Annotated in this window: 43 protein-coding genes and 1 pseudogene (2 of these 44 running past the window's edge); 23 read left to right on the plus strand and 21 right to left on the minus strand. The window is 73.5% G+C overall.

Going from position 1 to position 57,671, the window contains the following annotated elements; translation table 11 throughout:
* Positions 1-291, plus strand: the 3' portion of a protein-coding gene (locus ACZ4WQ_RS10920; RefSeq protein WP_311723031.1) for a nuclear transport factor 2 family protein. The gene continues 183 nt to the left of window position 1, outside the view; only the last 291 of its 474 coding nucleotides appear in the window; its start codon lies beyond the left edge, outside the window; it ends in the stop codon at positions 289-291.
* Between the two features lie 128 nt (positions 292-419).
* On the plus strand, positions 420-824 hold the full coding sequence (locus ACZ4WQ_RS10925; RefSeq protein ID WP_311723030.1) for a VOC family protein: 405 nt from the start codon (positions 420-422) through the stop codon (positions 822-824).
* Between the two features lie 59 nt (positions 825-883).
* Here the strand turns inward: ACZ4WQ_RS10925 and ACZ4WQ_RS10930 are convergent, their stop codons facing one another.
* The 5 genes from ACZ4WQ_RS10930 to ACZ4WQ_RS10950 are packed head-to-tail and all read right to left on the minus strand — an operon-like array spanning position 884 to position 6,104.
* Positions 884-1,642, minus strand: a complete 759-nt coding sequence (locus ACZ4WQ_RS10930) for a DUF6182 family protein (RefSeq protein WP_398376872.1) — start codon at positions 1,640-1,642, stop codon at positions 884-886.
* Positions 1,639-2,868, minus strand: a complete 1,230-nt coding sequence (locus ACZ4WQ_RS10935) for a hypothetical protein (RefSeq protein ID WP_398376873.1) — start codon at positions 2,866-2,868, stop codon at positions 1,639-1,641. The genes ACZ4WQ_RS10930 and ACZ4WQ_RS10935 overlap by 4 nt, the downstream gene beginning before the upstream one ends.
* Complete coding sequence (locus tag ACZ4WQ_RS10940) at positions 2,865-3,725, minus strand: SAM-dependent methyltransferase (RefSeq protein WP_398376874.1); 861 nt, start codon at positions 3,723-3,725, stop codon at positions 2,865-2,867. The genes ACZ4WQ_RS10935 and ACZ4WQ_RS10940 overlap by 4 nt, the downstream gene beginning before the upstream one ends.
* The gene (locus ACZ4WQ_RS10945) at positions 3,722-5,473 is read right to left on the minus strand and encodes a GH3 auxin-responsive promoter family protein (RefSeq protein WP_385349959.1); all 1,752 of its coding nucleotides are present in this window, start codon (positions 5,471-5,473) and stop codon (positions 3,722-3,724) included. The genes ACZ4WQ_RS10940 and ACZ4WQ_RS10945 overlap by 4 nt, the downstream gene beginning before the upstream one ends.
* Positions 5,460-6,104 (minus strand): hypothetical protein, encoded by a 645-nt coding sequence (locus ACZ4WQ_RS10950; RefSeq protein WP_398376877.1) that lies wholly within the window; start codon positions 6,102-6,104, stop codon positions 5,460-5,462. Before ACZ4WQ_RS10950 ends, ACZ4WQ_RS10945 begins: the two co-directional genes overlap by 14 nt.
* Positions 6,105-6,729: 625 nt before the next feature.
* On the opposite strand from ACZ4WQ_RS10950, the pseudogene ACZ4WQ_RS10955 reads away from it, so the two are divergent.
* From ACZ4WQ_RS10955 to ACZ4WQ_RS10985, 7 genes and pseudogenes are all read left to right on the plus strand, one after another.
* A pseudogene (locus tag ACZ4WQ_RS10955) lies at positions 6,730-8,598 on the plus strand (AfsR/SARP family transcriptional regulator); the annotation flags it as partial.
* Between the two features lie 84 nt (positions 8,599-8,682).
* Positions 8,683-9,804 (plus strand): CapA family protein, encoded by a 1,122-nt coding sequence (locus tag ACZ4WQ_RS10960; RefSeq protein ID WP_385349965.1) that lies wholly within the window; start codon positions 8,683-8,685, stop codon positions 9,802-9,804.
* Between the two features lie 70 nt (positions 9,805-9,874).
* Entirely contained in the window at positions 9,875-10,669 is a 795-nt protein-coding gene (locus tag ACZ4WQ_RS10965) for a DUF2127 domain-containing protein (RefSeq protein ID WP_385349968.1), read from the plus strand.
* 148 nt (positions 10,670-10,817) lie between these two features.
* Positions 10,818-11,756 (plus strand): glucose-6-phosphate dehydrogenase assembly protein OpcA, encoded by a 939-nt coding sequence (gene opcA / locus ACZ4WQ_RS10970; RefSeq protein WP_311723021.1) that lies wholly within the window; start codon positions 10,818-10,820, stop codon positions 11,754-11,756.
* A 154-nt stretch (positions 11,757-11,910) separates the two neighbouring features.
* On the plus strand, positions 11,911-13,008 hold the full coding sequence (locus tag ACZ4WQ_RS10975) for an LLM class flavin-dependent oxidoreductase (protein ID WP_468022160.1): 1,098 nt from the start codon (positions 11,911-11,913) through the stop codon (positions 13,006-13,008).
* A gap of 8 nt (positions 13,009-13,016) precedes the next feature.
* Positions 13,017-13,679: an FMN reductase gene (locus tag ACZ4WQ_RS10980; protein WP_398376878.1), complete on the plus strand. Its 663-nt coding sequence runs from the start codon at positions 13,017-13,019 to the stop codon at positions 13,677-13,679.
* 26 nt (positions 13,680-13,705) lie between these two features.
* On the plus strand, positions 13,706-14,128 hold the full coding sequence (locus ACZ4WQ_RS10985) for a tetratricopeptide repeat protein (RefSeq protein ID WP_311723018.1): 423 nt from the start codon (positions 13,706-13,708) through the stop codon (positions 14,126-14,128).
* 110 nt (positions 14,129-14,238) lie between these two features.
* On the opposite strand, the gene ACZ4WQ_RS10990 is transcribed toward ACZ4WQ_RS10985, so the two are convergent.
* Positions 14,239-15,402: a CapA family protein gene (locus tag ACZ4WQ_RS10990; RefSeq protein ID WP_468022161.1), complete on the minus strand. Its 1,164-nt coding sequence runs from the start codon at positions 15,400-15,402 to the stop codon at positions 14,239-14,241.
* Between the two features lie 379 nt (positions 15,403-15,781).
* On the opposite strand from ACZ4WQ_RS10990, the gene ACZ4WQ_RS10995 reads away from it, so the two are divergent.
* The 5 genes from ACZ4WQ_RS10995 to ACZ4WQ_RS11015 all read left to right on the plus strand — a co-directional run bounded on the left by ACZ4WQ_RS10995 (position 15,782) and on the right by ACZ4WQ_RS11015 (position 23,440).
* Positions 15,782-18,322 carry an ATP-dependent Clp protease ATP-binding subunit gene (locus ACZ4WQ_RS10995; protein ID WP_468022162.1) on the plus strand — a complete coding sequence of 847 codons (2,541 nt, stop codon included), beginning with the start codon at positions 15,782-15,784 and terminating at the stop codon, positions 18,320-18,322.
* Between the two features lie 123 nt (positions 18,323-18,445).
* The gene (locus tag ACZ4WQ_RS11000; RefSeq protein ID WP_311723015.1) at positions 18,446-20,074 is read left to right on the plus strand and encodes an AMP-binding protein; all 1,629 of its coding nucleotides are present in this window, start codon (positions 18,446-18,448) and stop codon (positions 20,072-20,074) included.
* Between the two features lie 198 nt (positions 20,075-20,272).
* Positions 20,273-21,322, plus strand: coding sequence for a LacI family DNA-binding transcriptional regulator (locus ACZ4WQ_RS11005; RefSeq protein WP_468022181.1), 1,050 nt, complete (start codon positions 20,273-20,275; stop codon positions 21,320-21,322).
* Positions 21,323-21,485: 163 nt separating this feature from the next.
* The gene (locus ACZ4WQ_RS11010) at positions 21,486-22,154 is read left to right on the plus strand and encodes a ThuA domain-containing protein (protein ID WP_468022163.1); all 669 of its coding nucleotides are present in this window, start codon (positions 21,486-21,488) and stop codon (positions 22,152-22,154) included.
* Positions 22,155-22,210: 56 nt separating this feature from the next.
* Positions 22,211-23,440 carry an alginate lyase family protein gene (locus ACZ4WQ_RS11015; RefSeq protein ID WP_311723012.1) on the plus strand — a complete coding sequence of 410 codons (1,230 nt, stop codon included), beginning with the start codon at positions 22,211-22,213 and terminating at the stop codon, positions 23,438-23,440.
* A gap of 215 nt (positions 23,441-23,655) precedes the next feature.
* On the opposite strand, the gene ACZ4WQ_RS11020 is transcribed toward ACZ4WQ_RS11015, so the two are convergent.
* From ACZ4WQ_RS11020 to ACZ4WQ_RS11040, 5 genes are all read right to left on the minus strand, one after another.
* Positions 23,656-26,175 carry a SpoIIE family protein phosphatase gene (locus tag ACZ4WQ_RS11020; RefSeq protein WP_468022164.1) on the minus strand — a complete coding sequence of 840 codons (2,520 nt, stop codon included), beginning with the start codon at positions 26,173-26,175 and terminating at the stop codon, positions 23,656-23,658.
* Between the two features lie 94 nt (positions 26,176-26,269).
* Positions 26,270-27,085, minus strand: a complete 816-nt coding sequence (locus ACZ4WQ_RS11025) for a RimK family alpha-L-glutamate ligase (protein WP_398376883.1) — start codon at positions 27,083-27,085, stop codon at positions 26,270-26,272.
* Positions 27,082-27,984, minus strand: coding sequence for a RimK family alpha-L-glutamate ligase (locus ACZ4WQ_RS11030; RefSeq protein WP_398376885.1), 903 nt, complete (start codon positions 27,982-27,984; stop codon positions 27,082-27,084). The genes ACZ4WQ_RS11025 and ACZ4WQ_RS11030 overlap by 4 nt, the downstream gene beginning before the upstream one ends.
* A gap of 111 nt (positions 27,985-28,095) precedes the next feature.
* Entirely contained in the window at positions 28,096-28,950 is an 855-nt protein-coding gene (locus ACZ4WQ_RS11035; protein ID WP_311723009.1) for an ABC transporter permease, read from the minus strand.
* A 208-nt stretch (positions 28,951-29,158) separates the two neighbouring features.
* Positions 29,159-31,864, minus strand: a complete 2,706-nt coding sequence (locus ACZ4WQ_RS11040; protein WP_468022165.1) for a CocE/NonD family hydrolase — start codon at positions 31,862-31,864, stop codon at positions 29,159-29,161.
* A gap of 241 nt (positions 31,865-32,105) precedes the next feature.
* On the opposite strand from ACZ4WQ_RS11040, the gene ACZ4WQ_RS11045 reads away from it, so the two are divergent.
* A complete protein-coding gene (locus tag ACZ4WQ_RS11045; RefSeq protein WP_385349995.1) occupies positions 32,106-32,390 on the plus strand; it encodes a hypothetical protein in 285 nt (94 codons plus the stop codon).
* Positions 32,391-32,447: 57 nt separating this feature from the next.
* On the opposite strand, the gene ACZ4WQ_RS11050 is transcribed toward ACZ4WQ_RS11045, so the two are convergent.
* The 6 genes from ACZ4WQ_RS11050 to ACZ4WQ_RS11075 are packed head-to-tail and all read right to left on the minus strand — an operon-like array spanning position 32,448 to position 47,946.
* Positions 32,448-33,587 (minus strand): class I SAM-dependent methyltransferase, encoded by a 1,140-nt coding sequence (locus ACZ4WQ_RS11050; protein WP_468022166.1) that lies wholly within the window; start codon positions 33,585-33,587, stop codon positions 32,448-32,450.
* Positions 33,584-34,861 carry a glycosyltransferase gene (locus ACZ4WQ_RS11055; RefSeq protein ID WP_468022182.1) on the minus strand — a complete coding sequence of 426 codons (1,278 nt, stop codon included), beginning with the start codon at positions 34,859-34,861 and terminating at the stop codon, positions 33,584-33,586. Before ACZ4WQ_RS11055 ends, ACZ4WQ_RS11050 begins: the two co-directional genes overlap by 4 nt.
* Before the next feature lie 41 nt (positions 34,862-34,902).
* A complete protein-coding gene (locus ACZ4WQ_RS11060) occupies positions 34,903-35,760 on the minus strand; it encodes an alpha/beta fold hydrolase (protein WP_468022167.1) in 858 nt (285 codons plus the stop codon).
* A 3-nt stretch (positions 35,761-35,763) separates the two neighbouring features.
* The gene (locus tag ACZ4WQ_RS11065; RefSeq protein ID WP_361194346.1) at positions 35,764-36,093 is read right to left on the minus strand and encodes a phosphopantetheine-binding protein; all 330 of its coding nucleotides are present in this window, start codon (positions 36,091-36,093) and stop codon (positions 35,764-35,766) included.
* A 52-nt stretch (positions 36,094-36,145) separates the two neighbouring features.
* Positions 36,146-40,645, minus strand: a complete 4,500-nt coding sequence (locus ACZ4WQ_RS11070) for a beta-ketoacyl synthase N-terminal-like domain-containing protein (protein ID WP_468022183.1) — start codon at positions 40,643-40,645, stop codon at positions 36,146-36,148.
* A 53-nt stretch (positions 40,646-40,698) separates the two neighbouring features.
* Positions 40,699-47,946 (minus strand): SDR family NAD(P)-dependent oxidoreductase, encoded by a 7,248-nt coding sequence (locus tag ACZ4WQ_RS11075; RefSeq protein ID WP_468022168.1) that lies wholly within the window; start codon positions 47,944-47,946, stop codon positions 40,699-40,701.
* Positions 47,947-48,274: 328 nt separating this feature from the next.
* On the opposite strand from ACZ4WQ_RS11075, the gene ACZ4WQ_RS11080 reads away from it, so the two are divergent.
* The 3 genes from ACZ4WQ_RS11080 to ACZ4WQ_RS11090 all read left to right on the plus strand — a co-directional run bounded on the left by ACZ4WQ_RS11080 (position 48,275) and on the right by ACZ4WQ_RS11090 (position 50,039).
* Positions 48,275-48,652, plus strand: coding sequence for a hypothetical protein (locus tag ACZ4WQ_RS11080; RefSeq protein ID WP_358848690.1), 378 nt, complete (start codon positions 48,275-48,277; stop codon positions 48,650-48,652).
* 243 nt (positions 48,653-48,895) lie between these two features.
* Complete coding sequence (locus ACZ4WQ_RS11085) at positions 48,896-49,426, plus strand: TerD family protein (protein ID WP_468022169.1); 531 nt, start codon at positions 48,896-48,898, stop codon at positions 49,424-49,426.
* Between the two features lie 136 nt (positions 49,427-49,562).
* Positions 49,563-50,039 (plus strand): nucleoside deaminase, encoded by a 477-nt coding sequence (locus ACZ4WQ_RS11090; RefSeq protein ID WP_352132449.1) that lies wholly within the window; start codon positions 49,563-49,565, stop codon positions 50,037-50,039.
* Between the two features lie 9 nt (positions 50,040-50,048).
* Here ACZ4WQ_RS11090 and ACZ4WQ_RS11095 read toward each other — a convergent pair whose 3' ends face one another.
* Positions 50,049-50,675, minus strand: coding sequence for a TetR/AcrR family transcriptional regulator (locus ACZ4WQ_RS11095; protein WP_468022170.1), 627 nt, complete (start codon positions 50,673-50,675; stop codon positions 50,049-50,051).
* 47 nt (positions 50,676-50,722) lie between these two features.
* On the opposite strand from ACZ4WQ_RS11095, the gene ACZ4WQ_RS11100 reads away from it, so the two are divergent.
* From ACZ4WQ_RS11100 to ACZ4WQ_RS11110, 3 genes are all read left to right on the plus strand, one after another.
* Positions 50,723-51,430 carry a 2-oxoglutarate/malate transporter gene (locus tag ACZ4WQ_RS11100; RefSeq protein ID WP_468022171.1) on the plus strand — a complete coding sequence of 236 codons (708 nt, stop codon included), beginning with the start codon at positions 50,723-50,725 and terminating at the stop codon, positions 51,428-51,430.
* 56 nt (positions 51,431-51,486) lie between these two features.
* On the plus strand, positions 51,487-51,738 hold the full coding sequence (locus ACZ4WQ_RS11105) for a DUF6296 family protein (protein WP_311722997.1): 252 nt from the start codon (positions 51,487-51,489) through the stop codon (positions 51,736-51,738).
* A gap of 169 nt (positions 51,739-51,907) precedes the next feature.
* Positions 51,908-52,906: a sigma-70 family RNA polymerase sigma factor gene (locus tag ACZ4WQ_RS11110; protein ID WP_468022172.1), complete on the plus strand. Its 999-nt coding sequence runs from the start codon at positions 51,908-51,910 to the stop codon at positions 52,904-52,906.
* On the opposite strand, the gene ACZ4WQ_RS11115 is transcribed toward ACZ4WQ_RS11110, so the two are convergent.
* Positions 52,805-53,272, minus strand: a complete 468-nt coding sequence (locus tag ACZ4WQ_RS11115) for an STAS domain-containing protein (RefSeq protein ID WP_398376894.1) — start codon at positions 53,270-53,272, stop codon at positions 52,805-52,807. The genes ACZ4WQ_RS11110 and ACZ4WQ_RS11115 overlap by 102 nt on opposite strands.
* An 82-nt stretch (positions 53,273-53,354) precedes the next feature.
* Between ACZ4WQ_RS11115 and ACZ4WQ_RS11120 the strand changes: the two genes are divergently transcribed.
* Together ACZ4WQ_RS11120 and ACZ4WQ_RS11125 are read left to right on the plus strand one after the other, a co-directional pair.
* Positions 53,355-53,849: a GNAT family N-acetyltransferase gene (locus ACZ4WQ_RS11120; protein ID WP_311722994.1), complete on the plus strand. Its 495-nt coding sequence runs from the start codon at positions 53,355-53,357 to the stop codon at positions 53,847-53,849.
* Positions 53,850-53,867: 18 nt separating this feature from the next.
* The gene (locus tag ACZ4WQ_RS11125) at positions 53,868-55,247 is read left to right on the plus strand and encodes an ATP-binding protein (protein ID WP_468022173.1); all 1,380 of its coding nucleotides are present in this window, start codon (positions 53,868-53,870) and stop codon (positions 55,245-55,247) included.
* Here ACZ4WQ_RS11125 and ACZ4WQ_RS11130 read toward each other — a convergent pair.
* Together ACZ4WQ_RS11130 and ACZ4WQ_RS11135 are read right to left on the minus strand one after the other, a co-directional pair.
* A complete protein-coding gene (locus ACZ4WQ_RS11130) occupies positions 55,180-57,201 on the minus strand; it encodes an AMP-binding protein (RefSeq protein WP_468022174.1) in 2,022 nt (673 codons plus the stop codon). The genes ACZ4WQ_RS11125 and ACZ4WQ_RS11130 overlap by 68 nt on opposite strands.
* A gap of 118 nt (positions 57,202-57,319) precedes the next feature.
* Positions 57,320-57,671 carry the 3' portion of a glycoside hydrolase family 75 protein gene (locus ACZ4WQ_RS11135; protein ID WP_311722991.1) on the minus strand. The gene runs 350 nt beyond the window's last position, so only the last 352 of its 702 coding nucleotides appear in the window; its start codon lies off the right edge, out of view — the gene reads right to left on this strand; it ends in the stop codon at positions 57,320-57,322.

Raw genomic sequence — 57,671 nt, forward strand, 5'->3', positions numbered from 1 at the left:
TTTCTGACCCGAAAGTGGCGCCGGGAGCTGGACTACCGGCTGATCAAGGAGCTGTGGGCGTACGACGGCAACCGCATCGCCGTGCGTTTCGCCTACGAGTGCCACGACGACTCGGGAAACTGGTTCCGGTCGTACGGCAACGAGAACTGGGAGTTCGACGCGAACGGACTGATGGCGCACCGCTACGCCTGCATCAACGACCTGCCGATCAAGGAGTCGGAGCGCATGTTCCACTGGCCGCCGGGCCGCCGCCCGGACGACCACCCGGACCTGAGCGACCTCGGCCTCTGACGCCCCTGACATGCGTTCGACGTGGTGGGCGGGCGCCGACTAAGGTCGTGAGTACGGCATCGCGTGTCGGTCACCGGCCGGGTGAGACATGGAGGTGCCCGGGACATGCCTTCTGGAGGCATTCCACCATGTCAGTCGAGTTGAATCACACCATCGTGTACTCCCAGGACAAGCGGGAGTCCGCTGAGTTCCTGGCGAACATCCTGGATCTTGAGGTCGGGGCCGAATGGGGCCCGTTCATCCCCGTGGCCACCAGTAACGGGGTCACCCTGGACTTCGCCACGATCCCGGCCGAGTCCATCACCATGCAGCACTACGCCTTCCTCATCTCCGACGAGGAGTTCGACGAGGCCTTCGGGCGGATCAGGCAGGCGGGGATCACCTACTACGCCGATCCGCACGGAAAGCAGCCGGGCGAGATCAACCATCACCACGGCGGGCGCGGCCTGTACTTCAAGGATCCGGCCGGCCATGGAATGGAGATCCTCACCCGCCCCTATGACACCGATGAGCAGGGGACATCGGGGGCATGAGCCATTGACCGGCCGGGGCCCGCGCCCCGGCCGGTCGGCCCCGGACACCGCCGACGGGCTCACCCCGTTCCCACGACCAAGGTCTCCTCGGTCAGACAGGCGTAGGCCCGCAGCCGGTCCGGGTGTTCCCGCTCCGCGCCGACCCGCAGGGCCGCGTACGGCCCGGACAGCCCGACCAGACGCGGCACCTGACGGACGACCAGAGTGTCCCCAGGGGCGATCAGGCCGTCCAGGACCGCCTCGACGAGCAGGTGGTTGAGGTGCACCAGACAGTCCGCGACGCTCGTTCCGGCCGTGGCCACATACAGCTCGCGCCGCACGGGCGGCCGGTGGCGCGGGCCGATGGCCTCCGGGATCCGGACCGCTGTGTCCGGGCGGGCAGGCAGGCCGTGGGAGCCGTCGAAGAGCTTGAGCAGCCTGCGCAGCCCGGCGGAGGCACCCGCCGGGGCCGGTCCCGTCCACGCGGCGGAGCCGTCCTCGGCGATGTGGTCGAACCGGACCCGGTCACCGAGGTTGTCCGGGTTTCCGGCCAGGAAGATCGTGCGGGAGAACGAGCGCCGCCACGCCGCCAGCCGCTCCGGCGCCAGGCCGATGGCGAACTCACAGGTGGCACGGGTCCATTCGGCGAGCTCGAAGCGGCGCACCACGGACACGGCGAGCAGGGCGTCGGTGTCCGTGTCCACCGACTCCTGGATCCGGGCGTGCACCCGCGACAGGGCGGCGGCGGTGGAAAGGTCCAGGTCCGCGGCCAGATCGGGGCGGGCGACCCGGACGCGCCGCGCCGCCTCGGCGCGCAGCAGGTCCTGGGAGAGCTTCACAGGAACACCGCCGGGAGCAACTCGTGGACCGGGGCCGGGCGGTGCTTGGCCAGCAGCCCGGAGGTCAGCCGGTACGGGTCGACGTAGGTGTGGTCGCCGCGTTGCCGCTCCAGGAAACCGGTCAGCCCGGCTTCGGCCGCCGCCTCGGCCGGGTCCCCGTACGACGCGAGCATCCGCCCGGCGCGGATCACGCACTGGCGCAGCAGGTCCGGGCGGAACGACTGCCGGTCACCCGGCCCGAGGGTGGCGATGAAGTACAGCCGCATGCCGAGCCGCAGCGCCGGGTCGTCGTGGTCCGCGCCCAGCGCCTCGATCAGCTCACCCGCCGAGTGGCCGCGCCAGTCCCCGTGGCGCGCGGAGCGGATCCGGCCGTCGATCGGCACCCGGCCCACCGGGACGCGGCGTACGACGGGGCCGAGCTCCGACAGCACCCGCTGCAACAGCTGGTAGTCGGGCTCCAGCTCGCGGTCGTAGAGCAGCACCACCTCGTCGTAGCCGGGGACGAGGGGGACCAGCTCGCGCAGCGCGCAGGCCAGGTAGTTGGGCCGTCCCCGCGCCGTGGCGATCTGGCGCAGCGGCAGCCCGAAGCGGGTGGCGTCCAGGTAGACCGGCCCGCCGTACTCGCGCATGTCCAGGCACAGCCCCAGGGGCACCAGCCGGTCCAGCACCTCGTCGAGGGTCATGCCGGGCGGCTGGTGTGCGGTGAGGCCGGGGTCGTGCATCCCGAGCCTCGCGTACTGCGCCGACCAAAGCTCCAGCACCCGGGCGCTGGACGGATGCACCCAGCCGTGGTGTTCGATCGAGTCGAGGTAGGGCCGCAGCGCGGACACCGGTGCCCGGCGGCCGTCCGCGCGGTAGCCGATGTACAGCTCGCCGATCTCCTCCTCGGACAGCCGGGAGTAGTCGGTGTCACCGAGCGTGTGGTCCAGATACTCCCAGAAGCCGAGGGTCTGGTCGGTGGGGTGGTAGGTGGTGGGGCTGTAACGGTAGGTGACATCGGCCAGCCGCGCGGTGGCGCGGTACATCACATCGACCCAGAAGAGCCCCTTGAGGTGGCTGGGGGTCAGCGGCTTGCCGGGGGTGACGGTGACCGGCGCGATCAGGACCCGGGGCCGGCCGTGGCGGGGCGCGGCCGGGCCGCCGGGGCCGCCGGGCAGCGGGGCGGCGCCGTGCGACCGCCCCGCGCCGCCGCGGAGCAGCGGCACCGGTTCCGCGGTGCCGGTCATGCGGCCCGGCCCCCGTGGACCAGGAACACCCTCTCGGTGCCCTCGGCCGTGCGCGGTGGCACGGGGTCCCGCCACCTGCCGTAGTGGGCCGGCGGCTCCCCGGGCTGCACCGCCTGGACGGTGAAGCCGTGCCGCGCGAACAGCGCCTCGGGCTCGTCCGTGCCGAACACCCACGGGCAGCCCCAGTCGGCGAACACCTTCAGCAGGCCCCGCATCCTGGGGGCGGTCAGCGCCGCGTCGTTGACCAGGTCCGCGCCGATACGGCTGCCTGGCGCGGTCACCGCGCCGACCCGGCGCAGCAGCCCGTCGACCTGGCCCTGCGAGAAGTAGTACAGGAGTCCTTCGAAGAGCCAGGTGGAGGGCAGCCCGGGGTCGTACCCCGCCGCCAGGAGGGTGTCCTCCCAGCCGGGGGCGAGCAGGTCGGCCGGGACCGGGCGGCGTTCGGCGCCGGGCCGCTCGGCGGCCAGCAGCTTCTCCTTGACCTCCAGGACCGTCGGCCGGTCGAGCTCGAAGAAGCGGACGTGGTCCGGCCACTCCAGCCGGAAGGCCCGCGAGTCCATGCCCGCTGGGGCCAGCACGATCTGGGTCATCGACGGGTCGGCGGCCGCCCGCTGGAGCCAGTCGTCGAAGAACCGGGTGCGGATGGGGTTGAAGTCGAAGGTGCTCGGCACCGTGCGCGGGACCTCACCGTCCGGGAAGGTCGCCGATCGGATCTCGGCCAGCAGCCCGGGGCCCGCGTCGCCGACGAGCAACTGGGCGTACGGGTCGTCGAAGAGCCGCTCCTCCCGGCGGCTCTCCCCGGCCCTGAGCGCGGCGGTGAGCAGACAGGTGCGCTCGATGGCGTCGAGTTGCGTCATGATCGGTCTCCTTGCCGGGCGACGGCGCCGGTCAGCCGCCGCCAGTTTTCGGGGTCCTGCCGGAAAAGCCGGTCCTTGACCTGGGTGGGGCGCACCCCGCGGCCGACGGAGTCCTGCCACTCCTCGAGAAAGGCGTCCCGGTCGAGCCGGAGCAGCTCGGCGGGGCCCAGCCGCCCCGCGTCGCGGGCCGCCCGGTAGCCGGCCGACTCCCGGGCGAGTTCGGTGTCGAGCGCCGCGGTGAGCCGCCGAGTCTCGTCGGCGCTCCACGCCGACTCACCGGCCAGGGCGAACACATAGCGGGGCGCTTGGCCGTCGGGGGTTTCCGCATGGCACGCGGCGTTGCGCACGGCGAGGCCGGCGCCGCCCAGCGCCGACTCCAGCGCCCGGACGACCTGTGCGTCGCGCAGCCGCTCCCCGGCCACGTCGGAAAGGTTTCTGCGGCCCGCGTACGACACCCGCGGCACACCGCCGGGCTGGGATGGCACGTCGACGACACGGACCACATCGCCGCCCGCGTAGCGGTACAGGCCGCCGACATGGCTGTAGATCGCGTGGTACTCCCGGCCCGGCTCCAGCTCGTGCGGTCCGAGCGTCTCCACATCGGGGCCCAGGTCGCGGTCGGCGTCCACGAACTCGTACACGGAGGCCGTGACGACCAGGCTGCCCGCCGTCGGGTGGCGGTCGAGCGCGACGCCGACCGGGCCCTCGGACGCGGCCACGGGCGCGGGCAGGGCCGTCACCGAGGGGCCGAACTCCTCCCGGAGCCGGGGCAGATAGAGCGTGGCGAGACCGGTGGTCCAGCAGAACAGCAGCCGCATGTTCGGCCAGATGTGGGCGGGCCGTACGGTGCCGAAGTACCGCTCCAGCCGCTCCAGTTCGGCGGCCCGCTCCGGGTTCGGCGAGCGGAACGGGTGGCCGCCGAGCGTGCCGTCGCGGACGTCCTTGACGATCCGCGGCCACCACAGCCTCAGCTGGTACGGCACCGCGGCCACCATCGCCGGGTTGATCCCGATGACGCAGCGGACATCGCTCTCGACGGCCATGCGCAGCCGCAGATACATCTTCTCCACGTGGTCGTCCGCGGCCACCGGCACCGGCAGCACGGCCCAGGGGGCCGAGGTGCCGGGCTCGGCCGACAGGTGCTCGCCGAACATCTTCCCGAAGTCCACCTGGCTGGCCCCGACATGGGGGCGCCCGGAGGCGGTGGTGGCGGGAGCGACGACCGGGTCGTGCTTGAGGTTGAGCACCGCGTCCGGCCGGGTGAGGACGTCCGGGAAGTGTTCGGCCATCGGCGCCCACGCGGCGTAGTAGAACGGGAAGAAGGTGGTGTGCATGAAGCGCGGGGTGACCGGGATCTTCTTGTGCGCACCCGTGCTGCCGCTGCTGGTGAAGAACACCGCGGGCTGGTCGGCGGTCAGGACGCCTGGCTCGCCCTCGGCCATGCGCTCGATCCACGGCGAGAGCGCCGCGTAGTCCTGCACCGGAACGGCCTTGCGGAGGTCGTCCAGGCTGCGCAGCCGGTCGAAGTCGTGGGCCTTGCCGTAGGCGGTGCCCGCGTTGAACGCCAGCAGGTCGGTGAGGACCTCGCGCTGCCGGGCCGCCGGGTCGGAGAAGGCGCGCCGCAGCCGGTTCCGCTCCTCGAACACCCGCGCCCGGTACTGGCCGAGCCGGTCCTCGGCGTGCGGAGGCTCGGTGTTCGAGGACCCGGTGTTCGCGGGCTCGGCGGCCGAGGGTTCAGCGGTCTGCATCTGACAACACCTTTCGTATGGCCTGAGCGGTCTGCGCGACATCGCCCTGCGCCCGGATCACCGTGACCGGCAGATGGCTGATCTCGTCGAGCATCAGACCCCGCAACGTGGTCTGGTAGGCCGCGAAGGCCTCCTCGTCGGGGTGGTCGCCGTAGTACTCCAGCCGGTTGGTGTCCGCGCCGTTGCCGGAGCGCCGCCAGGCCGTGGTGGTGGACACGTCCAGGAACACCACGCGCCGCGGCTGCGGAAAGGAACGCCACCACGTGAACATCGGGTTGTCCCACAGCCCGGCGAGCCTGCACTTGGCCAAGATCTTGTAGTAGTACGAGTCGACGAGCGTGGGCGACGACGTGTCGCTCTCCTCAATGCGGTCCCGCAGATGGACCACCGCCGTCTGAAGCATGCTGGCCGTGAACTCCGGCGAATAGTCCCTCCCCAGGGAAGGCAGCACATCCACCGCCACATCCCTGCGCAGCCGGCCGATCAGCGCGTGGGCGGGCTGAAGAAAACGCTCGTCCGTGGAAATCAGCCGCCAGGACGGGGACGACCTGGCGAACTCGGGCATCACCGAAGACTTTCCGGCGTAGTCCGGCCCCAGGAGGACGGAAAAGCCGGATTGAGTCGTCCGCACGATCGGCACTCCTCACATAGTTCCAGTGCTCGCCACCTCGATCCGGGCCGCGTCGCGACCCGCCGATCGGCTGCCGGGGGTGCCGTCCCGGCTGGGTGAGGGAAAGTCAACATCGCCGAGATGGCCATCCGGTCAGGACGAGCTGGGACACGGGGGAGGGTCCGGAAGCCGGGAGCCGGAAAGCGGAGCGGCGGCCATCGGATCGCTTCTGGCCTCGGATGATGTGCCGTACGCCCGGTCCCACCGGGCGCAGGTCGATGTCCATATCCTGGTCCGCCCCCCGGCACGGACATTCGGAAGGCCGGAAAACCGGACTTCTCCCCGGACTTTTCCTGTTGCGCGGAACACCGCGGCCCGCGAGCCCCCGGCCACTACAGTGATCCACGAGCGTCGGGGGACAGCGCGTCGGGGGACAGGGCTCGGAGGCGAGGGAATGCGGGGGACGGCCTTTTCGCGCGCGTGCGAGGAGCGGCGGTGGGCACGGCCGGCGGTCTTTCTCATGGTCTACGCGACGGTGGCCACGCGGCTGGGAGAACCACAGGAGGTGACCGCCCGCCAGTTCCACCGGTGGCGGCAACCCGGGCCGCCCTGCCCTCAGCCATCCGCACAGCGGGTCCTGGAGGAGATGTTCGACACCCCGCTGTACCGCCTCGGCTTCGATGTGCCCGAACACCGCCGACGGGACACCGCCGCCCCTCCGGCGGGCGCGGCCGAGCCGCCCCCGGCCGCCCTGCGGTTCGCGGTCCTGGGGCCGGTGCGGGTGCGGCGCGGCGAAGAGACACTGGCCGCGGGGCGGCCGCAGGAACGCGCCCTGCTGTGCGCACTGCTGCTGCGCCGCGGCCACACCGCCACCGCGCAGGAGCTGATGGACGCGGTGTGGGGCGGCAAACCGCCACGGAGCGCCCTCGCGACCCTGCGGACGTACGCCTTCCAACTGCGCAGGACACTGGGGCGCGCCCTCGTCTCCGACTCCGGCGGATACGCCCTGCACGTGCCGCCCGAGGCGCTGGACCTGGTGGTGTGCGAGGGCTACGAGGCGCAGGCCAGGAGCGCCCGGGCCGCGGGCGATCCGCCGCGCGCCCGGAAACTGCTCCGCAAAGCCCTGGCCCTGTGGGACGGCGAACCCCTCGGCGGCGTCCCCGGGCTCTACGCGCAGGCACAGCGCGCCCGCCTGGCCGAGTGGCGGCTCACCCTGGTGCAGACCCGGCTGGAACTCGACCTGGAACTGGGCCACCACACCGAGGCCCTCGCGGAGCTCACCGCCCTGTCCGTCGAACACCCGCTGCGGGAGCGGCTGCGCGCCCTCCAGATGCTCGCGCTGTACCGCGCCGGGCGACAGGCCGAGGCGCTGCGGGTGTACACCGACACCCGCCATCTGCTCGCCGAGGAGCTCGGCGTGGACCCCGGTCCCGAGCTGACCGAGCTCTACCAGAACGTGCTGTGCGCCTCCCCGGCCGTCGCCCGCCCCCCGGCCCCGCGACGACACCCACCCGCCGGGGACACTGCCCCGTATGTCTCACCGCGCCCCGCCCAACTCCCGGCGCAGCTCGCCGACTTCACCGGACGCACCACTCTGGTGCACCGCCTCACCGAGCAACTGTCGTGCGCCCAGGGCGCGGTGATGCCCGTCCTCGCCGTCCGGGGGCTCGGCGGAGTGGGCAAGACCGCGCTGGCGTTACGGGTCGCCCACGCGGCCCGCGGGCACTTCCCCGACGGGCAGCTCTACACGGACCTGCTCGGCCCCGGCCCCGGTGCCGCCCACCCCGGAGCCGTCCTCGGCGCGTTTCTGCGCGCCCTGGGCATCCCCGCCGCCGCCGTCCCCGCAGGGACATCCGAACGGGCCGCGCTCTACCGGTCCACCCTCGCCGGCCGCCGGGTGCTGGTTCTGCTCGACAACGCCCACGACGGAACGCAGATCCGCCCCCTGCTCCCCGGCGCCCCCGGCTGCGCCGCCCTGGTCACCAGCCGCGCCCGGCTCGCCGACCTCGACGGCACCCGCCCGCTGGACCTCGAGGTCATGAGCCCCGAGGAAGCCCTCACCCTGTTCGGCCACGCCATCGGCGAGGAGCGCGCCGAGGCCGAGCCCGCGGCCTGCCGCGACACCGTCGCCGCCTGCGGCTTCCTCCCGCTGGCCATCCGGATCGCCGCGGCCCGCCTGTCCGCCCGCCCCGCCTGGACCGTCTCCGCCGTGGCCGCCCGGCTGGCCGACGAGCGCGGCAGGCTCGACGAACTGCGCATGGGCGACCTCACCGTCACCTCCTGCTTCGCGCCCGCGTACGGGCGGCTGCGGCCGGACCAGGCCCGCGCCTTCCGGCTGCTGGCGCTCGCGGACGGCCCCGACCTGTCCCTGGCCACGGCCGCCGCGCTGCTCGGCCTCGACCGGTGCGACCCTGCCGTCGAACCCCTCCTGGATTCCCTCGTCGACAGCGCACTCCTGGAGTCGCCCGCCCCGGGCCGCTACCGCTACCACGACCTGGTCCGGCTCTACGCCCGCCAGGAACACGGCGCGCTCATCGGCAAGGCGCCGGGGGCGATGCGAGGGCTGGGGCGGGCCTCGGCCACGGGCTAGTTTGGGGGTGTGGGCGGCGATGCGACGACGCTGTTCCTGTGCGGCGATGTGATGCTCGGGCGCGGCGTCGACCAGATCCTCCCGCACCCCGGAGACCCGGAGCTGCGGGAGCCGTACATCCGGGACTCCAGCGCCTACGTCGAGCTGACGGAGGAGGCACACGGCCGGGTGCCGCGCCCGGTGGACTACGGGTGGCCGTGGGGGGACGCGCTGCGGGTGCTGGAGGAGACCGCGCCCGACGTCCGGGTGGTGAACCTGGAGACCAGCGTCACGCGGAGCGACGAGTTCGCGCCGGGGAAGAGCGTGCACTACCGGATGAGCCCGGCCAATCTGCCGTGCCTGGCCGCCGCCCGGCCCGACGTGTGCGTCCTGGCCAACAACCACGTGCTGGACTTCGGGCGGAGGGGGCTCGCGGAGACGCTGGACGCCCTGGCCGGGGCGGGGCTGCGGGTGGCGGGCGCGGGGCGGGACGCCGACGCCGCACGGCGGCCCGCGGCCGTCCCGGTCGGGGGCGGGCGGCGCGTGCTGGTGTTCTCCTGCGGCACCGGGTCCAGCGGCATCCCGTACGAGTGGGCCGCGGCCGAGCACCGCTCCGGCGTCGACTTCCTCCCCGAGCTGTCGGAGGCCCGCGCGGCCCGGTTCGCCCGCCGGATCCGGCAGCTCAAGCGGCCGGGCGACATCGCCGTCGTCTCCATCCACTGGGGCGGCAACTGGGGGTACGACATCTCCGACGACCAGATCCGCTTCGCGCACACGCTGATCGACGGTGGCGCCGATGTGGTGCACGGCCACTCCTCGCACCACCCCCGCCCCCTGGAGGTGTACCGGGGCAAGCTCGTCCTCTACGGTTGCGGCGACTTCATCGACGACTACGAGGGCATCACCGGTTATGAGGAGTACCGGGACGATCTGCGGCTGCTTTACTTCGTCGCGGTGGCCCCGGACACCGGCGAACTCACCGGAATCCGGATGGTGCCCATGCGCGCCCGGCGGATGCGGCTGCGCCACGCCACCCTCGGCGACTCCCGCTGGCTGCGGGGGGTGCTCGACCGGGTCAGCTCCGCCCACGGCTCCCGCGTCGTCCTCGGCCGGGACGGCGCGCTCTCCCTCCACGGCCCCCCGGCTCGGTGAGCGCCGCCGGAGCGCCTACCATCGCGCACATGTCCGACACGCCGGCCATCACTGGAACGGAGCGCTGAGCGTGAAGATCGACTGGAATCGGCGTACCTGCGCCCGTCGCGGCCATGTCACCTACTCGCCCGCGGAGGACGAGCTGCGCGAGCGGCTGCACGCCGCGACCGCCCTGGGCGACGCCTGGCGCTGTCTGCGCTGCGGCGACTTCGCCCTCGGCGCGCCCCACGGCTCCGGGCCCGCGGCCGACGCCCCGCTGGTGCTGCGCGGAAAGGCCCTGCGGGACCTGATCGTGATGCGCTTCATCGCCGCCGAGCGGTTTCTGCGCGGTCTCTTCGTGCTGCTGGCGGCCGTCGCGGTCTACCGGTTCAGCAACAGCCGGGCCGCGGTGCGCCGGCTCTTCCAGGAGAACCTCACCGTCTTCCGGCCGGTGGCCCGCCACTTCCACTACGACCTCGACCACTCGCCGGTGGTCGACACCATCCGCAAGACCTTCGAGTACCGGCACTCCACCCTCGTGATCGTGGCGGCCGCGCTGGCCGCCTACGCGGCCATCGAGCTCGTCGAGGGCGTGGGGCTGTGGCTGCTCAAGCGGTGGGCCGAGTATCTGGCGGTGGTGGCCACCGCCGCGTTTCTGCCGCTGGAGATCTACGAGCTGACCGAGAAGGTCAGCTGGCTGAAGATCGCCACCTTGGTGATCAACATCCTCGCCGTGCTCTACATCCTGCTCTCCAAGCGGCTCTTCGGGCTGCGCGGCGGCCGTGCGGCGTTCGAGGCGGAGCGGCACAGCGCCTCGCTGCTGGAGGTGGAGGCCGCGGCCGGGACTGCCACCCTCGGTGGCGGGCAGCACGGCGGGCGGCCATAGCGCCGAAGGCACCGGACAGCCGGCACCGATCAGCCACGGCCTCGACCGTTCGGTATTGATCATTCGCCCCGGCCCGGCGGGGGAGTGACGATACGCTCGGGCCGCGGACGAACCGCTCGAACGAGAACGGCAGGAGCTGGCGCCGGCCATGAACACCGACCTGACCAACACCACATCGAGCAAGATCAACGCGGCCCTGGTACAGGCCCGCAGGGCGATCGGCAGTCCGGCGGTCGGCATGGTGCTGACCCTGGTCATCGTCACCGACGAGGCCAACCACTACGACGCCCTCAAGGCCGCCGCCGACGCCTCCCAGGAGCACCCCTCCCGGATCCTTGTGGTGATCAAGCGGCCCGGACGCTCCCCGCGCGAGCGCGGCCAGTCCCGGCTGGACGCCGAGGTGCGCGTCGGCGGCGCCGACGGCAGCGGCGAGACCGTACTGCTGCGGCTGCGCGGCGAGCTCGCCCAGCACGCCGAGTCGGTGGTGCTGCCGCTGCTGCTGCCGGACGCCCCGGTTGTGGTCTGGTGGCCGGTCGACGCCCCCGACCATCCGGTCAGGGATCCGCTGGGCGCGCTGGCGCAGCGGCGGATCACCGACACGTACGCCGTCGAGCGCCCGCTGCGGGAGCTGGCGGCCCGCGCCGCCTCGTACGCCCCCGGCGACACCGACCTGGCCTGGACCCGGCTCACGCCCTGGCGGTCCATGCTGGCCGCCGCGCTCGACCAGGCGCGGGCCTCCGTGACCTCGGCGGTGGTGGAGAGCGAGGCGGACAACCCGAGCGCGGAGCTGCTGGCCCGCTGGTTCGCGGACCGGCTGAAGGTGCCCGTCGAGCAGGTCGTCACGGAGGGCCCGGTGGTCACCGCGGTCCGGCTGCGCACCGCCGCCGGGGACATTCACATCGACCGGCCGGAGGGGCCGGTGGCCACGCTGTCCATCCCGGGGCAGCCCACCCGCACCCTCGCGCTGAAGGTGCGCAGCACCGCCGAGCTGATCGCCGAGGAACTGCGCCGGCTCGACCCCGACGAGGCGTACGCCGCCGCCCTCCGCGCCACGATTCCGTCCGCCGGGCCCGTCCGGCTCGGCTGACCCGCTCACCTGCCACGACAGCCGATCCGAACCGACGCCCTTCCCCTGCTCGCGCCCTGTTCACGGGACCACCGCGGGCGGGGGAATAGTGGCGACAGCTGCCACGTTCCGGGGATATAGTTGAACCGTAAACATCCTAGGAGGGGTGAGACCGGTGCAGTTCGGTATCTTCACGGTCGGCGATGTCACGATGGACCCGACCACGGGCCGGGAGCCGACCGAGCACGAGCGGATCAAGGCGATGGTCGCCATCGCGCAGAAGGTCGAAGAGGTCGGTCTCGACGTCTTCGCGACCGGTGAGCACCATAACCGACCGTTCGTCCCCTCGTCGCCGACCACCATGCTGGGCTGGATAGCGGCCCGTACCGAGCGGCTGATCCTGTCCACCTCCACCACGCTGATCACCACCAACGACCCGGTGAAGATCGCCGAGGACTACGCGATGCTCCAGCACCTGGCCGACGGCCGGGTGGACCTGATGATGGGCCGCGGCAACACCGGCCCGGTCTACCCCTGGTTCGGGCAGGACATCCGCCAGGGCATCCCGCTCGCGATCGAGAACTACGCGCTGCTGCGCAAGCTGTGGCGCGAGGACGTCGTCGACTGGGAGGGGAAGTTCCGCACCCCGCTGCAGGGCTTCACCTCCACGCCGCGGCCGCTGGACGGTGTGCCGCCGTTCGTCTGGCACGGCTCCATCCGTTCGCCGGAGATCGCCGAGCAGGCCGCGTACTACGGCGACGGCTTCTTCGCCAACAACATCTTCTGGCCCAAGAACCACTTCCAGAAGCTGGTGAACCTCTACCGGGAGCGGTACGCGCACTACGGGCACGGCACGCCGGAGCAGGCCATCGTCGGCCTCGGCGGGCAGGTGTTCATGCGCCGCAACTCGCAGGACGCGGTGCGTGAGTTCCGCCCGTACTTCGACAACGCGCCCGTTTACGGCCACGGCCCCTCCCTGGAGGAGTTCACGGCCGAGACCCCGCTGACCGTCGGCAGCCCCCAGGAGGTCATCGAAAAGACGCTGACCTTCCGGGACACCTTCGGCGACTACCAGCGCCAGCTGTTCCTCGTCGACCACGCGGGCCTGCCGCTGAAGACGGTGCTGGAACAGCTCGACCTGCTCGGCGAGGTCGTGGAGGTGCTGCGCAAGGAGTTCGCCCACAACCGCCCGGCCGATGTGCCGGACGCCCCCACCCACGCGTCGCTGGTGGCCCAGCGCGACGCCAAGGCCCTCGAGGAGGTGGCCCAATGAGTACGGTCATGCGACACATTCCCCAGCAGCACGGTGCCCCGCGGCCGGTGACGCTCGCCGTGGTCTCGGCCGGGCTGAGCGTGCCCTCGTCCACCCGGCTGCTGGCCGACCGGCTGGCGGAGGCCACCCGGCGGCTGCTGGCGGAGGGCGGGCACGAGGTCGAGGTGCAGGTGATCGAGTTGCGCGACCTGGCCGGCGACATCGCGAACAACCTGGTCACCGGCTTCCCGTCGGCCGCCCTGGAGGAGGCCGTGGAGAAGGTCACCGGCGCGGACGGGCTGATCGCCGTCACCCCGGTCTTCTCCGCCTCCTACAGCGGGCTGTTCAAGTCGTTCTTCGATGTGATCGACAACACGGCCCTGACCGGCAAGCCGGTGCTCGCCGGCGCGACCGGCGGCACCGCGCGGCACTCGCTCGCGCTGGAGCACGCCCTGCGGCCGCTGTTCGCCTATCTGCGTGCGATCGTGGTTCCCACGGCCGTGTACGCCGCGTCCGAGGACTGGGGTGGCTCCGGTGACCCCCTCACCGACACCCTGCCCACCCGCATCGACCGGGCGGCGGGCGAGCTGGCGGAGCTGATCGGCGGCCGCCGGGGCGCCGCCGCCCCCGAGCCCGAGGCCGAAGCCGTGGTGCCGTTCGAGCAGCAGCTCGCGGCCCTGCGGCCCGAATGACCCCTCACCTCAGGGAGGAGCCTGACATGATCGACAACTTCAACAGCTTCCGGCCCGACGGTGAGCCCACCGCCGACCGCTGGGTCACCGCGCTGAGCCTGTTCGACGACAAGGAGCGGGAGGAGACCACGGCGGACCGCTGGGAGCGGGCCGGGCTGTACTTCGAGGCGAAGCAGTACACGGAGGCCGCCCAGCTCCTCGTCCAGGTCGTCGAGGAGGCCCCCGAGCAGACCGCCCCCCGGCTGCTGCTGGCCCGCGCCTACTACCACTCGGCGCAGCTGGGCCGGGCCGAGGAGCAGCTGCGCGAGGTGATCGCGCGCGACCCGGTCGAGCACTACGCCCATCTGATGCTGGGCCGCACGCTCCAGCGGCAGGGGCGTGCCGAGGAGGCGGAGCCATGGCTGCGCATGGCCGCGGCCTTCTCCGGTCACGCCCCCGCGGCGGAGTGACGGGCCGGCCGTACTGACGGGCCGCGCCCGGCGGGCCGTATCCGACGGGCCGGGACGGAAGGGCGGAGTGGACGGGCGGCACCGATGGGCCGGGCTGACGCTGCCGGGCGTCAGCGGCCCATCGTGAGCCCGTCCCGCCCGGCTCCCCGGCTGAGGACGGCGCGGCGGATGGTGTCCAGGGCGGTGGTGTCGGCGCCGGCGCCGTTCGCCTGCGCACGGGGGAGGTTCACCACCCGGATCGGGTCGTTGGCCACGCTGTGGGGGATGAACTCCGCCTTCTTCACGGTCCACGGCTTGTCCGTGGTGGCGGGCGGGGCGAAGGTGAAGCGGGCGGCCGAGCCCATCTGGCCGCGCGGGTCGTTCATGACGCCCGCGACCTGGTCGCCCATGCCGTAGACCACCCAGGTGCCGTTGACCTTCTCGTACGCCTGCGGGATATGGGCGTGGGTGCCGAGGATGAGATCGATGTCGCGGCGCCCGTGGTCGGCCGAGGCGGTGAGCTTTTTGGCGACCGAGAGCTGGAGCTGGTCCGGCGCCTCCTGCCACTCGGTGCCCCAGTGCAGGCTCACCACGACCACATCGGCCCCGGCCCGGCGCGCGGCGCGGGCGTCCTCGACGATCTGCGCCGGGTCGATGAGGTTGACCAGCCACGCCTGTCCCTTGGGTACGGGGATGCCGTTGGTGCCGTAGCTGTAGGCGAGATGGGCGACCGTGGCGTCGCCGGCCTTCAGCAGGGTCGGCATGCGCTGCTCGTCGGCGGAGCGGGCCGATCCGGCGTGGCGGAGCCCGGCCCGGTCCATCGCGTCGAGTGTGCGGGTCACTCCTTCCGCACCCGCGTCCAGCGTGTGGTTGGAGGCGGTGGAGCAGGAGTCGTAGCCGAGCTCCTTGGCCGCCTCGGCGACCTCCGGCGGGCTCTTGAACGTCGGGTAGCCGGTGAACGGGCCGCCCGCGGCGCCGTAGACCGTCTCCATGTGGCAGATCGCCAGGTCGGCCTGGGAGGCCACGGACTTGGCCCCGGCGAGCATGGGCCCGAAGTTGTAGCCGTTGCCGCCCGCGTCCGCGCGCGCCTGGCGGATCACTGAGTCATGGATCAGCAGGTCGCCGGTGGCCGCCAGAGTGAACCCTTTGGTGGGCCCGGGTTTCGCCGCGGCCGCGGTCCTCGAGGACTTCTCCCCCGGATCGGGGGTGGCGGGTATGCCTGCGGTGCACGCGGTCGCCGCACCGAACAGCGCGGAGACCACGAGCGCGATCCTTTGGCGGGTCTGGAGAGACAAAGGGGTTCACCTCACGCTCACATGGGCCAAATAGGCGGATAGTTGTATTTATGTGCGTGAGGGAGTCCGCTCTTGCGGGGCCGCGCCGTACTTCACCGGAACGGCCGACGAAACGCACCCGATGGGTCCAGGCCACTGCGCCGTCCGGCCCAGCACCCCGGCATGTCGCCGGGCGCGGGGCCGGGCCGGGCGAGCGGGGGGCGCGAGCCGCCGCAATGTCGGATAAAATCACTCAAACAATTAAAATTGACCCAAATGAGCTTCCTCGCGGGTGCTCGTGCCGGGCCGACCGGCTCGCACGCCACCCGAGCACCCGCACGCCACCGGAGCACCGATGACAACGGGGCCCGCGTCCGCCGGGCCACCGGGACGGATGCCTATGAACAGCGGGTACGAGGGACGGGACGAATTCGGCCCGGACCCCCTCGGAGACTTCCTGGCACGCTTTCTCGGCGTCGGACCGGCCGGGCAGCGACCCGGCTCCCGGCACGTCGACTTCGGCCGCCTGATGAGCGAGCCCGCACGGCAGCTCGTCTCCTCCGCGGCCTCGTACGCCGCCGACCGCGGATCCACCGACCTCGACACCGAGCACCTGCTCCGCGCGGCGCTCACGGCCGAGCCGACCCGCACCATGGTCGCCCGGGCCGGGGCGGACCCCGAGAGCCTGGTCGCCGAGATCGACCGGCAGACGGGGGAGGGGGCGCCGCGCGGCTCGGTCGCGGTCACGCCCGCCGTCAAGCGCGCACTGCTCGACGCCCACGACATCGCCCGGTCCGCGGGCGCCTCGTACATCGGCCCCGAGCACGTCCTGATCGCCCTCGCCGCCAACCGTGACTCCACGGCCGGGCAACTGCTGCACGCGGCCCGGTTCGAACCGCGCCCCGGCCCGCCGGGCGGACTCGCGGCGGCCCCAGGCACCGCCGAACAGCGCCCGGGCCCCGGGCGGCGGGAGACCCCCAATCTCGACAAGTTCGGCCGCGACCTGACCGAGATGGCCCGCGAGGGCCGGATCGACCCGGTGATCGGGCGCGACGAGGAGATCGAGCAGACCATCGAGGTGCTCGCCCGGCGCGGCAAGAACAACCCCGTCCTCATCGGCGAGGCCGGCGTGGGCAAGACCGCCGTCGTCGAGGGGCTGGCCCAGCGCATCGCCGAGGCCGATGTCCCCGACATCCTCCTCGGCCGCCGCGTCCTACAGCTCGACTTCGCGGGCGTCGTGGCCGGGACCCGCTACCGCGGCGACTTCGAGGAGCGGCTCACCGGCATCATCGACGAGATCCGCGCCCACTCCGAGGAACTGATCGTCTTCATCGACGAGCTGCACACCGTCGTGGGCACCGGCGGCTCCGAGGGCGGCCCGATGGACGCGAGCAACATCCTCAAGCCCGCCCTGGCCCGCGGGGAACTGCATGTCATCGGCGCCAGCACCCTCCAGGAATACCGCCGCAACATCGAGAAGGACGCGGCCCTCGCACGCCGCTTCCAGCCCATCATGGTGCCCGAGCCCGCCCCCGCCGACGCCCTGGAGATCCTCCGCGGCCTGCGCGACCGCTACGAGGCCCACCACCAGGTCCGCTACACCGACGAGGCGCTGCTGGCCGCCGTCGAACTCTCCGACCGCTATCTCACCGACCGCTTCCTGCCCGACAAGGCCATCGACCTGATGGACCAGGCCGGCGCCCGCGTACGGCTGCGCTCCAGCACCCGGGGCACCGACGTCCGCGCGCTGGAACGCGAGGTCGAGCAGCTCACCCGGGACAAGGACCAGGCCGTCGCCGCCGAGCAGTACGAGCGGGCCACCGCCCTGCGCGACCGGGTCAACGACCTGAACCGGCGCATCGAGGAGGGGTCCGGCAAACTGCACCCGCCCGGCCGGGTCTCCGAGGTCACCGTCGAGGACATCGCCGACATCGTCTCCCGGCAGACCGGCATCCCCATCAGCAGCCTCACCCAGGAGGAGCGGGACCGACTGCTCGGCCTCGAGGAACACCTGCACAAGCGGGTCATCGGCCAGGAGGAGGCCGTCGCCGCCGTCGCCGACGCCGTACTGCGCTCCCGCGCCGGCCTCGCCGACCCCAGCCGTCCCATCGGCAGCTTCCTGTTCCTCGGCCCCACCGGCGTCGGCAAGACCGAGCTGGCCCGCGCCCTGGCCGAGGCGCTGTTCGGCAGCGAGGACCGCATGGTCCGCCTGGACATGAGCGAATACCAGGAGAAACACACCGTCAGCCGGCTGATCGGCGCCCCGCCCGGATACGTCGGCCACGAGGAGGCCGGGCAGCTCACCGAGGCGGTGCGCCGCCAGCCGTACTCGCTGCTGCTGCTGGACGAGATCGAAAAGGGCCACCCCGACGTCTTCAACATCCTCCTCCAGGTCCTCGAGGACGGACGGCTCACCGACGCCCAGGGCCGCACCATCGACTTCAAGAACACCGTCATCGTCATGACCAGCAACCTCGGCTCCGAAGAGATCACCGGGCGTGGCGCGGTCCTGGGCTTCGGCGGCGGCGCGGAGGCCGATGAGGAGGCCCGCCGGGACCGCGTGCTGCGCCCGCTGCGCGAGCACTTCCGGCCGGAATTCCTCAACCGCATCGACGAGATCGTCATCTTCCGGCGGCTCGCCGACGAACAGCTGCGGCAGATCACCGATGTGCTCCTGGAGGAGACCCGGCGCCGGCTGCGCGCCCAGGACGTGCCCGTCGACTTCACCCCCGCCGCCGTCGACTGGCTGGCCCACCAGGGCTACCAGCCCGAGTACGGGGCCCGGCCGCTGCGCCGCACCATCCAGCGGGAGGTCGACAACCCGCTGTCCCGGATGCTGCTCAACGGCAAACTGCCGCCGCACAGCCATGTGGAAGTCGATGTCGAGGACGGGAAGCTGACCTTCAGAAAGGAGGGGAACCCCACCGCCGCGGTCGGCTGACAAAGGTCTTGCGAACACGGGGTGACAAGCTCGCGAGCGGGCGCGATAGCGTGTCCAAGCCAACGGGGACACCACCGGCCCCTGGATTTGGATTCCGCTCGCCTGCACGCACGAGGAGCCCACTTGACCAGCCCGGAACAGCGCATGGCCGACCTGCTCAAGACCTTTGGAGATCCGGGCGCGTCCACCGCCCAGCTGCTGTGCGACCGGCACCCGGCCGACGCCGTCGCCTTCACGGTGGTCGGGGCCGACCTCAGCGGGCACGACATGACCTACGGCGAACTCCGCGACGCCTCCGCGCGGATGGCCGGCGCCCTCACGGACCTCGGGGTGGGCCCCGGCGACCGGGTCGCCACGCTGATGGGCAAGTCCACCGAACTCCTCGTCGCGACGCTCGCGATATGGCGGATCGGGGCCGTCCAGGTGCCCCTGTTCACGGCGTTCGCGCCCCCGGCCATCGCGCTGCGGATCACCGGCAACGGTACCAAGATCGTGATCACGGACGCCGGGCAGCGCCCCAAGCTGGCCGCCGGCCCCGACCTCCCCGCCGACCAGCCGTGGCGGATCGTCACCACCGGGCCCACCGACGAGGGCGACCTGTCGTTCGCGGAACTGCTCCAGGGACACGCCCCGCTGGAGGAGCCGGCCGCCCTCGGCGGGGACGCGACCATCGTGGAGCTGTTCACCTCCGGCACCTCCGGCCCGCCCAAGGCGGTGCCGATCCCGCTGCGGGCCGTCGCGGGCTTCGCCATGTACCAGGAGTTCGGCCTCGACCACCGGCCCACCGACGTGTTCTGGAACGCCGCCGACCCCGGCTGGGCCTACGGGCTGTACTACGCGATCATCGGCCCGCTCGCCCTCGGGCAGCGGAGCCTGCTGCTGGGCGGCCTGTTCTCCGCCGAATCGACATGGCGGGTGCTGTCCCGCTTCGGCGTCACCAACTTCACCGCGGGCCCCACCGTCTACCGCAAGCTGCGCACCACCCCCGCCCCCGACGGGGTGCGGCTGCGGTGCGCCTCCGCGGCCGGCGAGCCGCTCCCGGCCGACGTGATCACCTGGGCGGAGCAGGCCCTCGGCATCCCGGTGCGCGACCACTACGGCTCCACCGAACTGGGCATGGCCATCGCCAACGGCTGGCACCCCGCGCTGCACGCCGAGCTCAAGCCCGGCTCCATGGGCCGGCCCCTGCCCGGCTGGAGCGTGACCGTTCTGCGCGAGGACACCAACTCCGCCGTCGCCGAGACCGGCCGGCCCGGCCGGGTGGCCGTGGACATCGCCAAGAGCCCGCTGATGTGGTTCGAGGGCTACCGCGACGCCCCGGAGCGCACCGCCGAGAAGTTCAGCCCCGACGGACACTGGTTCTACACCGGCGACACCGCCTCGCGGGACGATGAAGGCCACCTGTACTTCTCCGGGCGCAGCGACGACGTGATCCTGATGGCCGGATACCGCATCGGCCCGTTCGAGGTGGAGAGCGTGCTGCTGGAGCACGAGGCCGTGGCGGAGGCGGCCGCGGTCGGTGTGCCCCACCCGGAACACGGCGAGATCATGGAGGCCTTCGTGGTGCTGCGCGCGGGCACCGAGGGCGATGACACCCTCGCCGCCGAGCTCCAGCAGCTGGTCAAGGACCGGCTCGCCAAGCACGCCTATCCCCGCAGCGTGCGCTTCGTCGCCGAGCTTCCCAAGACGTCGAGCGGGAAGACCCAGCGCTTCCTGCTGCGCCCGCGGCAGGTCAGCTCCCGCGCTCGCTGAGAGACAGGTCCGGGGCGGCCCGGCTCGACTATCGTGAGCGGTTACGCGACGGCGGGGGTACCTCCCAGCGGTAGCTGGGGGAAACTGAGCCGAAGGCGCGCGAGGGGAAAGGCCTACGTGAACGAGGCAGCAGAGGCGACCGGCGCGGGCACACCGGGCAAGGCGGGCAGGCGGACGGAGAACACCACGGGCAAGGACGTGTCCACGGTCAGGGACGTCGCCAGGCGCGCCGGGGTCTCCGCGTCCACCGTCTCGCGTGTCATGGGCGGTACCTATCCGGTGGCCACGGCCACCCGGGCCAAGGTGCTCAAGGCGATGCGCGAACTGGACTACGTGGTCAACGCGCATGCCCGCGCGCTCGGCGGGTCCACCAACAAGACGGTGGCCTTCGTCGTGGACGATGTGACCGGCCCCTTCTACGCCCACATCGCGCGCGGTGTGGAGGAGCAGGCGTCCGCCGAGGGGCGGCTGTGCATGCTGTGCACCACCCACGGCGATCCGCAGCGCGTCCTCGCCGTGGTGGAGATGATGCGCGAGCAGCGGGCCGACGCGGTGATCGTGGTGGGCGGCGCCTGGGAGGACAAGGCCTACCAGGACCGGATGGCCCACTTCGCGCACGCCCTGGACCGGGTGGGGTCGCGGCTGGCGCTGGTCGGCAGGCCACCGCTGGGCGAGGGCGTGCCCGCCACCGTCGTGGACTACGACAACGAGGCCGGCGCCTTCGCGATGACCACCCACCTGCTCAGCGCCGGACACCGGCGCATCGCCTATCTGGCCCGGGTCCCGGGGCTGTCCACGAGCACCCAGCGGATCAGCGGCTTCACCCGGGCCCATGAGCTGATGGGGCTGAGCCCCGACCCCGCCCTGATCCTGGACGGAAACTTCACCCGCGCCCACGGCTATCGCGCCGCCCAGGAGCTGCTGGCCTCAGGAGCCGACTTCAGCGCGGTGTTCGCCGGGACGGACATGGTGGCGGCGGGGGCGCTCCAGGCGCTGCGCGAGGGTGGCGTACGGGTGCCCGAGGACGTCTCGGTGGCGGGCTACGACGACATTCCGGTGGCGATCGACGTCTTCCCCGCGCTGACCACCGTGCATGTGCCGCACGAGGAGCTGGGCCGCACCGCGGTGCGGCTGGCCCTGCACCGCGACGAGCTCCCCGAGAGCCAGCACCAGGTGCTCGGCACCCATATCGTCATCCGGTCCTCGACCAAGAGCCCGGGCCGGCCCCAGAGCCGGGAAGCCGGCTAGAAAACGGTCTCTGCCGAGCGCTCCCGGACCTCGGGAGCCGCGGCGGAGACCGTCGAAAATTTTCGCGTCTGGTAGCGGTGGAAGACGGCACGGCGAGGGACGCCCATGATGGGCACCGGTTTCCTTGAACCCCCACCCGCACGCCTTCCGGGAGCGACCCACCATGACGCAGAGCCGGCCGAGGTTCCTCGTCTACACCCGCACCACCGCCTATCGGCACGACTCCATACCCGAGGGCGTCCGCGCCTTCCGCGAGCTCGGCGCCGAGCACGGCTTCGAGATCGAGGCGACGGAGGATCCGCGGGCCCTCGAAGGCGGCCTCGACCGCTTCGCGGCCGTGGTGTTCCTCTCCACCAGCGGCGATGTCCTCACCCCCGAGGGGCGGACGGCGCTGCGTGCCTACTGCGGGAGGGGCGGCGGGTTCATGGGGGTGCACGCCGCCGCGTGCACCGAGTACGGCTGGCCGTACTACGGCGAGCTGCTCGGGGCCCGCTTCGCCCGCCACCCCGCGCTCCAGCCGGGCGTGCTCACGGTCGAGGACCGGGACCATCCGGCGACCGGCCATCTGGGCGCCACCTGGTCGTTCACCGACGAGTGGTACGACTTCGAGGCCAGCCCGCGCGGTGCGGTGCGGGTGCTGGCCTCCGCCGACGAGACCTCGTACGAGGGCGGGGGGATGGGGGACGACCATCCACTCGTCTGGTGCCATGAGCACGGCGGCGCGCGGGTCTTCTACACCGCGCTCGGACACGCCCCCGAGGCGTATGACGACCCCGCCTTCCGCGCCCATCTCCTCGGCGGGCTCCGCCATGTGGCCCGATCGCAGCCCTGACCACATCCCGCACCCCCCCACACACACAATCCCCCCACGATGGGAGTGACTTCTCGATGAGCCGCGAGAACACACACAAGCTCAGCCGCCGCGGAGTGCTGAAGGCCGCCGGAGGGCTCGCCCTCGCCGGCGCCGCCGGCGGCATCACCTCCGCCGTCACCGCGGGCTCCGCGGGCGCCGCCCCGGCCACCTTCACCCACCCGGGCATGCTGCACGCCTACGGTGAACTCAACCGGGCCAAGGTGCGGGTGGCCGCCGGGAACGACCCCTGGCTGGCCGGCTGGAACCGGCTGATCGCCAACTCGCACGCCCAGTCCGGTTGGAAGGCCAACCCGCAGGCCACCGTCGTCCGCGGCGGCACCGGCGAAAACTACGGCATCCTCTACAACGACATCCACGCCGCCTACCAGAACGCCCTGCGCTGGAAGATCGCCGGGACCACCGCCCACGGCGACACCGCCCGGGACATCCTCAACGCCTGGTCCGCCACGCTCACCACGGTCACCGGAAACGCCGACCGGTTCCTGGCCGCCGGGATCTACGGCTACCAGTTCGCCAACGCCGGCGAGCTGATGCGCGGTTACTCCGGCTTCGACCTCGACCGGTTCAAGCGGATGATGCTCAATGTCTTCTACCCGCTGAACAACCAGTTCCTCACCGGTCACAACGACGCCTGCATCACCAACTACTGGGCCAACTGGGACCTGTGCAACATGAACTCGATCCTGGCCATCGGCATCCTGTGCGATGACGGGGCCAAGTACGACCAGGCCGTGAACTACTTCAAGAACGGCGCGGGCAACGGCTCGATCAAGCACGCCGTGCCCTTCGTCTACGACGACCAGGGCCTCGCCCAGTGGCAGGAGTCCGGCCGGGACCAGGGCCACACCATGATGGGCATGGGCCAGATGGGCGCCTTCTGCGAGATGGCCTGGTCCCAGGGCGAGGACCTGTACGGCTACGACAACAACCGTTTCATGAAGGCCGCCCAGTACGTGGCCAAGTACAACCTCGGCCAGGACGTCCCCTTCACCACCTACACCTGGGGCACCGGCCAGAACTGCGCCCAGCAGTCCCAGACCGTGATCTCCTCCGCGAGCCGCGGCCAGACCCGGCCGGTTTGGGACATCCTGCACTACCACTACGCCAGGCGCCGGGGCCTGTCCGTCCCGCACATCACGGCCATGGCGGAGAAGGGCCGCCCCGAGGGCGGCGGTGGAGACTACGGCTCCACCAGCGGCGGCTTCGACCAACTGGGCTTCGGCACCCTGCTGTACGCCAAGTAGGGCATGCCCGCCGCGCGGGGCGCGCTGCCCCCGTGAGGTGGTACGACGGTCTTCGTCCGACGTCGGTCATCCCGAGGCTCCGCAGTTGTTGCAACTCCAACCGCCGCTCGGCCCCTGGATGACCGGCGCTCCGCACTGACTGCAGTTCACAGCGGTCCCCCTCCTCATCCTCTACCCAAGAAGACGCCGTATCTCTGTCCAAGGCTGCCCGGAATTCAGGCGGAGATCGAAACGGCGGCGTCCGGGCGGCCCGCGGGGAGGCTCTGCTCGGCCCAGATCACCTTGCCGTGCGCGGTCTGGCGGGTGCCCCAGCGCTGGGTGAGCTGGGCGACGAGCAGCAGTCCGCGACCGCCCTCGTCGAAGCTGCGCGCCCGGCGCATATGCGGAGCGGTGCTGCTGGCGTCGGAGACCTCGCAGATCAGCCCGGTGTCATGGATCAGTCGCAGCTGGATGGGGCTGCTGGCGTGCCGGATGGCGTTGGTGACCAGCTCGCTCACCACCAGCTCGGTGGTGAAGACGGCCTCCTCCAGCCCCCAGGCCATCAGCTGCCGCGAGGCCCACCGGCGCGCCTCGGCGACGGTCGCCGGGGTGGCCGGCACATCCCGGCTGGCGACGCACCCGGCATCCAGGGTGCGGGTCCGGGCGACCAGCAGGGCGATGTCGTCACCGCCCCGCTCCGGGGTGAGCGCGTCCAGCACGGACTGGCACACCCGCTCGGGCGACTCGGCCCGCCCGGCCAGCGCCCGGCACAGCAGCGCCAGGCCCTCGTCGGGGTCGCGGGCGGCGGACCGCAGCAGACCGTCGGTGTACAGGACGAGCGTGCTGTCCTCGGGCAGCTCCAGATCGACGGTCTCGAACGGCAGGCCCCCCACGCCCAGCGGCGGCCCCGGAGGCACCCTCGGCAGCGTGACCGCGCCGCCGGGGGTGACCACGACGGGCGCGGGGTGGCCGGCGCTGGCGAAGGAGGCCGTGCGGGTGATCGGGTCATAGACCCCGTACAGACAGGTGGCGCCCAGCTCCCCGGCGGTGCCCTTCCCCTCCCCGGCGGTGTGGGCCTCCTCCTCGTCCAGCCGGATGACCAGATCGTCCAGGTGGGTGAGCAGCTCGTCCGGGGGCAGGCCGATGTCGGCGAGCGTGCGCACCGCGGTCCGCAGCCGCCCCATCGTCGCCACCGCGTGCACCCCGTGACCCACCACGTCGCCCACCACCAGGCCGATCCGGGCGCCGGAGAGCCTGATGACATCGAACCAGTCGCCGCCGAGCCCGGCCGCGGTGCCCGCCGGCAGATAGCGGGAGGCGATCGAGGCGGCCGCCTGCCGTATCCCGTGCCGCGGCAGCATGCTGCGCTGGATGGCCAGCGACACAGCGCGCTCCCGCGTATACCTGCGGGCGTTGTCCACGCACACCGCGGCCCGTGCCGTGATCTCCTCGGCGAGGAGCAGATCGTCGTCGTCGAAGGGCTCCCGCGTCCGGTGGCGGTAGAACATGGCGACCCCGAGCGTCGTGCCCCGGGCGCTCATCGGCACCGCCATCACCGAGTGCATCCCGTACCGGCGCACCGCCTCGGCACGGCGGGGCACCTCATCGGTCCAGCGCCGGAACTCCGGGTCCCGGACGGTGTGGCGCACACCGCGGCCGGTGGTCAGGGCCTGGGCCGGAGGCGAGTACTCCGGCCAGGAATCCGCGCCCCCGGCCTCCAGCGACGCCTCCGGGCAGCCCGGCAGCACGGACTGCTGCGCGATCCGGCGGAAGTCCACGGCGCGGCTCGCCGGGCCCACGGTCGGCTCCTGCCCGTGGTAGATCGAATCCAGCAGATCGACCGTGACGAAGTCGGCGAACCGGCCGACGGCCACGTCCGCCAGCTCCTGCGCCGTCCGGGTCACGTCCAAGGTGGTGCCGATCCGGACGCTGGCCTCGTTGACGATGGTCAGCCGGCGGCGGGCCCAGTGCTGCTCGGTGTCGTCGAAGACCAGCGCGGACATGCCCCGCACCCGGCCGGCCGCGTCCTTGATCGGGATCAGATAGCAGGCCCGGGCGCGCTTGCCGGGCACGCCGGACATGCCCCGGCCGTACGACTCGTGCCGCACGCCCTCTCCGGTGCGCAGCACCTGCTCCTGGAGGCGGTCGAGCTCCTGGAAGACGGGGCGCGGGTCCATCTCGCGCAGCCGCAGCCCGCGTATCTCCTCCAGCCTCCGGCCGGTGATGCGGGTCATGGCCGCATTGGCGTCCACCAGGCGCACCCGCGTGTCGTAGATGGCCACGGGCACCGGCATCTGGTCCAGCGTCCAGTCCGACAGCAGCCGCGCCTCCTCGGACTGCCCGGCCTCCTCGGGCTCCTCGGACCGCCCGGACTCCATGGCGGCCGCCGCCTCCGGGCCCGCTGCCACCAGCCAGTGGGTCACGCCCCCGACGTCGGTCAGCAGATATGCCTGCACCGCCAGCTCCACGCGGTGACCGTCCCGGTGCCTGGTCCCGATCCGGCCGCTCCAGCCGTCGCCCGGCCGCGCGTGCAGATGGCTCCGGGCCCCCGCAGGAAGATCCCCGGCGAGCAGATCCCGCACCGGATGCCCCAGCATCTCGCCGGGCTGGTACCCGAGCACCCGCACCGCGTCGGGCCCCCACGCCGTGATGAATCCGCGGGTGTCGACCTCGATCGCGGCGGAGAGCGGTCCGGCACCGGTGTGTCCGAGCCCTGCGGTCCCGCCCCGGCGCGTCGGAATGTCGTTCTTGCGCATCGGCGTCTCTCTCGCTGGGCCATGCTCCGTGCCCGGGCTCCGCGGCCCGGACGCCACGGCTCCTCAACTCAATGATCCCCGGGCCCGGGCCCGCTCAATCGACCCCCGTCCCGGCGGTGCGCACCGCCAGCTCGGCCAGCGCCTCCGGGGCCCCGGCCTGGCCGCGCACCCCCGGAAAGGCGTTGATGTCCACGATCAGCGGCTTCCCGCCGCCCGCGTCGATCACATCCACGCCGTACACCCGCAGCCCGAAGACCGACCCCGCCTCCAGCGCCAGCCGCGCCCAGCCCTCCGGCAGCTCCCCGGGGCCGAGCGACAGCGCCGGGCCGCGGCCGGGATCCGCCAGCTCCGACCGGCGGACGGCCGCGAACAGCCGGTCCTCGATCACCCACAGCTTGTGGTCCCAGCCGCTGTTCTCGGTGAACCGCTGCACCACCACCGGCTCGTCCGGCCAGACGGCGCGCAGGGCCCGCAGCCCGGCGGCATCGTCGACCCTGGCCACCAGATCGTGCCGCCTGCTGTGCCGGCTCTTGATCACCACCGGATACGCGAGCTCCTCGGCGGAGAGCCGGGCGAGGGCCGACACCGTCCGGGTGCGCGCGAACGGCATCCCCGCCCGGAGCGCCAGCGCGGCCATCGCCGTACGGTCCTGGCACAGCTCGGTCGCCCCCGCCGCGTTCAGCACCGGAGCGCCACGCTGCTCCAGGTAGCGGGCCAGGCCGAGGGCGCGCGGCGTCCGCGCCTTGAGCAGATAGACGTCGGCGAGCGCGCCGAAGGAGTCCGGTTCGTCCGGCGCGCCGTCCCAGGCGCCCGGATCCACCGCCTCCACCCGATGCCGGGGCGTGAGCAGCGCGGTCGCGGCGGCCAGCAGCGGATGCCCCGGCTCCGCGGTGATCAGACCGATCCTCATCGGCCCTCGACGGCGCTCGCGGGAACCTGTTCCGCCACCCGCGCCCGCGCCGGGGCGGGCACCACGGCCGCCGCCCCCGCCCCGCCCGCGCCCCGGCGGGCCAGCTCCAGCACGGCCCGCCCCACCCGCGCCGCCGCATCCGGCACCTGACGGAAGCTCGGGAAGTCGTTCACATCGACGATCACCGGGCCGTCCGGGCCCAGCAGCACATCCACCCCGTACAGATCCAGGCCGAAGGCCGCCCCGGCCTCGGCGACGATCCGGGCCACCTCGGCGGACAGCGGCACCCGCCGCTCGCGCACCGGCCCGTCGGGGTGCAGCGGCGAGCTCCGCTCGGTCGCGTACAGCTCGCCGTCCACGCAGTACACCTTGAGGTCGACCCCGGAGTTGGCCACATACGGCTGGGCGATCAGCATCCCTTCTCCCGCCAGCTCCGCCCGCAGCGCGGCCAGCCGCTCGGGGGAGGAGACCAGCCGCACCGCCCGCCCGGAGCTCCCGTCGGCGGGCTTGACCACCAGCGGGAACTCCGCCGCGGGGATCTCGGTCAACGACTCCGGCCGGGCCGCGGCGTAGGTCAGGGGCATCGGCAGCCCCCGGGCCCGCCCGATCGCCGCCGCCAGCACCTTGTCCCGCACCCCGCGGATCGACCGCGCGTCATTGACCGTGGTCAGCCCCACGGCCGCCGCGGCCTCCAGCAGCGTCAGGCCCGGCCCCCCGGAGACCGTCTTGAGCACCCAGGCGTCGTGGCTGCCCGCCCCGACCGTCTCCGACACGCTCACCAAGGAACTCCCGGGCCACAGCACATCCACCCGGTGTCCCCAGGCGGTGAGCTGCCGGATCACCTCCAACGGCATGCCGTCGTAGCGGTAGTGCTCCTCCACCAGAAAGCAGAGCCTCATCGACCATCCCTGTCACGCCGGACGTTCGCCGACCGATCCGGCGCGCCACAACGTCTCAGCATGTCATGACGGCCCGGCAGACTCGCGGGCGGGAACCGAACGGCCGTCCGCTCAGGAGACGATGTCCTTGCGGTTGAACCCGCGGAAGGCCAGCGCGATCAGCACCAGCGCGTAGGCGACGGAGACCGCCACACCCTCCACCATGCCGCTCCACTCCGCCTGTGGCTGTAGCGCGTCGAGCCAGGCGAACTGCCAGTGGGCGGGCAGGAAGTCACGCCAGGATCCGAGCGCGGTCACCGCGTCCAGCACATTGCCCACGATGGTCAGCCCGACCGCTCCGCCGACCGCGCCCAGCGGGGCGTCGGTGACCGTCGAGAGCCAGAACGCCAGTGCCGCGGTGACCAGTTGGGACAGGAAGATGTACGCGACCACCACGCCGAGCCGGCCCAGCGCCTCGCCCGTGGGCAGCGACCCGCCGGTGGGCAGCCGCAGCGGGTCCCAGCCGTACGCGACGGTCCCCACCACCAGCGCCACCAGCGGCAGCAGGACGATCGCGGCCGCGCTGAACCCGAGCGCCACCGCGAGCTTGCTCAGCAGCAGCCGGGTCCTGGGCACGGGCGCGGCCAGCAGATAACGCAGCGAGGACCAGTTGGCCTCGGCCGCGACGGTGTCCCCGCAGAACAGCGCCACCGGCACGACCAGAAGAAACGCCGCCGAGACAAACAGCGCGGTGGCGGCGAAGTTGGCCCCGGAGGCCGTTGCGGTGACCATCAGCGTGGTCCGGTTCTCGCGCCCTTCCGGGGTGCCGCCCAGCGCGAAGGCCGCGACGAGCACGAACGGCAGCGCCGCCAGCACCGTCGCCATCACCAGGGTCCGGCGCCGGCGCAGCTGCCGGACCGCCTCGACCCGCAGCGGCAGGGTCCGGCCCGGGCGGTGTCCGGGCGCCGCCTCCGTCAGCGAGCTCATGCCCCTGCCTCCCGCTCGGTCTCGCCGCGCTTCCATGCGCGGGCTTCCCTTGTCACTGCTCGCTCCTCCGACACTGCGCCCCAAGACATGCGCCCCTCCACCCGCTCAGTCCTGGCGCGCTCCAACGCGCGGGCTTCCCTCGTCACTGCTCGCTCCTCCGTCGCTGCGCGGCTCCTCAGTCCAGCCCGCGCAGCGCGCCATGACACGCTCACGCTGCCCCTCCTCCGATCAGGGTCAAGAACGCGTCCTCCAGGCGTCGGTTGGGCCCGAAGCTGGTCACCGGGATCTCCAGCCGCACCAGTTCCGTGAGCAGCCGCGCGGGACCGGTGCCGTCCAGGCGCACCAGCAGCCCGTCGCCGGTGCGCACCGCCGAGGCGACCCCGGGCAGCGCGCCCACCTTCTCCACCAGGGCGTCGCTCAGCTCGCCCTCGTGGCCCACCAGCAGGCTGTTCCCGGTGCCGGCGATCTCCTCGACCGGGCCCGCCTCGACGAGCCGGCCGCGGTCCATGACGACCAGATGGGTGCAGGACTGCTCGACCTCGGCGAGCAGATGGCTGGAGACGATCACGGTGCGGCCCGCCGCCGCGTACCGGATCATCACCTCGCGCATCTCGCGGATCTGCGGCGGGTCGAGGCCGTTGGTCGGCTCGTCCAGGATCAGCAGATCGGGCAGCCCCAGCATGGCCTGGGCGATGGCCAGCCGCTGCCGCATGCCCTGCGAGTAGGTGCGCACCGCGCGCTCCAGCGCGTCGCCGAGCCCCGCGATCTCCAGCGCCTCGTCCAGACGGGCGTCCTCGGCGGGGCGGCCGGTGGCCTGCCAGTACAGCTCCAGGTTGGCCCGGCCGGTCAGATGCGGCAGGAACCCCGCCCCCTCGACGAAGGCGCCCACGCGGGAGAGCACCGAGGCGCCGGGCCTGATGGCGTGGCCGAACACCCGGATCTCACCGCTGTCGGGGGTGATCAGCCCCATCAGCATGCGCAGGGTGGTGGTCTTGCCCGCGCCGTTGGGCCCGAGCAGCCCCAGGACCTGTCCCTTCTCCACGGTGAAGGAGAGGTCCTGCACCGCGTACCGGTCGACCGACTTCGCGTACCGCTTGCTCAGGTCCGTGATCCGCAGCGGCACCTCGGCCAGCTCGGGGTCGGGCGCCGGGGCGGCGGTGCGCCGCCTGCCGGTGAGCAGCAGGACCAGCGCCACCGCGGCGGCCCCCAGCGGCAGCCCCCACACCCACCAGGGCAGCGGGGCGGCCTGGGTGCGCACCTCGGGCGCGGTGGGGACCGTCAGACCGCCGTCCGCGAGGGCGACGGTGTACGTGGCGGGCTCGGCCGGCGAGGCGTAGCCGAGGTCGGTCGCCGCGAGCACCAGCCGCAGTCGGTGGCCCGACTCGACCTCGTGGTCGACGGCGGGCAGCCGGAGCTCGACGGTCCTGCCGCGCTCGGCGCCGGTGACCCGCACGGGGGAGACCAGCTGGGAGGGCAGCACCTGCGCCCCGTCCGGCCCCACGTCGTACACCTTCGCGAACAGCACCGCGTCGGGCGCGTCCGCCTTCACCCGCACCTTGACCGAGGGCGAGCCGGTGATCCGCAGCGACCGATCCAGCGGCGCCGAGTCGAAGCGGGCGTACTGCCCGGGGAAGTCGAGGGAGACCCCGACGCCCAGGGACGAGGCCTGGGACAGACCCGCGATGCCCGGCACCGAGGAGACCGCCGACGGCCCGCCACCTGGCGGGTTGGCGAACGACTGCTCGCGGCCGCTCAGCCGCACGGTCCGCCCGTGGCCGGTCAGCCCCGGATAGCTGTCGCCCGTCGCGCCGCGCAGCCGGGCGGCGCCGTTGGTGGAGTCGAACCCGCCGGTGCGGGTGATCCGGAAGGCCGGCCCGGTGTCCGTGCCCTTGTCGCCCTTGAGATAGCGGTCGAACCACGCCCGGGTGCGGTCGGTGACGCGCGCGGTCTCGGGGTCGCCCCCGTCGTGTCCGCCGGCGATCCAGTCGACGGCGACCGGCGCCCCGTTGGCCTTGATGGCCTTGGCCATCGCGTCCGACTGGCCGAGCGGGAAGAGCGAGTCCGTCTGGCCCTGGAGGATCAGCGTCGGAACCTTGATCCGGTCGGCCACGGCGGACGGGCTGCGTTCCTCCAGCATCCGGCGGGCGGCGGCGTCCGGCTTGCCGGACACCGCGACCCGCTCGTACATCTCGCACAGCCGCTGCTCGAACCGGCCGCAGCCCTGGCCGCGGTCCCGGTTCTGGCCTTCGCGACCCTGGCCCTGGCCTCCGCGTCCCTGGGCGGCGGTGGGGTCCGCCGATCCGGTGGTGAAGAAGATCCCCGTCCAGAGCTTCTTGAACACGCCGTCGGGGAAGAGCGAGTCGGCCAGGTTCCAGTAGGTGATCGCGGGAGCGATGGCGTCGACGCGGCGGTCGTACCCCGCGGCGAGCAGCGAGACGGCCCCGCCGTACGAGGCGCCCGCCACCCCCACCCGGGGGTCGCCCGCGGCGTCGAGCCGCACCTCGGGCCGCTTGGCCAGCCAGTCGACCAGCCGCCGGACATCGGCCACCTCGTGGTCCGGGTCGTTCAGCCCGATCTTCCCCGTGGACGCGCCGAAGCCGCGCGCCGACCAGGTCAGCACCGCGTACCCGTCCCGGGCCAGCTCCTCGGCCTGTGCGCGCACATCGTCCTTGCTGCCCCCGAAGCCATGGGCCAGCAGCACCGCGGGCCTGCGGCCGGAGCCCGAGGTGAAGTAGGAGGTGTCGATGCGCGCCCCCGGCATGCGCAGCACCTGGTCCTCGCGGTGGACGGATGGGCGACCATCGGACGCTGCGGCGACGGCCGCCCAGGTGCCCGCGCCCGCGAGCACGGCGACCGCGGCCACCGCCCATACCAGCAGCCGTCTGCCGCGCAGCCGGGTTTTTCGCAGAATCATGTCTGCACCCTAAGCGGGCGGTCTGAGCACGGCAGCTGACACCGGGTGGATTCCGCAACCCTCCCAGGGGAGTATTCCGTCCGCCGGATGTACGACGGGCGCGGTATGGCGAGCGAGGTGGGGAGGCGCGGCGAAAACGGCCATCCGGACGCCCTCAAACCGCCTGTGGCCAGGGTCTTTTGTCAGTGCCCGGCAGTAGAATGGAGGGGTAAGAACAAGGGTCCCCGACCTCCTTTGGAGGATGCCGATGGCCACTGCCGCCACACCTCTTCCGAACCTGCCGAACTACGCGACCCTCCCGACGAAACGAGTGCCCGCCGGACGTCCGCGCGAGTGGTACGAGAACCACCACCGCCGGCTGAAGGCCATGCGCCTGGCCATCGCCCTGCTCAACTCAGGGGTGTACCGCCCCGAGCAGGCGCCCAACCGCAAGATACGCACCACGGCGGCCCGGATCGGGGTGCACCCGCCCTCCAACACCACCTGCCGCATGGTGCGGTCCCTCATCCGCTACGAGCACCGCTGACTCCGGTCCCCGCCGGGCCGTCTTTCCCGACGGCCCGGCGGGGCCTTCCGGCCCTTGTCAGTCGCGCCGGGCGACCACCCGGTAGGCGTTGGACAGATGACGGCGGCCGGCCAGCGGCCTGATCACCAGGTGGTCCAGCGCGGCCGTCGCCAGCAGGACGGGGACGCCCCCCAGCACGGTCGCCGTGCGCAGCGCCCGGCGGAACCGGCCCGGCGGGGACGACAGCCAGGGCTGCTCCTCACGCGGGGCGACGGCGTTCAGCAGCAGCCACACCGCCCCGAGCAGATCCACCGGGTCGTGCGGCCCCGCGTGCTCCTCGGCTACGACGGTGAAGCCGAGCCCGGACAGCTCCCGGCGCAGGTTGGCCACGGGCACGAAGTGGAGGTGCTGCGGCTGGAGCCACGGCAGCCACCAGCGGCCCAGCAGCCGGGCGAAGCGGCTCTCCGGGTCGGGCACGTCGATCAGCAGATGTCCGCCCGGGCGCAGCACGCGCCGCGCCGCGCGCAGCTCGCCCCGGGGGTCCGTGCTGTGCTCGAGATAGTGGAACATGCTCACCACGTCGTACCCGTCGGCCAGTTCCGCCACCCGCTCGACGAAGCCGCCGCGGATCCCCCGTGCCACCCGGCCCGCCCGCTCGGCCAGCTCCACCCCCGCGCTCAGGTCAAGACCGTCGAAGAGGGTCCCGGGGAAGACCGCGCGGGCCGCCTCGCAGAAGTGGCCGTGGCCGGTGCCGACGTCCAGCCAGTTCTCCGGTGCCTTGGCGAACGGGCGCAGCGACTCGGCACGCCGGACGTAGGTCTTCCGCCGGCCGGCGAAGAGACCGCCCATGTCCTTCTCGCCCAGGCCGTCGTAGAAGTCCCGGTAGTAGAACTCCAGGCCCTCGCCGCTCAGCCGCGGGTTCTGGAACACATGGCCGCAGTCCCGGCACCGGTCCAGCCCGAAACCGCCCGGCTTGTGCTGGAAGAGGTCCGTGGTGCGCAGCCGCTCCTCCAGCCGGTCCGAGCCGCACCACGGGCAGTCGGTCCGGCGCGGCTCGAAGAGCCGCTCGGTGCCCCGCGCGAGATCGTCCGCATAGCGCGGGCGCAGCGCGGCGACGGCCGCGGCGCGCGCGGCGCCTTTCTTCAGGGCCTGGTTGGCCGGGCCGTGCGCGTCGCTTGCCGGGCCTGGCGTGGTGGGTGGTTCGACGCTGCTGCTCATCCCTCCTCCAAGGGGGTTGTCCGGGGTGTTCGCGCAGGTACCGTGCGGATGGCCCGCGCGGCCAGCCGTTCCAAGTGGTCGGCGGCCGCCGCGGCGCCGCCGGCCGCGCGGAAGGACGCCTTGACGCGCTCGGCCGCCGCGCGATGGCCCGGCTCGTACAGGACGGCGTCCAGCGCCTCGCCGAGCCCGGCCGCCGTCACCCGGCCGAACCTCACCCGCACCCCCGCCCCGGCGGCCACCACCTGCCCGGCGACCACCGGCTGGTCGTCGCGGATGGGCGCCACCACCAGCGGAACGCCGTGCCACAGCGCCTCGCACACGGTGTTGTGCCCCGCGTGGCACACGACGGCCGCGACCCGCGCCAGCAGGGGCAGCTGCGGGACCTCGCGCACCACCAGCACGTCCTGATCCACAGACGTGCCGGGCCAGGGCCGGGTGTCCAGCGCGCCCGCGGGGTCGACGAGCACCGTCTGGAGGCGGCCGGCGCGGGCGCGCACGGCCTCCCGGCAGACGGCGAGGAAGCGCGCCCCGGAGTCGGCGTTGACGGTGCCCAGGGTGACCAGGACCGCCGGGCGGGCGGGGTCCAGCCAGTCCCAGGGGAACTCCGGCGCGCCTGGGCGGGCGGCGATCGACGGGCCCACGAAGCGGATCCGCTCCGCGGCCCTCACGGGTCGGCCCGCCAGCTCCTCGGTGGTGAAGGCCAGCACGAGATGCGGCGAGAAGCGGGGATCCGCGGTGCCGGCCGGGTCGCCGACCCGGTCGCGCAACTCCTCCAGCAGCCCCTCCAGCCACGCGCCGACCCTCGGCATGCCGTTCAGCGCGCCGGTGAACTCGGCCGAGGTGGTGGCGGAGGTGGCCCACCGTACGCCCAGCCGCTCGGCGACCAGAGCGCCCGCGACGGCCTGCTGGTCGGCGACCACCACATCGGGCCGGAACTCCTCGACCGCCGCGCGCACCCCCGGGGCCATCGCCTCGGCCAGTGGCACCAGAAAGCGCTCCCACAGGAACTTCAGCGCGCCGGGCCCCCGCACATCCGCGGGGCGTGCGGCGCCGCCCGCGCCCAGGGACGGCCCGGCACAGCGGAAGACGGTCGCCCCGGCCACGGGCGGCCGCCCTATCGACTCCGGCAGTCCGGCCCAGGCCACCTGGTGGCCGCGGGCGGCGAGTTCGGCGCCGACGCCGAGCGTGGGGTTGATGTGTCCGGTGAGCGGCGGTACGACGAACAGGAAGCGGCGCCCGGCGCGCGGCTCGTCGCATTCGCGGGCGTCGCTCATCGAGCCGCCGCTCATCGAGCCGTCGCTCAGGGAGCCGTCGCTCATGAGGCGGCCTCCACCTCGGCGAGAGCCGCTACCGGAGGCCGCCCGCCGGGATCGCGGATCCAGCCCAGGACGTGATCGAGCACCAGGGCGGGCACCTCGACCAGGACGGAGTGCTCATGGCCGGGCACGATGACGGTCCGGCAGCCGGGCAGCAGCGACTCCAGCCATGGCGCCTGGGCGGCCATGTCCGAATCGGCGCCGTAGAGCGCGAGTACCGGACCGGGCACGGCACGGATCCGGTCCTCGTCCAGCACCGCGCTCGACGGGATGTCCCGGCCGATGGTGGTGGTCCGCGCCAGGCGGGCCGCCGAGCGCGCCAGCCGCGCTGTGTGCCTGCCGCGGTGGGCGTCGATCCAGGCCAGGGCGTCGGCCTCGTGCTCCGACAGCTGGGTCTCGGTGTCGCCGAGCATCCTGTCGAGTTTGGCCGCCCACGCGGGGGTGGCCGGTTCGGACTCGATCAGCGACAGGCCGGCCACCCGTTCCGGGTGGCGGACCGCGTACTGGAAGGCGACCGTTCCGCCGAAGCAGTTGCCGACCAGGTGCACCGGGCCGTGGATCCCCAGCCGGTCCAGCAGCCGCTCCAGGTCCCCGACGAAGGTGTCCAGCCGGTAGCCGCGGGCCGGGCGCTCGCTGCGGCCGTGGCCCCGCTGGTCGTACATGACGACGTCGATCCCGGCCGCGGCCAGCCCGGGGCCCACGGTGAAGTAGTAGGAGGCCAGACTGTCGGTGAGCAGGCCGTGCAGCAGCACGGCGGTGGGGGCCGCGCCGCTGCCACCGGGCCCGGCGCGGCCGGGGCCGAGCCGCTGCACATGGAGCCTGACGCCGCCCGGTCCGCCGGTGTGGACCATGGCCATCGGTCAGCTCCCCTCGGCGGCCTTCAGGCATCCGACGACGTACTCGACGAGGCGTCCCACACTGAGCTCGATGATCTCGTCGAGCTCAAGACCGGCCACGAACTCGGCGAAGTTGACCCGTCTTCCGTACCGGGCCTGAAGGCTTCCCGCCAGGGTGACCAGGTCGATGCTCTCCAGCTCGAGATCCTCCATGAACCGGCTCTCCACGGCGATCTCGATGTCGTCCAGCCCGTACTCGTCGAGCATGGTCCGGAGCATTCCGGAGATCTCCGCGAGGACGGTCTCCTCGTCGTCCGCCGCGGGTGCCGCGGTGGTCTGCTTGGCGGTGCTCACGGTATCTCCTTCACGGTTTGTGTTCCGGCGGGTCGCCGACCGGTCGGTTTCCTCACTCGTCGTCCGCCGGGCCGGTCGTCCAGGCCACGACGTAGTCCCTGCGCGGCAGCCCGGGAGGGTTGGCCGTACGCGCGCTGCGCACCCGGTAGCGGTGCGGCGGCCGCCCGGCGGCCGTGGCCGCCTCGACCAGGAGCCGCTCCGGGTCCGCCGCGTCGAGCACGGTGACGTCCGGCCCATGGCCCCTGCTGTCGACGCCCTCGGCCTTGGCGACCGCCTCCTTCGCCGCGCGCAGGGCCGCGGCCTCTTGCGCGGCGGCGTTCTGTCCGGTGATCTCCTCGATATGGATGCCGGGGCCCGGCCCGGAGTCCTCGCGTCCCGGCGGGCGCGGCACGACCAGGGCCACCCCGGCCTCGGCCCGGCTCGCCAGCGTGACGTCCAGCGCGGGCAGCGTCCGGCCGTGCGCCCCGAGGACGTACGGGCGGCCGCGTGCGTCCTCGTGCACCTGGATCTCGGCCGGGAAGACCGGCCCCGCCCCGCGCGCCCAGAGCCACTGCCGCACCGCGTCCTTGGCCGCGATCCGGCCCAGCAGCCACTGGCGTCGCCCGCGCGGGGCCTGTCGCTCGTACTCCAGGCGCTCGGCGCCGCCCAGGTGGTTGCGCATGATCAGGTCACGGGACGCCAGGTCGGGCCAGCGCTCGTGGAGCAGCACCCAGCCGCCGGGACGCGGCTGGGAGAGCGCGTTGAGTTCGGGGAAGCGCTCCACCGGCCGGGTGCTCGGATGGTTGTCGAAGCGGCGGTCCTGCCAGCCGTCGATCCGGGCCCACACCTGTCCGTCGACGAGCAACTGGACATCCGCCTCCAGCGTGGTGTCGGTGAGCGAGACGATCCGGATCACGCACTCCACCGGGGTACCGGGGCGCGGGTGCGGTCCGAAGAGGCGTATGTGGCGCATGCCGACGGGGAAGACCACGGTCCGCTCGGTGCGGGTGGCCATGAGCCAGTAGCCGAGGAGCTGGCCCACATTGTCCAGCAGCGCGCCGGGCGCGGCGGGCGTGGTGATCGTGCCGCGTACGCGCGAGGCGCCGATCGCGGTGATCTCGCTGACGCCTTGGAACGCCGGGCCGTGGAACATCCAGCGCTCGCCGTAGAGCTGGGCCGCGGTGTGGGCGGGGGCGTGTTCGGTGGCCGGGTCGGCGGGCCAGGGGGCGGGGCGCGGGCGCGGGTGGCGGGGCGCGAGCTCCACCGTGGCGTGGGCGCTGTGGCCGAAGTCCACGGCGAGCCGGTCCGGGCCGTCGGGCGACGGCGCCACGGTGATGGGGACCTCGGCGGGCGGCGCGGCGGTCACCCACCGGCCGAACCGCGAGCCGTGCACCGCGACCGCCCGCCGCCCGGGGGCGGCCCGCTCCGCCGCGTCCATCAGGTGGCCGACGATCGTGGTCGCCGGGACGACCGGCCACCGGTCGGATTCGTCGGGCCAGCCCGGGCGTTGCCGGAAGAAGCAGTGGTCGCGCAGGTACGGCATGGTGGCGGTGGACACCCGCAGCACGGTGCGCCAGGTGTCCGGGGTGGGGAGTGTCGGCGGTGTCGGGGCCGGTGGCGGCGGGGGCGGAGTCGGTGGTCTGCCCGCGCGGCCCGCGACGGCGATGAGCTCGGCGGCGGCACCGGCCGTCTCCCGGAGCAGCGCGCCGAGCTCCGCCGCCACCGGAAACCGCCCCGCCACCGTGTCCAGCGCGGACACGGCGTCCGCCCGGACGGACCGCTGCGGACCGGGGGCGGCGGAGGCCAACTCGCGGCGCAGCCCGGTGAGGCGCCCCTCGTCCAGGGAGATCAGCGCGCCGCCCAAGTCGAGCCGTACCGGCTTTGCCGCCGAGGCGGACGGCGCGGTGGCGGGGCGCGGCAGGGACGGGTCCACCCGGGCGCCCTCCACCCACAGGGCGGTGGCGACCCGGCGCAGCTGGGCGACGCCGTCGCGGTGCGGCGAGCCGGCGGCCACCGCGAGATGTTCCGACCCGTGCAGCGTGTCGCCGATGAGCGAGGCCAGCTGTCCCGGGCCGACCTGCACGAAAGCCCGGAAGCCCGCCTCGTACAGAGCCTTCGTCAGCAGCCGGAAGCGGACCGGTTCGAGCAGATGCCGGACGAACAGCTCACGCACGTCGGCCTCGTCGGGCGGATAGGGCGCCGCGGTCGTCCCCGACCAGATGGGCACGCTCGGCGGGAACAGTTCGAACCGCTCCGCGGCCGCTCTGATCGGCCTCAGGTAGGGCGCCAGCATCGGGGTGTGGAAGCCCGACTGAAAGGGCAGGACGTGCCCGATCACCCCCTCGGCGCGCAGCCGTCGCACGAACACGTCGACATCGGCGTGCGGCCCGCACACCATCGACTGGCTCGGCGCGTTGTCGTGGGAGAGCACGACCCGGCCGTCCGTGCCGCCCATGCCCTCCGCGAGCGCGGCCAGCACCCGCTCGGCGGGAGCGCCCAGCACGCCGAAGGCCAGTCCGGGCACGCGCAGCGCGTCGGGGTCGAACGAGCCGAGGAACTCATCGACCGCGGCGCCGGAGTACAGTCCGGCGGACACCATCGCGGTCCATTCGCCGACGCTGTGTCCTGCCACCGCGTCCGGCACGACACCCATCCGCCGCAGCGCACGGTCCAGCAGCCGGCCGACGGCGAAGACGCCGACGCCGTGGCGGCCGATGTCACCGACCGCCGCGCGGCCGTCGGCCGCTCCGACGGTGGCGGGGGAGAGGCTGAAGTACTCGGCGACGCCGTCCACCCGTGGCGCGAACTCGGCTTCCAGGCCGGGGAAGACGAACACAACCCGCCCCTCGCTCAGGAGCGGAGCGGGCGTGAACCACACGTCGTTGCGCCCACGCCACGAACCGCCCTTCGCCACCACGCGCCGCGCCAGCGCCAGCCGCTTGGCGGTCGGCCCGACGATCCCGAGCCTCGCCCGGCCCGCCGCGGGCGCGGTGGCCCGCAGCGTCGCGTCGTCCGACGCCAGCCACGCGGCCAGCCGCTCCGGCGTCTCGGCCGCCAGCGCGAGTACGCGCTCCGGCTCGGTGACCTCGACCCTGGACGTGCCGGGCGCGGCGGGGCCGGTGGCCACCGCCTCGGCCACCGCCGACGGCCTGGGCCCTCGGCCCGCCGGGAGCGGCTGAGCGGCCCCCAAAGGGGCCTGCTCCAGCACCACATGCGCGTTGATCCCGCCGAACCCGAACGCGTTTACTGCCGCGCGGCGCACCCCCGCCCCCGGGCCGGTCTCCCACGGCTCCGCCGTGGCGATCGTACGGAAGCGCGTCGCGGCCAGGGACGGGTGCGGGTCGTCGCAGTGCAGGGTGGGCGGCAGCAGTCCGTGGTGGAGCGCGAGGGCGGCCTTGACCAGGCCCGCCACACCGGCCGCCGGCATGGTGTGGCCGATCATCGACTTCACCGACCCGATCACGGCGCGGCCGGCGCCGCCGTCGGCCGCGGGGCCGAAGACCTCCGCCAACGTGGCCAGTTCGGCCGCGTCACCCGCGGGGGTCGCGGTGCCGTGCGCCTCCAGCAGGCCGAGCGAGCGGGGCTCGCGCGGATCGAGCCCGGCCGCGCGCCACGCCTGTCGTACCGCCCGCGCCTGGCCGCCCGGGTCCGGGGCGGCCAGGCCCGCGGCGCGTCCGTCGCCGGCCACCCCGGTGCCCCTGATGACGGCGTACACCCGGTCGCCGTCCCGTCGCGCGTCGGCCAGCCGTTTGAGCACCACGACGCCGGTGCCCTCGCCGATCAGGATGCCGTCGGCCTCGCGGTGGAAGGGGCGGATGCGTTCGCTGGGCGAGAGCGCGCGCAGTTGCGCGAAGACGCTCCACAGGGTGATGTCGTGGCAGTGGTGCACCCCGCCCGCCAGCATCACATCGCACCGGCCGGAGGCCAGCTCGCCCACCGCTTGGTCGATGGCGACGAGCGAGGACGCGCAGGCGGCGTCCACGGTGTAGGCGGGGCCGCGCAGATCGAGCCGGTTGGCGACCCGTGAGGCGGCGAGGTTGGGCACCAGGCCGATGGCCGCCTCGGGGCGGTCGGGGCCCAGGCGCTCGGTGAACGCGGTCCGCACTCGCTCCAACTGGTCGGCGCCGAGGCCGGGCAGCAGCTCGCCGAGCGTGCGCACCAGCTGGTGGGCGGTGCGTACCCGCTGATCGAGACGGACCAGACCGGGCGTGAGATAGCCGCCGCGGCCCAGCACCACCCCGACCCGCCCCCGGTCGGGCAGCCGCTCCTCGCCCCCCGCGTCGGCGACGGCCGCAGCCGCGACACGCAGGGCGATCAACTGGTCGGGCTCGGTGCCCGGTACGGAGGCGGGCATGATCCCGAAACGGGTGACCTCCACCTCGGCCAGCCCGTCGACGAACCCGCCGCGGCGGCAGTACACCCGGTCGGCGGCGGCCGGGCCGCGCCCGCTCCCGGGGGCGTAGAACTCGGCGTCCCACCGCTGGGCCGGGACCTCGGTGATCGCGTCGACACCGGCCGCGAGGTTGTGCCAGTACGCGGGCAGATCCGGCGCGCCGGGCAGCAGGACGGCCATCCCGACGATCGCGACGGGCGGTCTGCGGCCACCGCCCTCGTCGTACGCCACGGTCACCAGCCCGACGCCGTGTAGACGACGGCCCGGTCGGACTCCTCGCCCCAGGCGAGTTCGCGCAGCAGCGCCAGCGCTCCTTCGTCGGGGTCGATGAGTTCGACGCCACGCCTCGCGTAGTCGCGGGCGAGCGCGGGGCCGACCATCCCGGCGTGTGCGCCGGTGGGCGCCCAGGGGCCCCAGTGCACGGTCAGGGCCCGGCGGCCGGTGCGGGCCGCCCACCGCGCGCCGATGGCCTCCAGCGCGTCGTTGGCCGCCGCGTAGTCGGCCTGGCCGCGGTTGCCGAGCACGGCGGAGACGCTGCCGAAGAGCACCACGAACGACGGCCCTCCGTGTCCTCCGTGTTCTCCGTGTCCTCCGGCCGGTCCAGCCGTCGACAGCTCCTCCAGCGCGTCCAGGAGCGTACGCGCGCCGCCCGCCTTCGTGTCGAACACCCGCTGGAAGGACTCGGCGGACTTCTCCTCGATCAGCCGGTCCTCGATCACCCCCGCCGCGTAGACGACACCGTCCAGCCGGCCGTGGTCGGCGTGGATCTCCTTGACAGCCTGGCGCACCGCGTCGGGGTCCCGGAAGTCGACCGACCGGTAGCGGGCCCGGGCCCCGAGATCGGTCAGCTCCCGCAGCGTGGCGGACACTTCCCGCCGCGCCAGGATCCCGGCCGCCTCTCGCTGGATCTCGGCGGGTCCGCGGCCGCCCCGGGCGGCGAGCGCCGCGCGCAGGGCGGCCTCGTCCCGGGCTCCGGCGGTGGCCGGGTCCTCGGGCCCGGCGGGTACGGGGGTGCGGCCGAGCAGTTCGATACGGCAGCGGGCGGCCGCCGCGAGGGTCGCCGCGCACCGGGCGGTGATCCCCCGCGCCCCGCCGACCAGCACGATCACCGAATCGCGGCCCAGGCCGAGGGCCGCCGCCTCGGCCGCCCCGTCCCCGGCGGGCCCCGCGCCCGAGGCGCCGAGGACGCCCAAGTCGCTCTCCACGAGCTCCAACCCATCGCGTCCGTCGGCGGTGCGCAGGACGACGGGTGGGTGGTCGGGGGCGAGCACCTCGTCCAGCAGCGCGTCGGCGACGGCGTCGGGAGAGGCCGCGGCGGGGAGGTCCACGACCGTGGCGGCCGTCTGCGGATACTCCCTGGCGACGGTGCGGAACAGGCCGTGGAGTCCGGCCGTTCCGACGTCGAGCGGCTCCGCTCGCCGCGCGGCCAGCAGCCACCGCGGCCCGCGCGCCAGGGCGGCCCGCAGCGCCGGGAACGCGGCGGGCAGTACGGGCGCGCCGGTGCCGGCGGACGGCGGGAGCAGGATCACCCCGTCAGGGGGCACCTCGTCGCGGTAGCCGGGGGACGGTCCGTCGCCCTCGGTGAGAAGCGGGTCGCCCGAGAGGGCCACGGCCTCGGCCCCGTACGTCCGCAGCCGCCCGCCGACCGCCTCGGCCACGGCCTCGTCACCGCCCAGCAGCACGAACCGCTTGCCGGACAGGACGGCCGAGAGCTCGCCGGCCGGCACGGTCCCGGTCAGAGGCACGGCCCGCATCCGCATCCGCTTCGGCGCCACGCCCCTGACGGAGTCCGTGGTCCCGGCTGTGCGGCCGATGGACCTCGGAGCGGTGTCCACGGGCGGTTCGCCGAACGAGACCGTGGCGGCGGCCGGTTCGGCGGTCTCATCGCGCGCGGTGCCGGGGGCACCGGTCGCCGCCGGGCTCCCCGGCGCCGCTTCGGCGGTCAGCCGGGGGGTGAGCCAGGCGGTGACCGCGGCGGTGGTACGGGCCTTCGTCAGCTCTTCGAGCTCTTCGTCCGCGAGCGCGGCGGCGCCGTCGCCGCCGGTGCCGCCCACACCCAGGCGCCCCGCCAACTCGCCCGCGATCTCGGCCCGTTTGATCGAGTCGATGCTCAGATCGGCCTCAAGGTCGAGATCCGGCTCGATCATGTCGACCGGGTATCCGGTGCGTTCGCTGATGATCTGCGCGACCATCCGCGCCACCTCCGCCTCGGTGACCGCCACCGGCTCGGCGGGCGCGGGCGCGGTCGGCATCGGCCCCACGGCCTCGGGCGCCGCGACCCCCGTGGCCGGCACCGGCACGGACGGCGTTGCGGGGGCCGGGGGCGCGGCAGGCCTGGCGTCCGGCGTGGCTCCGAGATGGGTGAGGAGCACATCGCGCTGGGCCGCGACCATCTCCCGGCTGGTTCTGAGGAACTCCAGGATCAGTGCGTCCCGGTCCGTCTGGCTCACCGTCGCCTCCACGACACGTCGGGCCGGCGCCAGCGCGCCGGGCAGGAGTTCCCCCGCGGCGGTACGGACCAGCTGGCCGTCCACCGTCCAGCCGGGCCGCTTCGGCGGTGTGGCGCGCCCGGCGTCCACGGCGTCACGGCCGCGGAACATCCAGCCGGTGCGCACCGGCAGCCCGGCGACGGCGAGTTGGGCCAGGGCATCGAGAAAGCCGTACAGCCCGCGCGGACCGCCGCCGACGCCGCCGCGGTCGACGCCGGGTGCGCCGCCGTGCCGTCCCTCGAAGGCGACGGCGCGGTGCGGGCGGTCGCCGAGGATCTCCCCGACCAGCCGGGTGAGCACGCCCCCCGGCCCCGCCTCGACGAAGACCCTGGCCCCCGCCTCGTACATGGCCTCGATCTGCTCGACGAAGCGGACCGGCGCGCCGATCTGGGCCGCGAGTTCCGCGCGGATCGCGTCCGGTTCGGCGCCGTGCGGGGCGGCGGTGCGGTTCGCCCAGACCGGGTACTCGGGCGGGCGCAGCGGCTGCCGGCCGAGGGCCTCGGCGACCCGGTCGCCTGCCGCGGCCACCAGCGGGCTGTGGAAGGCGCAGGCCACCGGGAGCCGCTTCACCGGATGCCCGGCCTCCCGCAGCAGCCCGACCGCGGCGTCCACCTCCCGCCGCGGGCCCGAGATCGCGGTCTGGGCGGGCGCGTTGTGATTGGCGGCTACGACCCGGTCCGCGAGACCGCCCCGGCGCAGCACGCGCTCGACGTCCTCGCGGCTCGCGGCCACCGCCGCCATAGTGCCCGGCTCCGGCCCGGCGGCCTGGGCGGCGTCCAGGATCGCGGACGCCCGCTCGGCGCTCAGCTCCAGCAGCGCGGGCGGGTCGAGCACACCAGCCGCGCACAGCGCGACCAGCTCCCCGTAGCTGTGCCCGGCGGCCATGTCGGGGCGGACTCCGGCCGCGGTGAGCAGCGAGTGGGCGGCCAGGCCGACGACGCCGAGCGCCGGCTGGGCCACCCGGGTGTCGGTGATCCTGGCCCGCTGCGCGTCCCGTTCCGGCTGGTCGAAGGCGGCCGGCGGGTGGAGGACGGCGGTGTGGGTCCGGGCGAGCCGCGCATGGCTGTGGAGTTCGGGGAAGGCGACGAAGAGGCTGGCCAGCATGCCGGGGCGCTGGCTGCCTTGCCCCGGGAACAGAAAGGCCACCTTGCCGGGGACGGGGACGGGGACGGGGTCTCGCCCCGCGCCGTCGTCGGCGGATGGGTCACCACCGCCCTCCGCGTCGGCCCGCCCGGCCGGGCCGTCACCGCCCTCCGGATCGCCTGGACTCTCCTGGCCGGTCAGACCCTCCCGATCGGCCGCGTCGGCCGGCCCGGCCAGATAGATCCCCGCGGCCGGGTCGTGTTCCCCGGCCAGGACCCGGCGCAGCCGCGCCGCCAGCCCGGCGGGCCCGTCCGAGGCGGTGGCCACCACTGCCGCCCGGACCGGGCCCTGACCGGCTTCGGCGCGGTTGGCGGCGGCGAGGGCGAGGTCGCGCAGTCGCCAGGGCGACGTCCCCGTGCCCTCGTACGCCTCGGCGAGCGCCAGCGTCTCCTCGACGGCGCGGAGGGCGGCCGCCCGGTCGGCGCCGCGGAAGGTGAACAGCTCGGCGGGCCATGCGTCCAGGCCGTGGGCCGGGGGCGGCCCGGCGTCGTGGGCGGCCAGGACGACATGGAAGTTGGTGCCGCCGAAGCCGAACGCGCTGAGCCCGGCGATCCGCTCCGCGGGTGGCGTCACCCAGGGGCTCGCCTCGGTGTGGAAGGCGAAGGGGCTGCTCTTGGCGTCCCAGGAGGCGTTGGGGTGGCGGAGTTGCGAGGTGGGCGGCTTGACGCCGGTGTACAGGGCGAGCGCGGTCTTGACCAGCCCGGCCAGCCCCGCGGCACATTTCGTGTGCCCGATCTGGGACTTGACGGAGCCCAGCGCGCAACCGCCGGCCGGGGCCCCGGCGGCGGTGAACACCTCGGTGAGGATGGTCAGCTCGGTGCGGTCGCCGACGACCGTGCCGGTGCCGTGCGCCTCGACGAGACCGACGTCGGCGGGGGAGACCCGGGCGTTGCGGTAGGCGCGCTCCAGGGCGGCCCGCTGGCCCTCGGGCCGGGGCGCGGTGAGCCCGAGCGACCGCCCGTCGCTGGAGCTGCCCACGCCCTTGATCACACCGTAGACGCGGTCGCCGTCGCGCTCGGCGTCCGCCAGCCGCTTGAGCACCACGCACGCGACGCCCTCGCCGAGCGCGATGCCGTCCGCCGAGGCGTCGAAGGTGCGGGAGCGTCCCGTCGGGGACAGCGCGTGCACGGAGGAGAAGAGCATGTAGTCGTTGATGCCGTTGTGCAGGTCGGCGCCGCCGCACAGCACGAGGTCGCTGGTGCCGGTCAGCAGCTCCTTGCAGGCCACGTCGACCGCTGCCAGCGAGGAGGCACAGGCCGCGTCCACCGTGTAGTTGGCACCGCCGAGGTCGAGCCGGTTGGCGATCCGCCCGGCGATGACGTTGGCGAGCATCCCGGGGAAGGAGTCCTCGGTCAGCTCGGGCAGCTGCTCGGCCAGTGCTGGGGGCACGGTGTCGAGGTAGGACGGCAGCACGGCGCGCAACGTCTGGGCGTTGGACAGATCGCTGCCCGCCTCGGCGCCGAAGACGACCGACGTACGGGACCGGTCGAAGGCCCGGCCACCCGTACCGCCGGGGCCGCCCCGGTCGCCCCCGGGGCCCGGCTCGTATCCGGCGTCCTCCAGGGCGCGCCGCGCCGCCTCCAGCGCCAGCAGCTGCACCGGCTCGATGCTGCCGAGGGAGGCGGGCGGGATGCCGTAGCGCAGCGGGTCGAAGGGGATCGGGGGCAGAAAGCCGCCCCATTTGGACGCGGTGGCGCCGTCCTGGTCGGGGGCGTAGTGGACGGCGGGGTCCCAACGCCCGGCGGGGACTTCGGTGACGGCGTCGACGCCGCCGACCACATGGGCCCAGAAGGTGGCGAGGTCGGGGGCGCGCGGGAACATGCACGCCATCCCGACCACGGCCACGTCCAGCGGCGCGGGGGCCTCCCGCTCCGCCCGCCCGGACGGGACCACGCCCAGGCGCTCGCGCAGCGCGGCCGCGGAGTGGTGGAAGAAGTCCGCGGCGGCCGGGGCGACGGAGTGGTGCAGGGCTGCGACGGTGGTGACGGCCGAGCGCAGCACCGCCACATCACCAGCCATGAACATGCCATCCCGGTATTGGCGCTCCTCACCGACCGCCACCAACTCGCCGCCCGGGTCGCGTTCGACACCCTTGCCGGCGATCCGCAGCCGGCCGACGTTGAGCCGCTCCAGCCGCTCCCACACCTGCCGCTGCGGAACGCCCTCCTCGCGCAACCGTTCCCTGACGGCGCCGAACTCCTCGGTGAACGGGCTGGGGACACAGCGGGTGGCGTGCCCCGGAGCGGTCTCCAGCAGCGCGGTGCCCCTCGCCGCGACCACCTGGCGCTGGAACAGCGGCTGGACGGCGCCGTGGGCGACCGCCTCCTCGGTGAACAGATACGCCGTGCCCATCAGAAGGCCGACGCGGACGCCGCGCCGGGTCAGCGGGGCGGCGAGGGCGGCCACCATCGCCGCGGACCGCTCGTCGTGGACGCCGCCCGCGAAGAAGACCTCGACCGGGGCCGCCCCGGCACCGCCGGCTTCGTCGCGTTCCGTCTCGTCCAGGAAGTCCTCGATCACCGAGATCTGGGCCTCCCACAGCGGGAAGCTGTTCCGCGGGCCGACGTGCCCGCCGCACTCGGACCCCTCGAACACGAACCGGCGGGCGCCGGACCGCAGGAACTGCCCCAGCAGCCCCGGCGAGGGGACATGCAGAAAGGTGGCGATCCCCGCCCGTTCCAACGCCTCCGCCTGGGCGGGCCGCCCGCCCGCGATGATCGCGTGGCTGGGACGGATCTCCCGCACGGCCTCGAGCTGGGCCTGTCGGATCTCCTCGGGGGCGAAGCCGAGCACCCCCACCCCCCACGGCCGCCCCGGCAGGGCGGCCGCCGTCTCCGCCAGCATGGCGCGCGCCCGCTCGCCCTCGGCGAGGGCGAGCGCGAGAAACGGCAGAGCGCCCTCGGCGGCGACCGCCGAGGCGAACCCGGCCCGATCGCTGACCCGGGTCATCGGTCCCTGCGCCACCGGCAGCCGGGTGCCGAGCGCCGCGCTCATCGGGGAGCCCGGCCGCAGCGCGGAGGCGGCGTCGTCGTCGCGCACGGCATCCCGCACGGCCTCGGCCACGGCGCGCACGGCCCGGCCCACGTCGCCGTGGCGCTCGGCGAACCGCGCCGCCAGAAAGCCGTCCTGGCCCACCGGCAGCGGCCGGGCGCGCGGATCACGGCCCCGGCGGCGCAGCACGCGATGGCCGTCGACCACGGTCGTCTCCGAGCCGTCCAGGGAACGGAGCGCGGCCGCCGTCTCCTCCGGCACCCCCGACTCGGCCAGCAGCGCGAGTTGGATGTCCAGCACCACGCCCGCCGCCCCGCCGACAACCGCCGCCGCGGCCGTGTGGGTGCCGATGCCGCCACAGGCCCACACCGGGAGGGACACCGCCGACTCGGCGAGCAGTTGTTGGAGCAGGACGAACGTGCCGAGCGCCCCGACCCGGCCACCGCTCTCCCCACCCCGGGCGATCAGGCCATGCGCCCCGGCCCGTACGGCATCCAGAGCCTCGTCCAGGTCCGTGACCTCGACGAGGACGCGTTGGCGGCCCGCACAGTCGGCCACCGCCCAGGGGGAGTCCGCGGCGAGTACCACCGTGTCCGGGCCCGCGCCGCCACCGGTCCGGAGTGCCGACAGGTCCGCGGGCGTCAGCCGGCAGCCGGGGCCGATCCGCACCCCGTACCGGCCGTCGGGGGCCCAGCCCCGGAGGCGTTCCAGCGCCTCGCGGGCCCGCCGGTCCCCGGCTCCGAGATCCAGGACCCCGAGCCCCCCGGCGCGGCCGACCGCCGCGGCGAGCCTGGCGTCCGGGCGCCCGAGGGGAGTGACGCCGATGACGAGGTCGCCGAGCCGGGCAGCAGATCTCATGGCTTCTCCGAAAGCATCGGCGGAGCTGGGTAAAGGGAGATCGTTTCCGGCAGGTGCATCGAAGGTACGGCTTCGGATTTCCGCCGGGTGCGACGCGAGGGATGAATTACACGACGCCTCTGATGGAACGTCAAGAGCGAAGCTACTGCCGGGTTCGTGATCGAGCCGAATCGGTCGGCGTGGGCAAACCGTTCGCTCACGACAAACAAGGACAGAATCCCCATCCGTGTGTCAATCATCGATTTCCATTCGATGAACGGGCCCATTCGGCCACATGGCGAGGCGCCCCGGCCGCGGCGCCGCCGAACGGGGGATATAGGGTGCCCGGGTGCGCTGGAAAGATGAATCCGGAACCAAGTGGCGGCTGCGACAGCAGAGGTTGGCCTGGCCGCGCCGGGTCAAACCGGAGGCGGCGTTCGAGCACGCCCCGAATCTGGGCGACGACCCGATCTCCGGCATCATCGCCCTGCCCTTCCTGCTCGTCTTCGTCGTGCTGCTGCCCTTCTGGCTGGCCGAGCTCCTGCTGCGGCTGTTGCTGGCCCCCTTGGTCGCCGTGCTCCGGCTGGCCGGCGTCGTCCCCTACCGGCTCAAGCTCTACAAGGCGGGGCGGAGGACCGGGTCATATTCGGCGCATGGCCACGGCGAGCTGGTGCGGCTGCGTTGGCAGCTCGCCGAGACATGGGGCCGGCCCGGGGGCGGTCGCTGACCTCCGGTACGGGGGCGTCCCGTCCGGCACGGGAGCCGGCCGCCGGTACGGGAGCGAGCCGCGGTGCCGGTGGGCCGGGCAGGGCGCGTGGGCAGCGGCCCGGCCGTGGGGGCTCGCCGTGTTCCGCCGTTCGCCGCGAGACACCGCTGATAAAATCCCAACTCCGTTGCTAGGCGCGGGATTGAGGTGGCGGGTTTCCATCGCAAGGGAATTCCGTCGTCCCAATTCCGGGAAGGGGATTCAGTGACCGGTCTCAACAAGGGCCCGAGTAAAGTCCAGGTGTCGCTCCGGTGGGACCCCAGCCCGTTGGGGGAGCCGCCGCACGATCTCGACATCGTCGCGGCGACCTACAACGCGGGGGACCCGTACGGGGAGCCGGCGTACCTGGTGCACTTCGACCGCCGGTCGCCCGACGGCACCATCACCCTGAACAGGGACAGCCAGACCGGCCAGGGCTACGGCGCCGACGAGGTCATGACCCTGGAGCTGGAGCGGCTGTCCACCTCCTACACCCGGGTGGTGGTGGGCGTGGCCATCCAGCAGAGCGGCGGCCCGAAGACCTTCGGTGATGTGGCCAACTGTAGCTTCCGGATAGCCGAGGGGATCACCGAACTGGTGAACAGCGGTTTCGTCGGCGCGCTGGGCGCCAAGGCCGCGACGATCGCCGAATTCACCCGGCACGACTCGGGGGAGTGGGAATTCCGTGAGGGGATCCGCGGGTTCGACGCAGACCCGGAGGAATACTCCGCGCTGATGGGCAAGGACTATTCCTGACCGACGGCTCCCCGCCGACCGTGCGTGGCGGGAGCTCCCGGCCGACGGTCCCTGACGGGGCGGCACCTTCCCGGATGCGTTCGGGCGCGGTCGGGTTCTATCCTGCCGCTGAAGATCACTTCCTGGGGAGGCCACCATGGCGAACGACGCGGACCTGCGCCATCTGCACCGCTGTGTGGAGCTGGCGACCGAGGCGCTGGAAGCGGGCGACGAGCCGTTCGGTTCGGTGCTCGTCGCCGCGGACGGGGCGGTCCTGTTCGAGGACCACAACCATGTGGCGTCCGGTGACCACACCCGTCACCCCGAGTTCGAGATCGCGCGCTGGGCCGCGGCCAACATGACCCCCGAGGAGCGGGCCGCGGCCACGGTCTACACATCGGGCGAGCACTGCCCGATGTGCGCCGCGGCCCATGGCTGGGTCGGGCTGGGCCGCATCGTGTACGTGAGCTCCTCCGAGCAGCTGGCGGGCTGGCTCGCCGGCCTCGGGGTCCCCGCGCCTCCCGTGCGGACCCTGTCCATCCGGGAGGTCGTCCCGGGCGCCGTGGTGGAGGGCCCGTTCCCCGCCCTCGCCGAGCGCGTACACGAACTGCACCGCCGCTTCCACGGCTCCTGAAACAGCTCCTCAGCCGAGGAGTTCGCGGGCCAGCGCCTCGCCCCACCACCGCTCGACCCGCTCGGGTGACCAGCCGCGTTCCACGGTGAGCACGGTGTAGACGTCGATGTTGCACACGGCCGCGTAGACATCGACCGCGGACCGCACGTCCAGGCCGTGCCGGAGCACTCCGGCCGGCCAGGACGAGAACACCTGCACACGGGTCTCGTCCCCCCGCGCGCGGCCGTCGCGGTAGACCGCCGCCAGCTCCGGCTCGGCGCGGCCCGCTTCGCGCACCAGCGCGATGACGTCGCCCGCGCGCTCGAACAGCCGCCGGTCATAGGCGGCCATCGCCGCCAGCTGGCGCGCCGGGTCGGCCGCCGGGTCCTCCAGCTCCGCGAGCATCCGCGACGCGTCGGCCGACAGGTCGGCCGCGTCGGCCAGGGCCCGGGTGAGCCCCGCCTTGTTGCCGTACGCCGCGTAGACCGTCGGCACGGAGACCCCCGCCTCGCGCGCCACGTCCCGCACGGTGGTCGCCGCCCACCCCTGGGAGACGAACAGCCCACGGGCGGCGCGGGCGATGTCCGCCCGGGTCTGCTGGGCCTGTGTCGCGCGGCGCACCGAGTCATAGCGACGCCGGTTCGGCTCTGTGCTCATGGGGTGCTCCTTGCCGCCTTTGGCTTTACGCTGCTTATAATCAATACATGATACGTCAATCACGCCTGGGGACAGGCATGGCCTTCTCCCGGATCAGCGGCATCGCCGCCCTCGGCTTCGCCTTCCTGATCGTGCTCGGCAATGTGATCACGGTCCCCGCCGGGATGCCGCTCACCGGCGCCGATGTGGGGGAGGTCGATGCCTTCTTCGGCGCGGAGGGCGACGCCGTCGCCGCCGGGTCCGTGCTCACCCCCGCCGCCTGGGTGCTGGCCACGCTCTTCGGCGCGGGCGCGGTGTCCGCGCTGCACCGGTCCGAGCGGGACCGGGGCGAGGCCTGGTCGCTGCTCGGCTTCGCCGGGCTGGTCCTCCAGAACGCCGCCTTCGCCGCGGTCATAGCGCTGCGCCTCGCCCTCGTCTCGGTGGCCGGGGGCCACGACGGCGCGACCTCGGCGCTGTGGGCGCTGCACGACGCGCTGTTCACTCTCAACGGCACCTTCCTGGCGCTCGCGCTCGTCGGCCTGTCCGTGGGCGGCCTGCGTGCCGGGCTGATCCGGCCCTGGCACGGCACCCTGGGGCTGCTGTCGGCCGTGCTGCTGTTCTCCTCGGGCACCCTCACCCCCTGGATCATCGACGAGGCCGGGCCGCTCGGCCGCCTCGGTCTCGTCGGCTGGCTGATGTGGGTCGTCTGGCTCCTGGCGTATGGCGCCGCCCTGATTCGAAGCCCGCGCTCTTGCGCGACCGAGCCCGTTCGATAGTGTTGAATGTCCCGGTTTGGGGAGTGGGGCGGGATGGCGTGGCAGGAGGGCGTGTCATGGCGCGTCGTGAGAGATACGAACTGATATTCGTGCATCCGGACGCTTCGGCCCCAGCGGCCGAGGACATCACCGAGGACATCGTGGTGGTGCACCGCACGGACAGCAGCGGGCCGGGCGGACACCCGGTGTACGCGGACGACACCGGCATCGTGCGGGCCGAGATCAGCGACCGCGCCGAGGTCCGGATGCTGGCCAGCGGCGGACACCAGGTGCACTCCTCCACGGTCCACGCCCGTCCGGTGACCTGAGCGCCGCGCACCCCGCGGGCCTGCGCCGTACACCCGTCGGCGGGGGCCCGGTGGGCTCGTCGTGGGCTCGGCGCCGGGGGATTGTCGTACCCAGCCGCTACCTTGCGTCCATGGGATACCGGAGCGCGGTCATGGACAAGGCGGTCAACGGTCGACAAGGGGTTTTGCGATGAGTGAAGTGCTGGCGACGAAGGGCGCGGCCGAGGCCGAGCCACAGCTGGAGCGGCACCGGGTGGAGCTCACCGGGTACTGCTATCGGATGCTGGGCTCGGCGTTCGAGGCCGAGGACGCCGTCCAGGAGACCATGGTGCGGGCCTGGCGCGGCCTCGACCGGTTCGAGGGCCGGTCGGCGCTGCGGTCCTGGCTGTACCGCATCGCGACCAATGTGTGTCTGGACATGCTGGGCGGCAGCCAGCGCCGCGCCCGGCCCATGGACCTGACATCGGTGGCCACGGCCTCCTCACCTCTGGGCCCGCCCCTGCCGGAGACCGCGTGGGTCGGGCCGGCCCCCGACGGCCGGATCGTGACGGAGGACGGCGACCCGGCCGAGCTGGCCGCCCAGCGGGAGTCGGTGCGGCTCGCGTTCGTCGCCGCGCTTCAGCACCTGGCCCCCCGGCAGCGGGCGGTGCTCATCCTGCGGGAGGTGCTGGCCTGGAAGGCGAGCGAGGTGGCCGAGCTGCTGGACACCACGGTCGCGTCGGTCAACAGCGCACTTCAGCGGGCGCGGGCCACCATCGCCGCGAGCGGTATCAGCGCCACCGACCCCGTCCAGCCGCTCGACGAGGAGCAGCGCGCCCTGCTGGCCCGGTATGTCGAGGCCTTCGAGCGCTACGACCTCGACTCCCTCACCTCACTGCTGCACGAGGACGCCACGCTGTCGATGCCGCCCTACGCGCTGTGGATGCGCGGCCACGCCGACATCCGCCAGTGGATGCTGGGCCCCGGCATAGGCTGCTGCGGGTCACGCCTGATCCCGACGGTGGCGAACGGCTCGCCCGCCTTCGGCCAGTACCGCCCCGCCCCGGACGGCGGCCATGAGCCCTGGGCGCTCCAGATCCTCGAAGTGTCAGCCGGCCGGGTCACCGCGCTCAACGCCTTCCTGGACACCCCCCGGCTCTTTCCGCTCTTCGGTCTCCCCGCCCGGCTCGACCCCGCCGCCCCCCGGTAGGTCCGCCGTCGGCAGCACGGTGTCCAGCCCGGACCGGGCGAGCAGGGCCCGCAACTCGCCGCCCGCGCCGCGGAGCAGCAGCCCGCGGCCCAGGCGCCGGGCGGTGAGCCCCAGCCGGGCCAGCGCCTCGAGCACGGCCAGATCCGGCGCGCGCACCGCGCTCACGTCCACGACGACCGGACCGGCCTCCGGGCCGTGGCGCGCCGCCAGTGTGCCCAGGCGCGCGCACATCCCGGGCACGTCGGCGCGGCCGACCGCGGGGCCGAGGACCAGCACGGCCGGGGCGCTCCCCGCCCGGCCGGCGGGGCCGTCGGCGGCCTCCGGCCCCGGGCCATGGCGCGACGGCGTCTCGTCATGAGCGGTCAACGTCCACCTCCTCTCGCTGCGTTCACCCTGGAAGACCGGCCGGCGTACGGAAACTCATCGACCGAGGTGGCAGGATCTGTACATGACGAATGATCGGCCGGGGAGGGCGTCCGCCGGGCCTGCGGAGCGGCGACTGCGGGCGGGGCGGGAGGACGAGGCCGAGGCGCTGAGCGAGCTGGCGCTCAGGTCGAAGGGTCACTGGGGGTACGACGCGGCGTTCCTGGCCGCGTGCCGGGAGGAACTGCGGCTGCGCCCGGGCGAGGTGGCGGCCCGTCGGACCACGGTCGCGGAGCAGGCCGGGCGGATCCTGGGCTTCGCCACACTGGAGGGGGCCGGCCCCGAGGGCGAGCTGGGAATGCTGTTCGTGGACCCGGAGGCGATCGGCGGGGGAGTGGGGCGGCTGCTGTACCGGCATGTGCTGCGGGAGGCGGGCCGGCTCGGCTTCACCCGGCTGACCATCGAGGCCGATCCCCACGCCGAGGCCTTCTATCTGGCCATGGGCGCCGAGCGGGTCGGCGACGCACCGTCCGGATCCATACCTGACCGGGCGCTGCCGCTGCTGGCCGCCTGGCCCTGACTGCCGGAGCTCTCCTGGGTGGCGGCGTGGACCGGCGGGGCACCGGCCGTGCACATCGGAAACGTCGGCGACTTCAACGCCCAGTTCGCCGACGGCTCGCCCGCGGTGCGGCGGGCCGGGGGCCACTACGCCTGCCTGGCCGCCTTCCACAGCCCGAACCCCCGCATCCTCGTCCTCCCCCGGCAGGTCGAGGACTTCTGGGCGCGGGAGCTGGCGCGCGTGCTGGAGTGGCAGGACGTAGAGGTGTACGGCGCGGTCGCGGGCGAGGACGGCGGCGTGATCGAGGGGCTTCGGTCCCGTCCGGCGCTGCTGGAGCGGATCCGGGAGTCCGGTCTGCCGGTGATCTCCTGGGGCCGTACGCCGGAGTCCGAGCGGATGACGGCTCGGCCCGGATCGGATTCCGGCCCCGGCGAGGCGCTGTGCGTGACGCGTCGTTATGAGTCCAAGGCGACCGCCCACCGGCTGTTCCAGGCCCTGGCCCCGGCCCATCCCGGCATCGTCGTCCCCGCCCAGGAGCGTGTGACATCGCGTCGGCGGGCCGCCCGGGCGCTCGCCGCCCGAGCCGCCGCCGGTGCGTCGGTGGTGGTCAAGGCGGAGTACGGGGTGGGCGGCTTCGGCACCACCGTGGTGACGCCCCGCCAGGTCGCCGAGGCTGGGGGCGCCCGGGCCGTCGCCTCACGGGTGGCGCGGGGCGCCGTGCTGATCGAGGAGTACGTCGATGGATCCGGCTCCGACCCCCTCCGCAATCTGACCTTCGACGCCCTGGTCGACGACGAGGGTGAAGTCCACGCCGTGGGTGCGGGCGTGATGGACATCGACGGGACCAGCTACCAGGGGGTCACCATCGGCCCCGGCGTCGTCCCCGACGCGCCCGCCGAGGTCGCCGGGCGGTTCGCGGCGGCCGTGGGCCGAGCCCTGGCCGTCGAGGGCTATCGGGGCTGGTACGACGTCGACTTCGTCAGGGACCGGGCGGGCCGGCTCGCCCCTGTCGAGATCAACCTCCGGCTCACCGGCCCGGCCGTGGCGTTCATGATCCAGGCCAGGCTGGCCCGGCTCCGGGGCGGCCGGCCCGTCGTACGGACTCTGGACCGGCTGCCGCTGGGCGCCCGGCTCCCGGCCGCGGTACTGGCCGGCCACCTCGACGAGTTGTCCCGCCGGTGCCGCGTGCTCGGGGTGACGCTGCTGCCGACGGTGGTGACGGCGGCCTTCGAGCCGGACCCTTACGTGGGCGTGGCCCTCGCGGCCCGAACCCCGGGCGCCCTCGACGCGGCGGAGGCGGTGGTGCGCTCGGCCAACGACGCCTTGGGCCGGATGTTCCTGGACACCGGCGTCAGCTCCGGTCCGTCTTCCCGGGCCGCGCCGCGACGAACGCGACGACCACGGCGGCGGCGATCATGAGCGTGACGTTGAAGGCGTAGACGAGGGCGGCCTGCCGCGCCCAGTCCGTCTTGGCCGCGAGCCGGTAGTAGTTGTCCTGCGGCCACCACGCGATCAGCAGCCAGACCACTGCGAGGTGCGCGGCGCTCGTCAGGGCGGGGGAGCGCCCGTGGCGGGCCACCAACGGCCGCCCGTCGAACAGGAATCCCATCCCCAGCCCGAAGGCCAGCGACTCACAGACGTACAGCCCGGTGAACAGCGCCGCCCAGGGGTTGGGAACGAGCGACAGATCGGTCGAATACGGCCACAGGGCGTCGGTGAGCATCAAGGACAGGAAGGAGAAGAGCGCCGCGATCCCCGCGATGGCGCCCCATAGGTTGCCCCCTTCACCTCCGTCGACCGACAGCGTCCCCTTCCCGCCCGACGCGCGCCGTTTTGAATCGCGCCGCGCCGGCTGCGGAAGGGCGCTCCGGTCGAGCTTGCCGGCCCGGGTGCGGGGCAGCGAGGCCACCCGTACCACCGTGCGCGGGGTCCGGGTGGACGGCAGCCGGGTGGCCAGAAACAGCCTGAGCTCGCTCGGGTCGACCTCGCCGCCGTCCACCGGGGTGACGTAGGCGGTCAGGGTCTTGTGGCCCTCGGCGTTCTCGACGCTGGTGACCAGGCACTCCCCGACCGAGGGATGCCCGCGCAGCACCGCCTCGGCGTCGGCGTGCGAGGCCACTCGCCCGAGGTGTTCGAGCCCTCCGTCGTCGCGCACCCGGCCGCGGTCGCCGGTGCGCAGGTAGCGACTGGCGGTGAAGGCCGGGCCGTTGAGATAGCCGCGGCCCACGACCGTTCCCTTGATGCCCAGTTCACCCCGTGCGCCCCACGCGGCGGGCGCCCCGCCCCGGCCGAGCACGGCGACGGCGGCGCCGGGGAACGCCGTGCCGATCGGCGAGACGCGCTCCGGGTGGTCGGTGACCGTGGGCCGGTCCGGCAGCTCGAAGTACGTCCCCGACCCGGCGGCCTCGGTCACGCCGTAGACGTTCAGGAGCCGCACATGCGGCCCCAGGGTCCGGCGCAGGGCCTGGAGTTCGTCCAGATACCAGCTGTCGCCCGAGACCGCGATCAGCCGGACGTCCCCGAGGTCCGCGCCCCGCGAGCGCAGATGCCGGTGCAGACCCCGGGCGGTGGGCACGTCGCACGCCAAGACGGTCACCGACTGGTCGACGATCAGCCGGTGCAGCGGGGCGGCGTCGCCCGCCCGGTCCAGGTCCTCGTCCCGGCCCGCCGACACCAGCGCGCCGCCCGAGCACAGCGCACGGACCCAGTCGCCCGTGAATCCGGCGAACTCCGAAGGGGTCGTCTGGAGATGCCGGTCCTCGGGGGAGAGCCGGTACACCACTCGCCACCCCTCGTAGGCGCTCACCAGATGGCGGTGTTCGAGCAGTACGCCCCTGGGCATCCGCCCGGCCGCGCCGGAGGTGTACAGCACGCAGGCCAGGTCCGAGGCGCCGGCCCGGGCGTCGAGGGGCTCCGCGGACCGGCGGGCGACGGCCTCGGCCTGGGTGTCCAGGCAGATCACCGGCCGGCCCGAGCGGACCGTGTCGGACACCATGACCCGCAGCGACTCCCGGGTGATGGCGGCGAACAGCCCCGCGTCCGCGAGCACGTGCCGCAGCAACGACGGCGGCGCGCTCGGCTCCACGGGCACATAAGCCCCGCCCGCCTTGAGTACCGCGAGCATCGCGGTCAGGACCTCGGCGTCGCGGCCCAGGCAGACCGCCACCAGCCCGCCCTTGGGCAGGCCCGCCTCCCGCAGATGCCGCGCCAGCCGGTTGGCACGCTCGTCCAGTTCACGGTACGTCAGCCGGTCCCGGCCGTGGACGACGGCGACCGCGTCCGGGGCGCGGCGCACATGGGCCTCGTACAGCTGGTGGACGCACCTCGGCCCGCTGGCGGCGGAATTCGTGGATGTGGGCGGCTCCTGCGGCATGACGTGTCCCCCGGCGTCGTCGGTTCGGCCCTGGGCCCGACCTGTGATCATGCCCAGGGCCGCGCTTCCGCACAATGGCACGCCGTACCGGCGCCGGGTGGTTGCGCCGGGGGATGGGTCAGTTGTTCTGGATGAACTGCTTGGCCAGGCCGTCGCCGACGGAGACCGCCTTGTCGTGGTTCTCGATGGGCGACACCGAGGAGTTCTTGAAGAGGATGTACGTCACCCCCGAGTCCGTGCCGCCGGTCTCCGGGTCGGGGTCGATCCCCAGCGCGTTGGCCGTCGCGTAGGACGCCTCGCCGATGATCTTGGTGGGTCCGGTGTCGCCGACCACGGCGTACTGCACCTTGTTGTTGTAGATGACGGCGACCACGCCGCCGCCCTTGATGCCCGCCTGGCTGTAGTTCCAGGTGGAGCTGGCGCTCGGCACCACGACGTAGGGCAGCTTGTCGGCGATGAGCGGCTTGCCG

Source organism: Streptomyces sp. NPDC028305 (assembly GCF_055569495.1).

Excerpts from the sequence above, each read along its gene's own strand:
- ACZ4WQ_RS11050 (WP_468022166.1), bottom strand. The coding sequence starts at position 33,587 with ATGAGCAGCAGCGTCGAACCACCCACCACGCCAGGCCCGGCAAGCGAC.
- ACZ4WQ_RS11040 (WP_468022165.1), bottom strand. The coding sequence starts at position 31,864 with ATGATTCTGCGAAAAACCCGGCTGCGCGGCAGACGGCTGCTGGTATGG.
- ACZ4WQ_RS10925 (WP_311723030.1), top strand. The coding sequence starts at position 420 with ATGTCAGTCGAGTTGAATCACACCATCGTGTACTCCCAGGACAAGCGG.
- ACZ4WQ_RS11055 (WP_468022182.1), bottom strand. The coding sequence starts at position 34,861 with ATGAGCGACGCCCGCGAATGCGACGAGCCGCGCGCCGGGCGCCGCTTC.
- ACZ4WQ_RS11075 (WP_468022168.1), bottom strand. The coding sequence starts at position 47,946 with ATGAGATCTGCTGCCCGGCTCGGCGACCTCGTCATCGGCGTCACTCCC.
- ACZ4WQ_RS11035 (WP_311723009.1), bottom strand. The coding sequence starts at position 28,950 with ATGAGCTCGCTGACGGAGGCGGCGCCCGGACACCGCCCGGGCCGGACC.
- ACZ4WQ_RS11030 (WP_398376885.1), bottom strand. The coding sequence starts at position 27,984 with ATGAGGCTCTGCTTTCTGGTGGAGGAGCACTACCGCTACGACGGCATG.
- ACZ4WQ_RS11090 (WP_352132449.1), top strand. The coding sequence starts at position 49,563 with ATGGCGAACGACGCGGACCTGCGCCATCTGCACCGCTGTGTGGAGCTG.
- ACZ4WQ_RS11025 (WP_398376883.1), bottom strand. The coding sequence starts at position 27,085 with ATGAGGATCGGTCTGATCACCGCGGAGCCGGGGCATCCGCTGCTGGCC.
- ACZ4WQ_RS11010 (WP_468022163.1), top strand. The coding sequence starts at position 21,486 with ATGACGCAGAGCCGGCCGAGGTTCCTCGTCTACACCCGCACCACCGCC.
- ACZ4WQ_RS10995 (WP_468022162.1), top strand. The coding sequence starts at position 15,782 with ATGAACAGCGGGTACGAGGGACGGGACGAATTCGGCCCGGACCCCCTC.
- ACZ4WQ_RS10985 (WP_311723018.1), top strand. The coding sequence starts at position 13,706 with ATGATCGACAACTTCAACAGCTTCCGGCCCGACGGTGAGCCCACCGCC.
- ACZ4WQ_RS11130 (WP_468022174.1), bottom strand. The coding sequence starts at position 57,201 with ATGCCGCAGGAGCCGCCCACATCCACGAATTCCGCCGCCAGCGGGCCG.
- ACZ4WQ_RS10935 (WP_398376873.1), bottom strand. The coding sequence starts at position 2,868 with ATGACCGGCACCGCGGAACCGGTGCCGCTGCTCCGCGGCGGCGCGGGG.
- ACZ4WQ_RS11110 (WP_468022172.1), top strand. The coding sequence starts at position 51,908 with ATGAGTGAAGTGCTGGCGACGAAGGGCGCGGCCGAGGCCGAGCCACAG.
- ACZ4WQ_RS11020 (WP_468022164.1), bottom strand. The coding sequence starts at position 26,175 with ATGCGCAAGAACGACATTCCGACGCGCCGGGGCGGGACCGCAGGGCTC.
- ACZ4WQ_RS11070 (WP_468022183.1), bottom strand. The coding sequence starts at position 40,645 with ATGGCCGTCCTGCTGCCCGGCGCGCCGGATCTGCCCGCGTACTGGCAC.
- ACZ4WQ_RS11045 (WP_385349995.1), top strand. The coding sequence starts at position 32,106 with ATGCCGATGGCCACTGCCGCCACACCTCTTCCGAACCTGCCGAACTAC.
- ACZ4WQ_RS11120 (WP_311722994.1), top strand. The coding sequence starts at position 53,355 with ATGACGAATGATCGGCCGGGGAGGGCGTCCGCCGGGCCTGCGGAGCGG.
- ACZ4WQ_RS11105 (WP_311722997.1), top strand. The coding sequence starts at position 51,487 with ATGGCGCGTCGTGAGAGATACGAACTGATATTCGTGCATCCGGACGCT.
- ACZ4WQ_RS10980 (WP_398376878.1), top strand. The coding sequence starts at position 13,017 with ATGCGACACATTCCCCAGCAGCACGGTGCCCCGCGGCCGGTGACGCTC.
- ACZ4WQ_RS10940 (WP_398376874.1), bottom strand. The coding sequence starts at position 3,725 with ATGACGCAACTCGACGCCATCGAGCGCACCTGTCTGCTCACCGCCGCG.
- ACZ4WQ_RS11095 (WP_468022170.1), bottom strand. The coding sequence starts at position 50,675 with ATGAGCACAGAGCCGAACCGGCGTCGCTATGACTCGGTGCGCCGCGCG.
- ACZ4WQ_RS11060 (WP_468022167.1), bottom strand. The coding sequence starts at position 35,760 with ATGGCCATGGTCCACACCGGCGGACCGGGCGGCGTCAGGCTCCATGTG.
- ACZ4WQ_RS10945 (WP_385349959.1), bottom strand. The coding sequence starts at position 5,473 with ATGCAGACCGCTGAACCCTCGGCCGCCGAGCCCGCGAACACCGGGTCC.
- opcA (WP_311723021.1), top strand. The coding sequence starts at position 10,818 with ATGAACACCGACCTGACCAACACCACATCGAGCAAGATCAACGCGGCC.
- ACZ4WQ_RS11015 (WP_311723012.1), top strand. The coding sequence starts at position 22,211 with ATGAGCCGCGAGAACACACACAAGCTCAGCCGCCGCGGAGTGCTGAAG.
- ACZ4WQ_RS11100 (WP_468022171.1), top strand. The coding sequence starts at position 50,723 with ATGATACGTCAATCACGCCTGGGGACAGGCATGGCCTTCTCCCGGATC.